The organism is Kitasatospora sp. NPDC030952, from assembly GCF_055571335.1.
On sequence record NZ_JBVIFM010000012.1, the window covers coordinates 1 to 57,671 of the forward strand.

General features: G+C 70.3%; 42 protein-coding genes, 6 pseudogenes and 5 CRISPR repeat arrays (1 of these 53 running past the window's edge). Of the genes and pseudogenes, 27 read left to right on the top strand and 21 right to left on the bottom strand.

The features are described from left to right. The first annotated feature begins 715 nt into the window (after positions 1–715). Positions 716–1,050: a CRISPR direct-repeat array (repeat unit 29 nt). Positions 1,051–1,141: 91 nt separating this feature from the next. The 4 genes from ACZ47G_RS21345 to ACZ47G_RS21360 form a co-directional block, all read right to left on the bottom strand. After that, positions 1,142–1,402, bottom strand: a complete 261-nt coding sequence (locus ACZ47G_RS21345; RefSeq protein WP_465744844.1) for a hypothetical protein — start codon at positions 1,400–1,402, stop codon at positions 1,142–1,144. Continuing rightward, positions 1,399–1,749 carry a hypothetical protein gene (locus ACZ47G_RS21350; RefSeq protein WP_465744846.1) on the bottom strand — a complete coding sequence of 117 codons (351 nt, stop codon included), beginning with the start codon at positions 1,747–1,749 and terminating at the stop codon, positions 1,399–1,401. Before ACZ47G_RS21350 ends, ACZ47G_RS21345 begins: the two co-directional genes overlap by 4 nt. A gap of 3,071 nt (positions 1,750–4,820) precedes the next feature. Further along, entirely contained in the window at positions 4,821–5,072 is a 252-nt protein-coding gene (locus ACZ47G_RS21355) for a type II toxin-antitoxin system RelE family toxin (RefSeq protein ID WP_465744848.1), read from the bottom strand. Beyond that, the gene (locus tag ACZ47G_RS21360) at positions 5,069–5,326 is read right to left on the bottom strand and encodes a type II toxin-antitoxin system Phd/YefM family antitoxin (protein ID WP_380644853.1); all 258 of its coding nucleotides are present in this window, start codon (positions 5,324–5,326) and stop codon (positions 5,069–5,071) included. The genes ACZ47G_RS21355 and ACZ47G_RS21360 overlap by 4 nt, the downstream gene beginning before the upstream one ends. 1,641 nt (positions 5,327–6,967) lie before the next feature. On the opposite strand from ACZ47G_RS21360, the gene ACZ47G_RS21365 reads away from it, so the two are divergent. The 7 genes and pseudogenes from ACZ47G_RS21365 to ACZ47G_RS21395 all read left to right on the top strand — a co-directional run bounded on the left by ACZ47G_RS21365 (position 6,968) and on the right by ACZ47G_RS21395 (position 12,609). Continuing rightward, positions 6,968–7,297: a hypothetical protein gene (locus ACZ47G_RS21365; protein WP_465744850.1), complete on the top strand. Its 330-nt coding sequence runs from the start codon at positions 6,968–6,970 to the stop codon at positions 7,295–7,297. Between the two features lie 398 nt (positions 7,298–7,695). Then, complete coding sequence (locus ACZ47G_RS21370) at positions 7,696–7,962, top strand: hypothetical protein (RefSeq protein WP_465744852.1); 267 nt, start codon at positions 7,696–7,698, stop codon at positions 7,960–7,962. A gap of 94 nt (positions 7,963–8,056) precedes the next feature. Continuing rightward, positions 8,057–8,302, top strand: a complete 246-nt coding sequence (locus ACZ47G_RS21375; protein ID WP_465744854.1) for a hypothetical protein — start codon at positions 8,057–8,059, stop codon at positions 8,300–8,302. A gap of 73 nt (positions 8,303–8,375) precedes the next feature. Then, entirely contained in the window at positions 8,376–8,912 is a 537-nt protein-coding gene (locus ACZ47G_RS21380; protein WP_465744856.1) for a hypothetical protein, read from the top strand. 133 nt (positions 8,913–9,045) lie between these two features. Beyond that, positions 9,046–9,454: pseudogene (locus tag ACZ47G_RS21385) on the top strand (zinc-binding dehydrogenase); the annotation flags it as partial. Positions 9,455–10,810: 1,356 nt separating this feature from the next. Next, positions 10,811–11,449 carry a ParA family protein gene (locus ACZ47G_RS21390; protein WP_465744858.1) on the top strand — a complete coding sequence of 213 codons (639 nt, stop codon included), beginning with the start codon at positions 10,811–10,813 and terminating at the stop codon, positions 11,447–11,449. Then, entirely contained in the window at positions 11,449–12,609 is a 1,161-nt protein-coding gene (locus tag ACZ47G_RS21395) for a ParB/RepB/Spo0J family partition protein (protein WP_465744860.1), read from the top strand. The genes ACZ47G_RS21390 and ACZ47G_RS21395 overlap by 1 nt, the downstream gene beginning before the upstream one ends. 457 nt (positions 12,610–13,066) lie before the next feature. Here the strand turns inward: ACZ47G_RS21395 and ACZ47G_RS21400 are convergent, their stop codons facing one another. Next, positions 13,067–16,975 (bottom strand): AAA domain-containing protein, encoded by a 3,909-nt coding sequence (locus ACZ47G_RS21400; protein ID WP_465744862.1) that lies wholly within the window; start codon positions 16,973–16,975, stop codon positions 13,067–13,069. Between the two features lie 490 nt (positions 16,976–17,465). Beyond that, a CRISPR array of direct repeats spans positions 17,466–17,920; the repeat unit is 29 nt; unit sequence CTCCTCCCCGCACCCGCGGGGGTCAGCCG. 259 nt (positions 17,921–18,179) lie between these two features. Between ACZ47G_RS21400 and ACZ47G_RS21405 the strand changes: the two genes are divergently transcribed. From ACZ47G_RS21405 to ACZ47G_RS21440, 8 genes and pseudogenes are all read left to right on the top strand, one after another. Beyond that, entirely contained in the window at positions 18,180–18,587 is a 408-nt protein-coding gene (locus ACZ47G_RS21405) for a WXG100 family type VII secretion target (protein ID WP_465744864.1), read from the top strand. Between the two features lies 1 nt (position 18,588). After that, entirely contained in the window at positions 18,589–20,322 is a 1,734-nt protein-coding gene (locus ACZ47G_RS21410; protein WP_465744866.1) for an alpha/beta hydrolase, read from the top strand. Further along, complete coding sequence (locus ACZ47G_RS21415) at positions 20,319–20,933, top strand: hypothetical protein (protein WP_465744868.1); 615 nt, start codon at positions 20,319–20,321, stop codon at positions 20,931–20,933. Before ACZ47G_RS21410 ends, ACZ47G_RS21415 begins: the two co-directional genes overlap by 4 nt. 61 nt (positions 20,934–20,994) lie before the next feature. Further along, positions 20,995–21,471 (top strand): hypothetical protein, encoded by a 477-nt coding sequence (locus tag ACZ47G_RS21420; RefSeq protein ID WP_465744870.1) that lies wholly within the window; start codon positions 20,995–20,997, stop codon positions 21,469–21,471. A gap of 178 nt (positions 21,472–21,649) precedes the next feature. Then, a CRISPR array of direct repeats spans positions 21,650–22,595; the repeat unit is 30 nt; unit sequence CTCCTCCCCACGCACGTGGGGGTCAGCCGC. Positions 22,596–22,727: 132 nt separating this feature from the next. Continuing rightward, complete coding sequence (locus tag ACZ47G_RS21425) at positions 22,728–23,513, top strand: nucleoside hydrolase (RefSeq protein WP_465744872.1); 786 nt, start codon at positions 22,728–22,730, stop codon at positions 23,511–23,513. A gap of 179 nt (positions 23,514–23,692) precedes the next feature. After that, positions 23,693–23,782, top strand: a pseudogene (locus tag ACZ47G_RS21430) (transposase); the annotation flags it as partial. A 968-nt stretch (positions 23,783–24,750) separates the two neighbouring features. After that, a complete protein-coding gene (locus tag ACZ47G_RS21435) occupies positions 24,751–25,107 on the top strand; it encodes a nucleotide pyrophosphohydrolase (protein WP_465744874.1) in 357 nt (118 codons plus the stop codon). A gap of 7 nt (positions 25,108–25,114) precedes the next feature. Next, positions 25,115–26,116 carry a hypothetical protein gene (locus ACZ47G_RS21440; RefSeq protein WP_465744876.1) on the top strand — a complete coding sequence of 334 codons (1,002 nt, stop codon included), beginning with the start codon at positions 25,115–25,117 and terminating at the stop codon, positions 26,114–26,116. 184 nt (positions 26,117–26,300) lie between these two features. Next, a CRISPR array of direct repeats spans positions 26,301–27,211; the repeat unit is 29 nt; unit sequence CTCCTCCCCGCACCCGCGGGGGTCAGCCG. Between the two features lie 177 nt (positions 27,212–27,388). Here ACZ47G_RS21440 and ACZ47G_RS21445 read toward each other — a convergent pair. Both ACZ47G_RS21445 and ACZ47G_RS21450 read right to left on the bottom strand, forming a co-directional pair. After that, the gene (locus ACZ47G_RS21445; protein WP_465744878.1) at positions 27,389–27,520 is read right to left on the bottom strand and encodes a hypothetical protein; all 132 of its coding nucleotides are present in this window, start codon (positions 27,518–27,520) and stop codon (positions 27,389–27,391) included. Between the two features lie 291 nt (positions 27,521–27,811). Next, the gene (locus tag ACZ47G_RS21450) at positions 27,812–29,182 is read right to left on the bottom strand and encodes a HEAT repeat domain-containing protein (protein ID WP_465744880.1); all 1,371 of its coding nucleotides are present in this window, start codon (positions 29,180–29,182) and stop codon (positions 27,812–27,814) included. A 980-nt stretch (positions 29,183–30,162) separates the two neighbouring features. Beyond that, positions 30,163–30,679: direct repeats of the CRISPR family, unit length 29 nt; unit sequence GTCCTCCCCGCACCCGCGGGGGTCAGCCG. Between the two features lie 395 nt (positions 30,680–31,074). On the opposite strand from ACZ47G_RS21450, the gene ACZ47G_RS21455 reads away from it, so the two are divergent. Further along, positions 31,075–31,803 carry a hypothetical protein gene (locus tag ACZ47G_RS21455; RefSeq protein ID WP_465744882.1) on the top strand — a complete coding sequence of 243 codons (729 nt, stop codon included), beginning with the start codon at positions 31,075–31,077 and terminating at the stop codon, positions 31,801–31,803. Between the two features lie 424 nt (positions 31,804–32,227). Beyond that, positions 32,228–33,460 (top strand): DNA sulfur modification protein DndB, encoded by a 1,233-nt coding sequence (locus tag ACZ47G_RS21460; protein ID WP_465744884.1) that lies wholly within the window; start codon positions 32,228–32,230, stop codon positions 33,458–33,460. On the opposite strand, the gene ACZ47G_RS21465 is transcribed toward ACZ47G_RS21460, so the two are convergent. Together ACZ47G_RS21465 and ACZ47G_RS21470 are read right to left on the bottom strand one after the other, a co-directional pair. After that, complete coding sequence (locus tag ACZ47G_RS21465; protein WP_465744886.1) at positions 33,457–33,903, bottom strand: helix-turn-helix domain-containing protein; 447 nt, start codon at positions 33,901–33,903, stop codon at positions 33,457–33,459. The genes ACZ47G_RS21460 and ACZ47G_RS21465 overlap by 4 nt on opposite strands. 143 nt (positions 33,904–34,046) lie before the next feature. Further along, positions 34,047–34,301, bottom strand: a complete 255-nt coding sequence (locus ACZ47G_RS21470; protein WP_465744888.1) for a hypothetical protein — start codon at positions 34,299–34,301, stop codon at positions 34,047–34,049. A gap of 190 nt (positions 34,302–34,491) precedes the next feature. Between ACZ47G_RS21470 and argS the strand changes: the two are divergent. The 4 genes and pseudogenes from argS (at position 34,492) to ACZ47G_RS21490 (ending at position 38,584) form a co-directional block, all read left to right on the top strand. Continuing rightward, positions 34,492–36,256: pseudogene (argS, locus tag ACZ47G_RS21475) on the top strand (arginine--tRNA ligase). A 114-nt stretch (positions 36,257–36,370) separates the two neighbouring features. After that, positions 36,371–37,129: a methyltransferase domain-containing protein gene (locus ACZ47G_RS21480; RefSeq protein ID WP_465744890.1), complete on the top strand. Its 759-nt coding sequence runs from the start codon at positions 36,371–36,373 to the stop codon at positions 37,127–37,129. A 452-nt stretch (positions 37,130–37,581) separates the two neighbouring features. Continuing rightward, positions 37,582–38,127 (top strand): XRE family transcriptional regulator, encoded by a 546-nt coding sequence (locus tag ACZ47G_RS21485; protein WP_465744892.1) that lies wholly within the window; start codon positions 37,582–37,584, stop codon positions 38,125–38,127. Further along, the gene (locus ACZ47G_RS21490) at positions 38,111–38,584 is read left to right on the top strand and encodes an NUDIX hydrolase (RefSeq protein ID WP_380334378.1); all 474 of its coding nucleotides are present in this window, start codon (positions 38,111–38,113) and stop codon (positions 38,582–38,584) included. The genes ACZ47G_RS21485 and ACZ47G_RS21490 overlap by 17 nt, the downstream gene beginning before the upstream one ends. Positions 38,585–38,907: 323 nt before the next feature. Here ACZ47G_RS21490 and ACZ47G_RS21495 read toward each other — a convergent pair whose 3' ends face one another. From ACZ47G_RS21495 to ACZ47G_RS21505, 3 genes are read right to left on the bottom strand one after another with little or no spacing between them, the layout of a single operon-like run. After that, positions 38,908–39,528 (bottom strand): C39 family peptidase, encoded by a 621-nt coding sequence (locus ACZ47G_RS21495; RefSeq protein WP_465744895.1) that lies wholly within the window; start codon positions 39,526–39,528, stop codon positions 38,908–38,910. Continuing rightward, complete coding sequence (locus tag ACZ47G_RS21500) at positions 39,521–40,519, bottom strand: threonine ammonia-lyase (protein ID WP_465744897.1); 999 nt, start codon at positions 40,517–40,519, stop codon at positions 39,521–39,523. Before ACZ47G_RS21500 ends, ACZ47G_RS21495 begins: the two co-directional genes overlap by 8 nt. Then, the gene (locus ACZ47G_RS21505) at positions 40,516–41,463 is read right to left on the bottom strand and encodes a D-alanine--D-alanine ligase family protein (protein ID WP_465744899.1); all 948 of its coding nucleotides are present in this window, start codon (positions 41,461–41,463) and stop codon (positions 40,516–40,518) included. Before ACZ47G_RS21505 ends, ACZ47G_RS21500 begins: the two co-directional genes overlap by 4 nt. 128 nt (positions 41,464–41,591) lie before the next feature. On the opposite strand from ACZ47G_RS21505, the gene ACZ47G_RS21510 reads away from it, so the two are divergent. Beyond that, a complete protein-coding gene (locus ACZ47G_RS21510; RefSeq protein WP_465744901.1) occupies positions 41,592–42,989 on the top strand; it encodes a UDP-N-acetylmuramoyl-tripeptide--D-alanyl-D-alanine ligase in 1,398 nt (465 codons plus the stop codon). Here ACZ47G_RS21510 and murC read toward each other — a convergent pair whose 3' ends face one another. Together murC and ACZ47G_RS21520 are read right to left on the bottom strand one after the other, a co-directional pair. Then, on the bottom strand, positions 42,990–44,417 hold the full coding sequence (gene murC, locus ACZ47G_RS21515; RefSeq protein WP_465744903.1) for a UDP-N-acetylmuramate--L-alanine ligase: 1,428 nt from the start codon (positions 44,415–44,417) through the stop codon (positions 42,990–42,992). 54 nt (positions 44,418–44,471) lie between these two features. After that, the gene (locus ACZ47G_RS21520) at positions 44,472–44,666 is read right to left on the bottom strand and encodes a hypothetical protein (RefSeq protein ID WP_465744905.1); all 195 of its coding nucleotides are present in this window, start codon (positions 44,664–44,666) and stop codon (positions 44,472–44,474) included. Between the two features lie 152 nt (positions 44,667–44,818). Here ACZ47G_RS21520 and ACZ47G_RS21525 point away from each other — a divergent pair, with 152 nt between their 5' ends. Then, entirely contained in the window at positions 44,819–45,790 is a 972-nt protein-coding gene (locus tag ACZ47G_RS21525) for a helix-turn-helix domain-containing protein (RefSeq protein ID WP_465744907.1), read from the top strand. Next, positions 45,787–46,350: a peptide deformylase gene (locus ACZ47G_RS21530; RefSeq protein WP_465744909.1), complete on the top strand. Its 564-nt coding sequence runs from the start codon at positions 45,787–45,789 to the stop codon at positions 46,348–46,350. The genes ACZ47G_RS21525 and ACZ47G_RS21530 overlap by 4 nt, the downstream gene beginning before the upstream one ends. Before the next feature lie 339 nt (positions 46,351–46,689). On the opposite strand, the pseudogene ACZ47G_RS21535 reads toward ACZ47G_RS21530, so the two are convergent. From ACZ47G_RS21535 to ACZ47G_RS21545, 3 genes and pseudogenes are all read right to left on the bottom strand, one after another. Further along, positions 46,690–46,836, bottom strand: a pseudogene (locus ACZ47G_RS21535) (helix-turn-helix domain-containing protein); the annotation flags it as partial. Between the two features lie 16 nt (positions 46,837–46,852). Continuing rightward, the gene (locus tag ACZ47G_RS21540) at positions 46,853–47,146 is read right to left on the bottom strand and encodes a hypothetical protein (protein WP_465744911.1); all 294 of its coding nucleotides are present in this window, start codon (positions 47,144–47,146) and stop codon (positions 46,853–46,855) included. A 38-nt stretch (positions 47,147–47,184) separates the two neighbouring features. Further along, positions 47,185–47,781, bottom strand: coding sequence for a DUF6000 family protein (locus ACZ47G_RS21545; protein ID WP_465744913.1), 597 nt, complete (start codon positions 47,779–47,781; stop codon positions 47,185–47,187). A 626-nt stretch (positions 47,782–48,407) separates the two neighbouring features. On the opposite strand from ACZ47G_RS21545, the gene ACZ47G_RS21550 reads away from it, so the two are divergent. Continuing rightward, on the top strand, positions 48,408–49,043 hold the full coding sequence (locus ACZ47G_RS21550; protein WP_465744915.1) for a hypothetical protein: 636 nt from the start codon (positions 48,408–48,410) through the stop codon (positions 49,041–49,043). Positions 49,044–49,204: 161 nt separating this feature from the next. On the opposite strand, the gene ACZ47G_RS21555 is transcribed toward ACZ47G_RS21550, so the two are convergent. Further along, positions 49,205–49,642: a hypothetical protein gene (locus ACZ47G_RS21555; protein WP_465744917.1), complete on the bottom strand. Its 438-nt coding sequence runs from the start codon at positions 49,640–49,642 to the stop codon at positions 49,205–49,207. A 206-nt stretch (positions 49,643–49,848) separates the two neighbouring features. Between ACZ47G_RS21555 and ACZ47G_RS21560 the strand changes: the two genes are divergently transcribed. Continuing rightward, positions 49,849–51,036: a site-specific integrase gene (locus tag ACZ47G_RS21560; RefSeq protein ID WP_465744919.1), complete on the top strand. Its 1,188-nt coding sequence runs from the start codon at positions 49,849–49,851 to the stop codon at positions 51,034–51,036. Between the two features lie 67 nt (positions 51,037–51,103). On the opposite strand, the pseudogene ACZ47G_RS21565 reads toward ACZ47G_RS21560, so the two are convergent. Further along, positions 51,104–51,487, bottom strand: a pseudogene (locus ACZ47G_RS21565) (helix-turn-helix domain-containing protein); the annotation flags it as partial. Positions 51,488–51,760: 273 nt separating this feature from the next. Between ACZ47G_RS21565 and ACZ47G_RS21570 the strand changes: the two are divergent. Further along, positions 51,761–52,053, top strand: a pseudogene (locus tag ACZ47G_RS21570) (leucine zipper domain-containing protein); the annotation flags it as partial. A 178-nt stretch (positions 52,054–52,231) separates the two neighbouring features. Here the strand turns inward: ACZ47G_RS21570 and ACZ47G_RS21575 are convergent. After that, complete coding sequence (locus ACZ47G_RS21575; protein WP_465744921.1) at positions 52,232–52,984, bottom strand: hypothetical protein; 753 nt, start codon at positions 52,982–52,984, stop codon at positions 52,232–52,234. Continuing rightward, positions 52,977–57,671 carry the 3' portion of a ricin-type beta-trefoil lectin domain protein gene (locus tag ACZ47G_RS21580; RefSeq protein ID WP_465745189.1) on the bottom strand. The gene runs 2,919 nt beyond the window's last position, so only the last 4,695 of its 7,614 coding nucleotides appear in the window; its start codon lies beyond the right edge, outside the window — the gene reads right to left on this strand; the stop codon is at positions 52,977–52,979. Before ACZ47G_RS21580 ends, ACZ47G_RS21575 begins: the two co-directional genes overlap by 8 nt.

Here is a 57,671-nt window from a genome sequence, read left to right on the forward strand (position 1 = left end):
TGCGCAAGCGCGTGCTCCTCGCCGCGTGACCGCCACCCTCCGCTGGCACTGTCAGTGATGGTCCGCCAGCTCAGCACGGAAAGTGATCCAGAACCCGATTTCAGCCGTTGCCGACAGCTCCGCCCACGCGGAGGTCACCCGACCGCCCCGTACCTGATCCACGTCGTGCAGCTGTCCGCTCCGCCCACGCAGGGGTGGCCCCGGCGACGGGTTACTCGAGTACACGGTGAAGGCATCGGCCCCGCCTGCGCGAAGGAGAGCAAGGGTCCTGGTGCCGACGTCCGCGGCCTTCGTGACATCAAAGCGCATCATCAGACTGAGAGACAGTCCAGCGCTGAGAGCCGGTCCGTCTGCGCGGAGGTGCCCCACGAGTCAGCTACACCCCCCGAATGTGACCGTGTCCGCTCCGCCCTCGCGGAGGTGACCCGGCGTCCACGCTCTGAGTCGCGTACCACCGCCCGTCCGCTCCGCCCGTACGGAGGTGCCCCGATCGGACCGGGGCGCTCGGCCGGCTACCGGATGTCCGCTCTGCCCGTACGGAGGAGTGCCTCCTGCACGGTGAGAGTTCCTGGGTAGCTCTTCACCGCGGTGCTGTCCGCGAGCCATGGCACCATGGGCAGCGAGTGCTCTTTGACACCACAACAGCACTGCCGACCCGACACTGCGGCACAGTCAAGAAACCGCAAAGGCCGCGCTGCGCCGCAGGTCGCGAAGGGTCCGCTCCGCCCGCGCGGAGGTGACCCGCCCTGCACCGCTACGGCCCGACGCCGACCGGGGTCCGCTCCGCCCGCGCGGAGGTGACCCGGAAGGCCGGGGCGCGAACCGGGCCGACACCTAGTCCGCTCCGCCCGCGCGGAGGTGACCCGGTCCGGGCGCCTAGACAACTCCCGGACCTCGTGTCCGCTCCGCCCGCGCGGAGGTGACCCGTGCCAATCTGGTGCACCCCCTATTTCCGCAGCGTCCGCTCCGCCCGCGCGGAGGTGACCCGTCGGCGTCGAACGCACCCCACGGCAGGAAGGTGTCCGCTCCGCCCGCGCAGAGGTGGACCCGCTCCCTCGTGCGGCGGCACCAGGTCGTCGCCGCGACCTTCGCTCAGGTCACCGGGTTCGGCCAGCCCGGGTGGGGACGGCTGAGGCCGGGGTCAGGGAGTCGGCGGCGGTGTGATTTGGCAGACCACGACGAGTTCCAGGCGCGGAACGACGTAGTCGGTGAGCAGGCCGCCACCGACGTCGAGGTAGCGCATGGGTTCCCCGCTGCCTTGGTAGGAGGTGCCGTCCAGGTAGAGCGCCTCGGCGGCGCGGACGAGTTCGGCGGCCCGTTGTCCGATGGCGGTGAGGAACTCGGCGGGGGCGCCGGCGGTGACGTGCTGCTCGCTGGGGAGGTACTCCCAGCTCCAGGTCACGCGGTCACCGCCGCGTAGGCGGCGCGGTAGATCTCGGCGACGGTGGTGGCGTGCTCTCGGCACTCGTCGACGGTGCCGGCGTGGTTGGCGAGGTAGTTCGCCCGGTGGAAGGCCTGGGCGGTGGCGGGGTGCCGCTCGATCTCCACGGCGGTGGCCCAGTGGGCGACGAACGAGCGGATCGGCTGGATACTCCCGGTCTCGATGGCCTCGGCCATCGCCCTCGTCTGCCCGTCGACCATCTCCGGAAGCCGGTCCGGAGCGACGACAGCCAGCGCGGCCTTGAGCGCGGCCGGGTTCTGCTCCGGCCTCGGAATCAGCTCGACTCCGTCGTGCACTGGCTGACTCATCACGGCACTCCTCCCCTCCGATGCGAGACTACTCGGCAACCACCCCGGAGCGGGTGCCCGCACCGCAAGCAGCCTGCTACCGAGCCCGCCCCGCCCACACGAATGGCGAGCACCAGCACGTCGTCCTCCGCCCGCACGAAGGCGCCCAGGAAGCTCCCGACGACGCCAGCGGTCCGCTGTCCGCAGCGCGTGGCACGACGAACCAGCGCTCCTTGACACCACAACAGCACCATCGACCCGACTCCACACCACGGTCAAAACAGCAAAGACCATACTGCGCCGCAAGTCGCGAAGGGTCCGCTCCGTCCGCGCGGAGGTGCCCCGAACTCAACAGCGGTCTCGGTCACCCGGCCATCGTCCGCTCCGCCCGCGCGGAGGAGTGCCTCCTGCACGGTGAGAGTTCCTGGGTAGATCTTCACAGCGGTGCTGTCCGTGAGCCGTGGCACCATGGGCAGCGAGCGCTCTTTGACACCACAATAGCAATGCCGACCCGACACTGCGGCACGGTCAAGAAACCGCAAAGGCCGCGCTGCGCCGCAGGTCGCGAAGGGTCCGCTCCGCCCGTGCGGAGGTGCCCCTGCCCCAGCAGCCTGACCCCGCCTCCACGCGCGGTCCGCTCCGCCCGTGCGGAGGTGCCCCGTTGTCCGCCGCGATGATGATGTGACCGGTGTTGTCCGCTCCGCCCGTGCGGAGGTGCCCCGACCGCGTTCGACATCCTGTTCGCCACCCCGGAGTCCGCTCCGCCCGTGCGGAGGTGCCCCGTCGGATGACGATGGCGGAGAGCCGGGCGGCGAGTCCGCTCCGCCCGTGCGGAGGTGCCCCGCGACCGATCATTCCGCCTCGCAGCTGCGATGGGTCCGCTCCGCCCGTGCGGAGGTGCCCCGGCCGAGTACAAGGTCGCCGCCGCCCGCCTCGCGTCCGCTCCGCCCGTGCGGAGGTGCCCCGCTCGGGCAGCTCCTGCTCCAGCGCGGCGGTAGGTCCGCTCCGCCTGTGCGGAGGTGACCCGGCGCGTGCCGGCCTCGATGCGGTGATCGGGTTGTCCGCTTCGCCCGCGCGGAGGTGGCCCGGACTGGCGTGCCGTGGTCAACGAGGAAGTGCTGTCCGCTTCGCCCGCGCGGAGGTGACCCGCCGAGGCCGAGTTCTTCCACCAGGTAGTCCTGGTCCGCTCCGCCCACGCGGAGGTGACCCAGGCAAACAAGGTGCCTTGGTCGCTGCGGGTTGTGTCGCTATCGGCTCCGCCAGCGCGGAGGTAACCCGCTCCCCAGCACCAGCCAACTTGCCGCTGAACAGTCCACTCCGCCGGCGCGGAGGTGACCCGTCCAGGAGGCGGCTGGCGGCCTCTGACTGCACGTCCGCTCCGCCTGCGCGGAGGCGTCTCAGTGCCGGCGGTGCCGTCGTCGCCCTGTGTGAGGTGTGCGGAGGCGACCCGCCGAGGGAGTCGCGCAGGCCGGAGAGGACTTCGGCTGTTCCGCCAGAGCGGAGGTGCCCCGTCGGGCGACACCCTGTTCGAGATCGGCCAGCGATCCGCTCCGCCCACGCGGAGGTCACCCGCTCGCCGCCGAGCGCGAGGGAATCGCAGCATGGTCCGCTCTGCCCACGCGGAGGTGGCCCGGTGAGGCCGTTGTGGACGTCGGCGTTCCACAGGTCCGCTCCGCCTGCGCGGAAGTGACCCGGCCGCCGCCCGGGCATGGCTGATCAAGAACCCGTCCGCTCCGTCCGCGCAGAGGTGCCCCGCTCACGGACGGCAGCGAGGAGACCACGTTGACGTCCGTTCCGCCCGTGCGGAGGTCCCCCGCAGCGCCAGGACGCCACGCTGGCCGCCGTCCTGTCCGCTCCGCCTGCGCGGAGGTGACCCGCCGATGATGTCGCCGTTGTCGTCGCGGATCGGGTCTGCTCCGCCCTTGCGGAGGTGCCCCGATCGGACCGGGGCGGTCGACCGGCTACCGGATGTCCGCTCTGCCCGTACGGAGGAGTGCCTCCTGCACGGTGAGAGTTCCTGGGTAGCTCGTTCACCGCGGGGCTGTCCGCGAGCCGTGGCACCATGGGCAGCGAGCGCTCCTTGACACCACAACAGCACAGCCCAGCCTCTCCATCACGGTCAACAAATTGGCAAAGGCCGCACTGCGCCGCAAGTCGCGAAGGGGCCGCTCCGCCCGTGCGGAGGTGCCCCGGGCGGCCGCCCGGCCAACGACGGCATCGTGGCGTCCGCTCCGCCCGCGCGGAGGCACGAGGAGCCTCCCGAGGTCCGCTCCGCCTGCGCGGAGGTGCCCTGCTGCCCTCAACCGCCGGCCTCATCGAGCGCTTGTCCGCTCCGCCCATGCCCCACCACCCCCCGAATGTGACCGTGTCCGCTCCGCCCGCGGAGGTGCCCCGGACATGAAGCCGAAGGACAAGCTGACCCTGCTGTCCGCTCCGCCCGCGCGGAGGTGCCCCGGTCGGATTGGCCTCCAGGTCAGCCTTCGTGGCGTCCGCTCCGCCCACGCGGAGGTGCCCCGGCTCGGGGGGTGCGGCCGTTGAGGACGAGTACGTCCGCTCCGCCCACGCGGAGGTGACCCGAACACCCAGGCGAGCACCTTGGAGTGGGTGAAGTCCGCTCCGCCAGCACGGAAGTGCCCGCCGGTTGAGGTCGATCTGCTCTGCCCGTGCGGAGGTAGCCCGACCTGCGCGGCGTACTCCACCGTGTTCGGCCCGTCCGCTCCGTCCATGCGGAGGCGGCGGTCAAGAAACTGCAAAGGTCACGCTGTGCCACAGGTCACGAAGGGTCTGCTCCGCCCGCGCGGATGGCCGGGCGGATGGCCAGCACCAAGGGGTCGTCCTCCGCCCGTGCGGAGCCGGCCTGACGATGCCGACGACGGCGACCAGGCTCTGGAGGTCCGCTCCGCCCGCGCGGAGGTGCCCCGTCGCGGCGGTTGGTCACGAGGAGCCTCCCGAGGTCCGCTCCACCTGAGTGGAGGCGACCCGCTCGCCGACGCCACCAGCGACGCCCAGGCCGTGTCCGCTCCGCCGGCGCGGAGGTGGTCAGATTCCCTGGGGCATGTTCGGTTCCAGGTCTGGTCCGCTGGTTTGGGTGGTCAGCCTGTTCGGCCGAGGTGGATCACGACGATGGTGACGGTGGCCTCGGTGATTTCGTAGATGACGCGGTAGAGGCCGATGTGCATCCGGCGCAGGTCGGGCGAGCCGTATTCCGCGGTGCCCTGCGGGCGGGGGGTGTCGGCGAGCAGGTCGACGGCGTCCATGACCTGGCGCAGGCCGTCGGGGTCGTCCTTGAGGAAGCGGGCGGCTGCGTTGATGGCCGGCTCGTCCCAGATGATCGTGTGGTTCAAGCGGCGGGTCCCAGGCCGAGCTGGGCGCGGACCTGCTCGTGCGGTACGGCGGTGGTCTCGCCGGCGGCCTGCCGGGCCCGGTACTGGGCCAGGGCGAGGGCGTCCTCGAGGTCGGCCAGTTCCTGGGGGTTGATGAGGACTGCGGCGGGCTGGCCGTGGTCGGTGATGGTGATGCGTTCGCGGGCGTGGGAGGCACGTCGGACCAGCGTCCCGAGGCAGGCCCGAGCCTCCGTGATCGGTAGGGTGTCACTCATGTACTAAACTGTACACTTCATGCAGGTTCCGTACAGGGTGAACCACCCGGCCTTTGTCCCCGCCGACTAGGTTCCCGGTGACCTGTGGGTTCGTTCCGCCCTCGTGGAGGTGACCCGTGGATCGAGGCCACTGCCACCGTCGTCTTCAGGTCCGCTCCGTCGCGCGGGGGTGGCCCCAGCTTGTGCACCCCGGCTCCGGTGGGGTCGGTGATCGGCCCCGCCCGCGCGGAGGTGCCCCGTAGTACATCCCGAACTGGACCAGGGAGAAGACGTCCGCTCCACCCGCGCGGAGGTACCCCGGCGCACTCGACGAAGCGTTGCTGCGACTGGGTGTCCACTCCGCCCGCGCGGAGGTGACCCGCTCCCCAGCACCAGCCCAACTTGCCGCTGAACAGTCCGCTCTGCCTGCGCGGAGGTGGCCCGTGGCCGCACCGCTGGTGGGGCGCCTGCTGGATGTCCGCTCCGCCCGCGCGGAGGTGACCCGGTCCTGCGCAAGGTCCCGACCCCGAAGCCCCGTCCGCTCCGTCCACGGACGTGACCCGCTCGGCGCGGAATCGACCCCCCACTCAAGACGTCCGCTCCGCCCGTGCGGAGGTGGCCCGATCAGCCCCGCGCCCGGGCTCTTCGGAAACCGGTCCGCTTCGCCCGCGCGGAGGTGCCCCGCGGTTCCCAGGCCACATCGCCGCCTGGTGCGAGTCCGCTCCGCCCGCGCGGAGGTGCCCCGCGCTTGAGCCGCTTCGAGAATGTCGTGCGCGCCGGCCGTGCGCCACTGGTCCGCTCCGCTCGCGCGGTGGTCACCCGCTGCCCGTCGGCAGTGCGTCTGGGTCGGTCTGGTTCGCTCTGCCCGCGTGGAGGTGCCCCGAGGTTCGGGTCGGTGGCCTTCTGAACGAGGCGTCCGCTCCGCCCGCGCGGAGGTGCCCCGATCCGTTCCCAGCGCCGGACGGCGAGGAGTTCGTCCGCTCCGCCCGCGCGGAGGGACCTGTCCTTCGAGCGGGAATCGAACTGAATGCGCTGGCACACCCTCGGGTCTATAGCTGCAGGTCAGGATGTATCGGCCCCGCCTGTGCTGAGGTGGCCCGAAGCGGCTTGCCGAACTCCATGGCGGCCAGGCCGTCCGCTCCGCCCGCGCGGAGGTGACCCGGACGGCGACAAGGGCACCGCCGGGTTCAGCCTGCCCGCGCGGAAGTGACCCGTCCTTCGACGCCTGCCCGCGGGACGAGAAGAGGTCCGCTCCGCCTGCGTGGAGGTGACCGGATCGGGCCGATCGTCTGGCCGAGGGTGGTCCCAGCTCGCCTACGTATCGGTCCTGCCTGCGCGGGCGGTGGCCCCGCGAAGACCGCGCCACCGCCCGCGACACGACCATCGGCCCCGCCTGCGCGGAGGTGGCCCGGGCTCCTCAACGACTGATCGGACTCGGGCTCGGTCCACTCTGCCTGTGCAAAGGCGACCCGTAGTACCCGATCTCGGTCACGGAACACCCCTCGGCCCGTTCCGCCGCGCGGAGGTGACCCGATGCCCACCCCGGCAGAGGTCTCCGCACTGCAGTCCGCTCCGCCCACGCGGAGGTGACCCGACATCCTTGCCGATGTCCTGGACATCATTGAGGTCCGCTCCGCCCGTGCGGAGGTGCGGAGGTGCCCCGTGGCGGCCTACCAGAACTGCGGAAGCAGCCTCATCCGCTCCGCCGAACTGCTCTGCCACCCCCACGTCTGGCAGTTCATCGGTTCACGCGCGGCGGCCGCCAGCCCGCACTTCCAGTTCCCCGCCGGCGTCGCCCAGGAGAAGACCGACATGGTCACCGTCCTGCTGCCCGGCCCCAGCCTCATGGCCGTCATCAAGGCCCTCTACAGCGCCTACTGGACCGCCGGGAGCGACCTGACCAGTATCGAGGACCGCGCCCTGGCCCTGCCCTACTACACCGCCATCACCCACGAGGTCCGCAAGACCCAGCCGGTCGCGCCCGCCTGCTGAGCAATGCCCTCGACACTGTTGACAACATCGCCATCGCCACCGCGGCGGCCGCCGCCGGCCTCGCGGCCTGCCTCGCCGACCAGGTCACCACCCAGCTCCGCCGACCGCTGCGCCACCGCCTCGGCGTCCCCGCCTACGGGTACGCTCCCGCCGTTTCGGCGCCTGCGCCGGCGCCGTCGAGGGAGCAGCTCGCCGAGGAGGTCACCGCCGACGCCGCACACCGCGCCGCCACCGGAGCCCACGGCCTCGACCGCAGCGGCGGCAGCCTGACCGAGGCCGCCAACTGGACCGGCGCCCAGGACGGCACCGCGACGTGCGAGCTGCCCAGCGGCGCGCACCTGCTGTGCGTCCCCTCCCCCGCCGACCAGCACGGCTACAGCACCCGCACCTACCTGCTCGTGCGCGACGGTGAGCAGCAGATCCAGGTGAGCAGCATCAGCGAGCTGGTCGCGCTCCTGGACAACACCACGGCCGGCGCGGCACAGCCCGCCGACGACGAGGACCAGGCCGACGACCCGTGGTCCACCCTCGGTGAGGAACTCGCCATCGCCGAGCTCTGCCCCGTCGCGGCCGTCGACGAGGACGACGAGGACCAGGTCGACGAGGACGACGAGGACGACTACCGCGACCAGGAGGCCGAGGCCCACGCGGCCGGCCTCCTGTAGTTCGACAGCACCTCGGCAGCGGGCCGGCCTCCACCGAGGACCGGCCCGCCGCTCCCTCCCCCACCCCGCCGCTCAGATCAGGGAGACCACAGCCATGGCCCGCACCGCCACCTGCCGCACCACCCACAAGCCGGTCCTGATCGCCCTCCCGATCGTCTCCTCGGACCCGTACGCCGGACCCGCCGGCCGCCGCCACTACACCTGCACGCCCTGCGAGACCTCCTGGGCCGGCGGAGAACAGGACTGCTTCAACTGCGGAAGGCCGGCCACCGGCGAACACCCCAACATCACCGCCGCCCTCCAGCTCCTCCTGCACCGCCCCACCGCCAGCCACGCCTGACCACCCGCCAGCACCCCGGCCCGACCCTCGCACCCCAGCGGGCCGGGCCGACCCGTCGAAGGAGACACACACCATGACGATCACGCCGATCCCCCGCCGCGGCCTCTACGCCACCAACCCCGACGAGCGGCTGCGCCCCGGCACCCCGGACCAGCCCTGGGAGCTGTGGCTCACCGGCCCCAACGCCCTCCTGCCCATGCCCGACCTCGCCACCGCCCTGATGGCCGCCGCCGAACACAACGCCCACTCCACCGACCTGGACGACGGCTCCCCGCTCCAGCCCGTCAGCTACGCCATCGTCCTCCAGTACGGCTGGGCCTGGCGGCGCCGGGGTGTTGCCGCGTCGTCCGCCAAGGTGGCGGTCCCGTCGCTGTGCTGGACCGCCAAGTGCTCAGTGTGCGGCGACGTGATGGAGCACGAGTTCATCCCCCACCACGCCAGCCCCGAGGACGCCGCCGACGATGCGGTCGGCAGCCAGGAGTGGAGCCAGCTCCCCGACGGGACGCTGGTCTGCGAGACGCGCGACGAGGCCCACGACGACGCCCGCGCCCAGGCGCTCCCCCAGGACGACACGGCCGAACCGAACGCCAACCAGCTCACCTTCCTGTAGGCCACAACCTGACGGAGGACCATATGCACCGACCCGTCATCGTCCCCAGGCCCGACAGCCCTGCCTCCCAGGCGGTCGGTCTGGACCTGGATGGCACTATCCACATCGACCAGGGGTGGCAGGGCGGCCGCCCGACATCGTGACCGAGCGCGCGAGGAGGGTGTCGAGAGGATCAAGGAGATGACCGGCGGGATCGGCGCGGACAGCGTGCTGGAGTGCGTCGGCACCGCCGAGTCGATGCGGCAGGCCCTCCACAGCGCCCCGCCCCGGCGGCTCCGTCGGCTCCGTCGGCTTCGTCGGCTTCGTCGACGTCCCGCACGAGGTCGCCCTCGACGGCCAGGAGCTGTTCTTCTCCCACGTCGGCCTGCGCGACGGCCCCGCCCCCGTCCGCCGCTACCTTCCCCGACCTCAACGCGCGCGTCCTGTCGGGCCGCATCGACCCCGGCAAGGTCTTCGACCTCACCCTCCCGCTCGCCGAGGTCGCCGAGGGCTACCAGGCGATGGACGAGCGCCGCGCGATCAAGGCCCTCCTCAAGCCCTGAGCGCGACGGCCGCCCGTGACCGCCCCGACCACACGCACCCTGCCGCAGCGCCCACCCGACTTGAGCTTGCTCAGGTGGCAGGCTTCGTCGGCCGGACCAGAGCAGTCCAGGTCCCCGCCGACCGCCTCGACCGACGCCTGGCCGAACAGCTCCGCACCCGGCGGCACCATCCACGACCCGCTGGGCTGGCTGCTCGCCCGGGGGCTTCCCCAGCGGCAGGAGTGCGGCGACGCACGGTGCGACGATCGAACACTTCTCGGCACAGGCCGGAACTGCCCGCGCTGCGAGGAACGGCAGGCCGACCGCCGCGCCCAGCGGCGCGCTGGTGCAGCCGAGATCGACGCGGCAATGCCGCACACCTGCGAGACCGAACGTCGAAAGGAAACCGAACAGCGCCTTCACCGGGATGTCACTGCCAGGGCATGGGCCCGTGAGCGCGAATGGGAAGAGCTTCGTGCTCGTCGGGCCGCTGCGGCCGCCAGCTGTGCGCCGACCGCCTGATCCTGGCCGTCGTAGCCCCGGAACCCCGGATTGGCGCGGTAGCTGACGGTGGCGGCTGCCCCGCAGGTGCGGGGAGGACTCGGCCACGGTGCTCAGCTCGGCCGCGCCGACCGGCTGACCCCCGCAGGTGCGGGGAGGACACTCGGGTGGACAGCCCCAGGGAAGAAGTCGCCGGCTGACCCCCGCAGGTGCGGGGAGGACCCGAGGCCGTCTCCACCGGCGGGTCGCGAGAGCGGCTGACCCCCGCAGGTGCGGGGAGGACAAGAACGGCTTCACCCTCCACCTGTCCGGCACCGGCTGACCCCCGCAGGTGCGGGGAGGACACTTCCTGACGTGCAGCGCTGTAACACCTTTGCAACTTCTTGACCATGCCTGCCGAGCCGAACACGGGCGGCCGACCCCCATCCGCTTGTTGATCCGTCAAGCAATACCGGACATCGTGCCATGGTGCCCCGCCCCAGGGCGCCGAGCACCTCAAGTTCCGAACCCTCACAACTCAGCATCCATTGGGAATCAAGTGACTTCGCGAACGCCAACTCGTCCAATCGCAATCACTAGCCAGCGTTCTCGTGCGCCCATTCCCCCCTCCGCAGCGCGGACATCGCCACACACCGGAAACCGGAACGCAGGAAGGCCGCCGGACGAACAACCGTGTTTCTACGGAAAGCCAGGTCCATGGGTCGCCGCTTGTGCTCCAACACACGCGGGTCGTGTCAGGCTCCGAGTCGATCATCTGGAATGCTGTCCCAGTCCGCCGCCCACGGCTTTGAGCGGCGGGCGTCCGCAGTACCGGGCGAACGCCGTCCGGGAAGCCCACGGAGAGAACGGAACATCATGAAGCCATCTGTGCTTGTCGTGTCCACTGACCCCCAGGGGTCCGCCGTCGTCTGGGCCGAGCGGGTGGGGGACAACCTGCCCTTCGACTTCATGGCGGCGCACGAGCAGGCCGAGCAGCTGGTCCACCTCAAGAAGACCGGCGCGAAGATCCACGTCATCGCCAACCAGAAGGGCGGCGTCGGCAAGACCACCACCACGGTCAACCTCGCCGCCTGCACGTTCGACGTCCTCGGCGCGAAGGACGAGTACGAACACATCTTCATCGACACGCCGGGCACCCTTGCCGACGAGGAGATCCTGCGCCGGGCGCTGGAGATCGCGGACGACGTCCTGGTCCCGATGATCACCGAGCCGCTGTGCTTCGACCCCACCGCGCGGACCATCCAGAAGGTCATCGAGCCGATGGGCATCCCGTACCGGGTCGTCGTCAACAACTGGGACCCCCGCGACGGCCGTGCCGACCTCGAGGACACCGAGGCGTACATCGCGGCGAGGGGCTGGCCCCGCGCCAAGACCGTCCTGCGCCGGTACAAGATCCACTCCCGGGCGGTGGCCGAGGGAACGGTCGTCACCCAGTACAAGGAGAGCGGCACCGCCTTCCGGGCCCGGGAGGACTTCTTCCGCCTGTCCCTCGAGCTCGGTTACGGGGGTCGCTGATGGCAGGCCGTCGCGTCTCCTTCGCGTCGATGGCCGCCGACCCGGTCGTCGCCGCCCCGGGTGTGGACAGCCCCAACGACGCCCCGGCACGGTGGGTCCCCACCGCCAACTGCCTGCCCAACCCGCGCAACCCGCGTGACGAGCTGGGCGACCTCTCCGACCTGGCGAGCATCAAGGACCGCCAGCTCCAGAGCTGCCTCGCCGTCACCCCGGCCGCCTACCTCCGGCTGTGGCCGGAGGACCGACAGGTGCTGGGTGCGGGCCCGGATGACGTGGTCGTCGTCAACGGCAACCGGCGGCGGGCCGCCGCACAGCTGTACGGACGCGAGAAGCTGCTGGTCGTCGTCGACGACGCGGTGGCCGAGTCCAAGGCGACCCTGCTGCGGGCGGCACTCGACGAGAACATGGCGCGCAAGGACTTCGACCCGATCGAGGAGGCCAACGCGGTCCTGCTCATCGTGGCGCAGTACCCGACCGCCAAGGAGGCCGCCGAGGCAGAGGGCTGGTCCCAGAGCTGGATCTCGCACCGCAAGAACCTGCTGAAGCTCCACCCCGAGCTTCAGCGCCAGGTGCGGGCCAAGGCGCGCGGCGAGGAGGGCGTCTCCATCAACGTCGCCCGCCGACTGGGCTCGGTGAAGGGCATCGAGGAGATGTCCCTGGCCGAACAGACGCTGGAGCTGGAGCAGCTTCTCCAAGCGGACGCCGACGCCGTCGCGGCCAGGCGAGCAGCGAAGCAGGAGGCCAAGGCCGCCGCCAAGGCACCCGCTGCCGCGCCGGCTCCGCAGCCAGTGGTCCAGCAGCCCGCAGCCGCTCAGCCCGCTGCGCCCGCCGCTCGACCGACTGCTGAGGTGGTGACGCCCACTCCTGCCGCAGACCGGCCGGAGCCCGCGCCCCGCAGCCCGCTTCCGAGCGCTGAACCGGCTCCGAGTGCTGACCGATTTTCCGCGGAAAATTCCGAGCCCCGCCCGATGCCGGAGCAACGGGCCGTCGCCTCGTCGGACGAGCAGCCGGCGACGGCTGTCCCGGATGCGGATCTCGGCGACGTCGACTGGCACAACGTCGAGGAGCTGGCAGACGCCATCTGCCGGACCCTCTCGGCCGATGAGGCCTACCGCCTCGCTGACGCCCTGGCCAACCGTCTGCTGACGACCAGCAGCTGACACTCCCTGGTGCCCTCCCCCACCATCCGGTGGGGGAGGGCACCAGGCTTCTGCCACAAGCTGGACTCCCGCAGGCTCACCTACACCCGTCAGAGCCCGCCGGGCTGCGGGTACATGGCAGGATGTCCGATGTTCCTTGACCTATCAACAGCTCGGCCGACTTGCACTTCACGCAGTTGGCAACGGGGCCGCGCTCCAGCCCGAGGCCAACAGTCAAAAAATGGCAAAGGCCTCGTTCCATTGCAGGTCAAAAAGGGTCCTCCCCGCACTCGCGGGGGTCAGCCGATGTTCGGCCTGCAGGTGCTCAGGCACCGCAAGTCCTCCCCGCACTCGCGGGGGTCAGCCGTCAGCGTTGAATCGGTGCCGGTTGAGGATTACGCCCCCCGAAGCCTTGAGAACAAGCGACGGCCCGAAAAGTCCTCCCGATCGGCCTGAAAGCTATTAGTGACGCGGCGCGCTACGGGAGCGCTGCCGGTGCGTCGGGGTCTTCGCGGGGCCAGGTGTCGCGGTCCTCGAGGTGGCGGTAGACGGGCAGTTCGGCGGCGAGGACGTCGAAGTGGGGCAGGTCGGCCCACAGGGCGCGGTCGCCGATGACGTAGAGGCGGCGTTTGGCGCGGCTGGCGGCGACGTTGAGGAGGTGGGGGGTGCGGGCGGCCCAGGCGCGGGCGCCGGGGCGGCCGGCGCCGAGCAGGAGGATGACGACGTCGGCTTCCTTGCCCTGGGCCTTGTGGACGGTGGCGCAGCGCTCCTCGAGTACGTCGAACGTCCAGCCGGGGTGGGTGCGGCAGGTTTCGCGGGCTTCGCGGACGAGGGCGCGGAAGGGGGCGATGATGCGCAGGCGTTCGGGGGTGACCCCCTGCCGGTGGAGGCTGCGGAGGACGAAGTCGAGGGCGCGGCGGTCGCGTTCGGCCCAGGGGTCGTCGCCGTTGCGGGTGGGGTCGGGGGTGTCGAGCCAGCGGCTGGGCAGGAGGCCGTCGCGGTCGGCGTCGGGGAAGGGCTGGGGGTGGGTGCCGTAGACCATGAGGCCGTCGTAGGCGACCCGGTTGCTGATGGTGAACATGGGGTCTTCGCAGCGGCGGTGGACGCGCAGGGGTGAGCCGACCCAGACGGTCTCGTCGTCGCTGCCGGTGGGGTCGGGCAGGTAGGTGCCGTAGCGGTTGACGCGGTCGGCGACGGCTTGGGCGGAGGTGGCGGCGGGGAGCCATTCCTCGTCGACGCCGTGGGCGAGCAGGAGGCGGCGCTGGAGCGCGGTGGGCATGGTGACGACGGGTTCGAGCTGGAGGGGGTCGCCGACGAGGACGGCGCGGCGGGCGCGCCAGAGGGCGCCGACGGCGGCCTGTGGGGTGGCCTGGCCGGCTTCGTCGACGAGGATCCAGCCGATGCTGCCCTGGCCGAGGCGGGCGAACATGCTGCCGATGGAGGAGAAGGTGGTGGAGACGACGGGGACGAGGAGGAAGAGGGTCTGCCAGGCCTGGGCGACCTGTTCGTCGGGGACGGGGCCGCTGGTGCCGGCCATGAGGTCCATGAGGACCTGGAGGGTGCCGCGGATGCGCAGGGCGTTGTTGGCGACGAAGGCGCGGTGCAGGTCGAGGGCGCGCATGAACAGGTTGCTGCGGGCGACGCACCAGGCCTCGTCGGACCAGGGGGAGCCGAGTTCCTGTTCGGGGTCGTCGAGGTGGGTCCAGTCGAGGGGCAGGCTGGGGAGGGTGGTGGCGGCCTGGCGGAGGTCTCGGTGGGCGGCGTCGAGGGCGGCGGTGGCGGTGGCCAGGTCGTGTCGGGCGGCGGTGGCCGCGCGCCGGGCCTGCTGGACGGCGTCGTGGGCGGCGGATTCGGCGGTACGGGCGGAGTCCTCGCGGGCGTGGGCGCGGGTCAGGGCGGTGGTGGTCTGGGTGAGCGCGGTGGTGGAGTCGGTGTGCTGGTCGCCGGCGAGTTCTTCGGCGTGCACGCAGCGGGCGATCTGGTCGTAGGCGTCTTCCAGAGCGGTGCGCTGCTGGACGAGCAGGTCGCGGATCTCGGTCTGGGTGCGTTCGTGCTGCTGTTCGGCGGCCTGGCGTTCGGCGGCGCTCTGGAGCAGTCGGCGCAGACCCGCGCGCAGGCCGGGTTCGGCGGTCGGGGGTGCTTCGTGTCGGGCGGTCAGGGCGTCGACGTACTGGCGGTGGTGGTGGGCCCGTTCGCGGGCGGCCGCCAGGTCGGCGCGGACGGCTGCGAGGGCTTCGCGGGCCCGGGGAACGCGTCGGGCGGCGGCCTGGTGAGCCGCTTCGGCGGCCGCGGCGGTGGATCCGGCGGTGACGGCGGCCGTGGCGGCGTCGGTGTGCCGGGCCTCGGCGGCCGCGACGCGCTGGTCGGCGTGGGAGACGGCGGTGTGCAGGACGTCGAGGCCTTGCCGGGCGCGGCCTGACTCGCTGTCGGCCAGGGCGGTGGCGAGGCGGGCGCGTTGGGTGCGCAGGCGTTCGACTTCGGTCTGGGCGGCTTTGAAGGCGTCGACGGCGTCGCGCCAGGAGGGAACGGGCTGGGTGGGGACGGGCTGGGTGGGGCTGGCTGGGGGCGGGGCTCCGTCGCCCGGTGCTGTGCGGGCGGGCCTCGGGGCGTGAGCCGGTTGTGGGGCCCGGGAGGGTCTCGGGGTGCGGGGCGGGACCCAGTCGCTCAGGATCGTGTTCATGCCGCGCAGCGGGGGCAGCCCGGCGGCGGTGCGCGCGTCGGCCTCCTTCTCGGGCAGGCTGCCCCACCAGAAGCGCTGGCCGAATTTCGTCCGGTTGGCCTTGTTGCCGAGAACGGCGGCGACCAGGCCCCAGGCGGGCGCGCTGTCGAGCAGGGCGGAGGCGAGGTCGGAGAAGTGGTCGGGGCCGCCGTGCCAGTGCTCGTCGCGGGCGGAGGCGCCGGGAAGTTCGGCGGTGACGTTCTCCACGGCGCCGTTGTTGGAGGAGGTGACCACGATCTCGTAGCCGGTGAGCTTGGGGTCGAGGGCGGCGACGTAGCGTTTGTGGCGGCCCTGGCGGTCCCTGCCCTGCCAGGCGCGGCCCACGAAGGCGTCCCCGGGCCGCTGGTAGGACGCCATCACCGTGGCCCGTTCGACCACGAGGGCGGCGACCAGGTCGCGCAGCATGGTGGTCTTGCCGGTGCCGGGCGGTCCGTTGACGGAGAACAGGCCGCCGTCGGTGCCCTCGCGGTCGGCGAGCATGCGGTTGACGGCGAACTGCTGGCTGAGCGCCAGCGGGTGGCCTGCCTTGGCGGGCCACCGGCCGGCGGGTACGAGGGCGGGGGCGACGCCGTCGAGGACGGTGCCGCGGTCCTGGCGCAGGTCGGTGCGGGCGTGGACGGCGATGGCGCTACGCGAGGTCAGGTAGGTGTCCAGAGCGGGGCCGAGGCCGGCGCCGTCCGCTGTGAGGGAGTCGCGGACCCGGGCGAGGTCGGGCGGCAGAAGGCTGTTGAGGAACGGCTGGCTGGCGGCGGGCTTGACGGCGGGATCGCGGGGAAGGCGGACGAGGTGGCTGCGGATGCGAATCACGCGCGGGTCGAGGCGGTGCTGGACGCCGCAGAGGTGGGCGATCTGGGCCGTCAGGGCGACGAGGTCGGCGAACGCGACGGGACGGGCGTCGGGGGCTTCCGCGGGCGGTGGTGCGTCGGTTGTGGTGGTGGCGGGATCGGCCGGATCCGCGGCCTCGGTGGGCGCGTGACCCTCGATGGCACCGTCCTGTGCCGGACGGCGGGCCGCCACCCATTCCGCGACCCGCCGCACCAGCGGCTCCGTCGCCCCCTGCACGGCGGCGCCCGCGACCTCGCCGAACAGCGCGCCGACCGCCGCCACCGCGGCGCCGCCCAGGACCTCGGCGAGCACCTGCTGCCAGGAGCGGCCCGCGGGGTCCGCCAGTGTGGGCGCCGGCCCCGTCGACCGGAACACCGACAGGCCGTACGGGCCCGGTGCGGGACGCCTCCCGGCGGTGTACGCGATCGGCGCGGCGGCCAGCTGACCCACCGCCACCTCGAACGCCTCGCCCAGTTCCTCGAAGCCGTCCAGCCAACCCGGCGCCGACGGCCCCGGCTCGAACAGGCGCCCCGTCGCCCAGGCGCACGCCGACACCACCGACGTCCCCTCCACCGGACGCCCGTGCTCGTCCAGGACCAGCGCGAACATCGCGCTCCGCCCCGACAGCTCCAGCTCCTCCTGCGGGACCCCGGGATCCGGCTCGGTGCCCTCGGGCAGCACCGCGATCATCGCCCGGCGCAGCAGCTCCAGGTCGAACACGCCGCCGTACACCTCGTGCCGCCACACCATCCCGTCCGGCGCCCGGTGAGCGGCCGTCTCCGGATGCCCCGCATCCCACGGCAGCACGGGCGCGGCCTGGCCCGCGGTCGGGGTGAGGTCCACGACCAGGGCATCGGATGCGCGCAGCCTGCCCGCACGGCGCTTGCGGGGGATCTCCGAGATCGTCGGCGGACTGAACAACTCGATGGCCCGCCAACACTCCAGCAGGTCCGCTACCCGCCGATCCCGCCCCTGTCCGCCCCGCATGCCACGCCCCCGTGTCGAACCCGCGGCCCATGGCCGCTTCGTGTGCCGATCAGCTGGCCGCAGAATCTACCGGACGGCGGCCGGTGGAGCTGAGACACCCGGGTGGCGGGTACGGGGGGGCGGTCGGTCGCTGGTCACCGCGATCGTCTGCCAACCGCCAGAGCTGCACAGGCCCGCAGGGGCGGACCCCGGGAAGATCGGCCGCATCCCGGTCGGGTGTCACCGGCAGGTGGCACGATGGAGGCAGTTCTTTGACACCTCAACAGGTCACCAGCTTCCGCCGCTCGCCGCCATCCAAACTGGTCAAGAAATGGCAAAGGCCGTGCTGCGCTGCAGGTCAGAAAGCCTCCTCCCCGCACCCGCGGGGGTCAGCCGGGAGTCGGCGGGCCGCTGTTCGGCCCGGATCTCTCCTCCCCGCACCCGCGGGGGTCAGCCGATTGAGCTCCGGCAGCAGGCCGACAAGCTGGGCTCCTCCCCGCACCCGCGGGGGTCAGCCGACCGACCCGATCAACGAGAACCCCGGCCAGGACTCCTCCCCGCACCCGCGGGGGTCAGCCGGAAGTCGAACTCGCCGTCCACGCCGCCGCCGACTCCTCCCCGCACCCGCGGGGGTCAGCCGTCGGAGATGGTGCAGTACCGGTGGCCGGTGCCCTCCTCCCCGCACCCGCGGGGGTCAGCCGGACCAGTTCACGGAACTGTTCGACGAGTTCATCTCCTCCCCGCACCCGCGGGGGTCAGCCCGGGCAGGGTCTGCTCGACGCCGCCCGGGTGTCCTCCTCCCCCACCCGCGGGGGTCAGCCGGTGGGCCACCACGGCCCCGGCCCCGGCCTGCGTCGGTCGTGTGCTTGCCCCGGTCCAGCAGGCAGGCTTCCGTCGCATGCCGCCCATCCAGAGCCACTACCTGGCTTCCGCGGACGGGCCCTCACGGCTGGGCCGGGTCTGCTAGTTTCACCGTGCGCGAAGAACCGGTCACGCATGCGAGTCAGGCCGTCCGCAGCGGGCTCGCCGCCGGCTGCGGCTTCGCGGGGGCGCAGGTCGGGTGACAGGGGGACGGGAATCCATGAACGCGTACGCCGGCTCGGACGGCCCGGGCGGGCCTTACGCCGTTCCGTCGGCCACGTCATCGGGCGTGCCGTCGGTCGGGCAGACCTTCGGGGTCGACCCGGCGGACCTGGACACCGCGGCCAAAGCCGCGAAGGACACCGGCGAGGCGATGCCGAATGAGCTCAAGGCCGTTCACGAGCCCTCGGACACCGTGGTCTCCGCGATGTCGGGCTGGCGGGTCGGGGCGTCGCTGAAGAACTGTACGGCCGCGTGGGAACAGTGCCTGAAGAGCCTGGCCACGGAGGTCGACCAGGTCAGCATCAAGCTGAGCCAGACGGCGACCGACTACCGCAACGCCGACAAGAACAGCGCCGTCAGCCTCGCCCCGTACGGTGCGGGTGCGTCCCCGCAGGCGGGGAGCTGAGATGGTCACCCTCGCCCAGCTGCGCGACACCGACCTGTCCGGCCTGGTACCAGCGGCCACCGCGTACGACACCCTCTCCGGCAACTTCAACAAGCACGTCCAGACGATGCACCACGAGGTCGTCCGGCACCTCTACAGCGCGGGCTGGGTCGGCAACGCCGCCGGTGCCGCCAACGCCTCGCTGCAGCGCACCAGCGGGCGCCTGGACGCGGCGCACACCGAGATGTCGGCGGTCTCCGGGCTGCTGCGCGAGGCCCACGACAGCCTGCTGCTGGCCCAGCTCAAGCTGCAGGAGGCGCTGCAGGAGGCACGGAACCTGGGACTGACCGTCGCCGACGACGGGACGGTGACCTGGCCCGCACCGTCCAAGGCCGAGCAGAACGACCCGGGGTACAACATCCCAGAACAGGCGAAGGCGCTCGCGAACCGGATATCCGGCGCCGTCACGGAGGCCGACAGCGCCGACCAGAAGATCGCCGGGCTCCTGGACGCCCTGACCGAACGCGCCCGGAACGGCACCGGGCTGGAGGCCGACAAGGCCGCCGCCGACCTGAAGGCCGTCACCCAGCAGGGCGTCGACCTGATGTCGGCCGGGTTCCCGCCCGCCGGCGCCCCGGCCACGGAGGTCAACGCCTGGTGGAAGCGGCTCCCCCCGGACGAGCAGCAGCACCTCATCCAGACCTACCCGGACCTGCTGGGCATGCGCAACGGCATCCCGGCGGCGGCCCGCAACCAGGCCAACCGCCTCCAACTGGACCACCTGATCGACGTCTACTCGCACAAGCCCCACCTGACGGACGACGAGCAGCAGAAGCTCGACGGGTTCCGCGCGATCGACACCAAGCTGAAGACGTACGGGAGCCAGACGCCGCCGCTCTTCCTGCTCGGCGTCAGCGACGAGGGCCAGGGCCGCGGCATCCTGTCGTACGGCAACCCGGACACCGCGAAGAACGTCAGCGCGTACGTGCCCGGGCTGAGCACCACGCTCTCCGACGTCGCCAACATCGACGGCGACCGCGCCCGGAACGTGTGGCAGGCGACGGTGAACGCCGACGCCACCGCCTCGGCCGCCTCCATGGTCTGGCTCGGCTACGACGCCCCACCGGGTCTGGACAAGCTCGTCGGCGGTGACACCCGGCCGCTGGAGGTGATGAGCACCGACCGCGCCGTCAAGGGCGGCGCCGCGTACGACAAGTTCCTGGAGGGACTGCGCGCCACCCACGACGGTCCGCGCGCGCACCTGGTCGCCGTGGCCCACAGCTACGGCTCCACCACGGTGGGCATGGGCGCGCAGATGGCCGGCGGCACCGGCGCCGACGACATCGTCCTGATCGGCTCGCCCGGCACCGGCGCGCAGCGGGCCTCGCAGCTGAACGTCGACCCCGGCCACGTGTGGGTCGGCGACGCGGAGAGCGACCCCGTCAGCCACCTTCCGGCCGCGCCCCGCGCCGCCATGGGCGCCTTGTACCCCGTCATGGGGCCCCTCTCCAGCGACCTGTACGCGGCGGCCGGCGGCCAGCCCAACGAGCTGTGGTTCGGCCAGGACCCGGCCAGCAAGGAGTTCGGCGCCAACCGCTTCGCCGTCCCGGTCGGACTGCCCCAGGCCTCCCACTCCCAATACATGGTGAACCCGGACCCGAACGCCGGCCCGTACGACAGCGCGGTCTCGACTAACAACATCGGCCAGATCGTGGCCGGCAGGTACAACAACGTCACCAGGCAGGAACAGCGATGACCTCGACCCCGGGCAGCCCGCTGCCAAGGCGCCTGGCCGCGGCCACCGCACCCGTGGCGCTCGCGCTCGCCCTGACGGCGTGCGGCGTCGGCAGCGGCGCCGCAGGCCCCTCGCCGTCCGCCTCGCTGGTACCGCCCGAACAGGCCCTGCAACGCCTCGACGCCCTCCTCGACGACTCGCTCGCCCAGGTCCAGCCCCGCCCGCAGTACTGGGACGCCTGGCCCCACTCGACGGAGCAGGCCGGTGGGATCTCCGACCGCTCCCTGGGCTACGCCACCGCCACCCGCGACCGCTACATCATGACCAAGATCGCCCCGGCGAAGTACCCCACCCTGCTCGGGATGGTCGAGCAGGGCTGGAAGGCCAAGGGCTACACGGTCGCCACCCCGGCCGGCTCCGCCCTGCCCTCCCTGACCGCCCGGACCCCGGACGGCAGCAGCGTCACCATCACCATCCACGAGTTCGGCAACATCGACATCGGCGCGGCCGTGCCCCGCATCCCCGTCATCCGCGACCACGACCCCTTCGGCACCCCCACCCCCGACCCCGTCATGCCCAACGGGAACCTCGACATCCTCCCCAAGTACGACGACCCGTTCTGGTCGCACTGAACGTCGCCGATCAGCGGCGCCGGGCCTCGTCCCACCCCCTCATCCACCGAAAGCTCCGCTCATGACCCCCGACCAGGCCGTCCGAGCACTCGACGCGCTCCTCGACGAGGCGACGTCCACGATCCGCCCCCGCCTACGCCACCGGGACGGCAGGCCCCGCTCCACGGAACAGAGCGGCCCGGACGGCCGCTCCCTCGGCTACGCCGTGGCCACCCGCGACCGCCACATCATGACCAGGGTCTCGGCGGCCAAGTACGGCGCACTGCTGGGCGTCACCGAACGCGGCTGGCAGGCCAGGGGCTACCGGATCACCTCCGTCGACCCCGGCCAGCCCGCCATGTTCGCCACCACCGACGCCGGGTACGGCGTCTGCGCGCTCTTCGGCGCCGCCGGCAACATCACCTTCCAGGCCACCGTCGGCCCCATCCCGGTCATCCGCGACCGCGACCCCTTCGGCAGCTACGTCCCCGAGCCCACCCTGCCCAACGGCAACCCGGACATCCTTCCGCGGTACGACGACCCGTTCTGGTCCTACTGAACACCCGCCGCGTGCCCAACCACCTCCTGCCGTACCGTCACCGGCGTCGACCGATGGCATGGCACGATGGACGCGTTCTTTGACACCACAACAGCCCGCCGCCATGCTCGCCGTCTGACGGACCATCCCAAGTGGTCAAGAAATCGCAAAGGCGGTGCTGCGTCGCAGGTCAGAAAGCCTCCTCCCCACGCACGTGGGGGTCAGCCGCTGCGCCTGGCCGCGAGCAGCACCGCGTACTCCTCCTCCCCACGCACGTGGGGGTCAGCCGAGCCTGATTGCCGGCACCCAGCGGATGGACACCTCCTCCCCACGCACGTGGGGGTCAGCCGGTGAAGACCAGACCCGGGGGTCTGCGCGGGGGACTCCTCCCCACGCACGTGGGGGTCAGCCGGTGGTCCAGGCCGCCATCGCGGTGGCCGGCTACTCCTCCCCACGCACGTGGGGGTCAGCCGTCGCCGGGGCGCTTCCACGCCCACGCGGGGATCTCCTCCCCACGCACGTGGGGGTCAGCCGCGAGCAGGTGATCGTGTGCTGCCATCAGCAGGCTCCTCCCCACGCACGTGGGGGTCAGCCGCCGAAGCGTCCACCGGGCTGGATCCTCTGGCCCTCCTCCCCACGCACGTGGGGGTCAGCCGCCGTGGGCGGCGTACACCAACAAGAGCTACCTCTCCTCCCCACGCACGTGGGGGTCAGCCGAACGCGAACACCACCGTCACCGCTGACTCCCTCTCCTCCCCACGCACGTGGGGGTCAGCCGCGGGCGCGGGTCGTCTGCTCGGTCATCAGGTGCTCCTCCCCACGCACGTAGGGGTCAGCCGCCTCTTGTGGCCGTTACGCGGGCTGGCCCGGTCTCCTCCCCACGCACGTGGGGGTCAGCCGAGCCGACGGCCATTGGCGCGGGCCTCGTCGTACTCCTCCCCACGGATGCGGGGGTCAGCCGGCCTGGCCATCCTCGGTGTTGGACAGCCAGTCCTCCTCCCCACGCACGTGGGGGTCAGCCGCAGCGGGGTTGGGCGTATGGGCGGGCGCTGGACTCCTCCCCACGCACGTGGGGGTCAGCCGCGTTCCGCCTCGGCACGCGCCCATGACCCGTCCTCCTCCCCACGCACGTGGGGGTCAGCCGCCCGTCGATCAGGGCTTCAAGGTCGGACTGGGCTCCTCCCTACGCGCGTGGGGGGGGCAGCCGTTCTGGACGGCTCCGGCGAGCATGACGTTGTTCTCCTCCCCACGCACCTGGGGGCCACAGGGCACGCCTGGTGGCCGTGACGGTCATGCCCGGATCGGATGAGCAGGTCGGCATCGTCAAGCACCTCTTCGGGCGGCTCGGGGTGAGCGCGCCGGCCGGCGCCTACCGGGCCGGCGCCGACGTGAAGCCGGTGTCGGGCTTCCACCGCCGATGGCTTGGGAAGGTTCCGGCTCGCGAAGCCGACGCCGAGGCCTGGCAGTTGCTGCGGGACGCCTTCGCCGGCGGGGACGCGACGCTGCTCACGGGGGCACCGTTGAAGAATCCCGGCGTGCTCCTGGAGCGGGAACCGGACGTACGCATCGCCCGCTGGGTCGCGCAGGGCGGCTTCGCCAGCGACTGCGTCGTCCCGCCTGAACACCGTCTCCCCAAGTTCGAGGGACGCGATACCTGCCCGACGTTCAACTTCAACGGCGCTCCGGACGCCGCGTTGAAGCTGCTGGAATCGCCCCACGTCGGCGAGCGGGTGCTCGTCTCGAAGAACGTCTGCCACGGCGTCGTCCACGACGGCGCGATGCACGCCGCCCTGTCGGCGCGACGCCTCACACCGGGGATGGCGCTCGTGCGGGAAGGCATGGGGGGCTACCTGGCCAAACGCCGAGCCGGCAAGGCCTTCCACGACCCGCTCGCGGCGGCCGTGGCGCTCGACGAATCCGTCTGCGCGTTCCGCGAGGTCGAGGTGTACCGCGAACGCGGTGCCTGGGGTGCGCGTCCGGAGGCTGGCACCCGGACGCGGATCTCGGTCTCGGTCTCGGTCGACCACGCGCGATTTCTGGACGTCCTCACGGCTACCGGGTGACGGCACTCGCTCCGAGCGCGCTTGAAGGAGCCCGCTCCAGTACGCGCGCCCGGGTGAACGGCTCGGTGGAGGGCCCGGAAGCGGTGCTCGGCCAGGGCTGGGGGCCGATCGCCCGGTTTCGACAAGGACCGCTGCAAGAAGCGCAACATCGTCGAACGAGGGCCCACAACGGCAAGACGATCCTCCGCTGGGCGGAGAACAACAACGTCCACCTGTGCTTCACCCCGACCAACGCCTCCTGGGCGAATCCGATCGAGGCGCACCTCGGAGGAAGGCCGGTGGCGGATCTTCCGTAAGGCCGCCCTCGCCGGACAGTCCTTCGCCGGCCCCGACGAGATCACCCAGGCCACCCGCCTGGCCACCACACCGCTCAACACCCGTGCCAGAGGCTGGATCTGGGGCCGACCCGCCCCGCCCACCCGGATCCTGCGACGCCGCTACGTATACCGGCTTTACGGAACGCAGCACTGGCAACAGTGGTCCGACGAACTGGCGTCGCCACGTACACATACAACAGCTGCGGCCAACTCCCCGGTCATTGGCTGACGACCGTCGAACCGGGCCTCTCCAACCTGAGCACCATCTGCCCACCGCCCTACGAAGGTGCCTTGGAGGTCCGCCCGATCGTCAACGGGCCGGGATCTCCTGGCTAACGTATTCCCGCGGCGTGGAAGAACGCCCCTCGGCGGCTGTTGGGGCCAGCGCCAGGCCATTGCCTTGCCACCGCGACACCCCACGAGGTTCGCCTCGTTCGCACCGGGTGCAGCGAGGATCTGAAGTGGTAGCTGCGCAGCCTGCGGGCGAGCGTTGACGCTGTCCTGGAGAGACGTCGCATCCTCCGGGGCAGGCCCGAACGACAGCCAGTCCTCGATGGACGCCTCGACGGTGACACGGTAGGCGGGACGCTCGATCTCCCGCAGGCAGTCCCGGCTCGTTCGCTGAGCTTATGTGTGGTCATGACGCGCAGTCTCGAACCGAGCCGCTCTCCTCTGACACGCGTCCCCTATCTCTGGGCGCCGACGGCCGCCCGGGCTTCCTGGGCCGGTGCCGCCATGCCGTCGGAGAGGTGGCCCGGGCTTCGGTGGGGGTGTCCCTAGACCCTCGCTCTTGAACGGCGGCTGATCGCAGGTCCGGAGCAGTTGCCCGCCTTGCGCGAGCGGCGCTTCGCAGGAAAGCCTTGAGTCGATAAGTAAACGTACTAGCATCTCATCGCACCACAATGCTATAGATCGTCCCCATGACGATCAGGTCGATGCAGCAGGAACTGGCCGAGTTCGCGGCCGAACGGGACTGGGAGCAGTTCCATACACCCAAGAACCTCGCCATGGCCCTCAGCGGCGAGGCTGGCGAACTCCTCGAGTTGTTCCAGTGGCTGACGCCCGAGCAGTCGTCCGCAGTCATGGCGGACCCCGGGCGCGCGCAGCGGATCCGGGAAGAGGCGGCGGACGTCCTCGCCTACCTGCTGCGGTTCGCGGACGTCCTCGGCATCGACCTCGAGCAGGCCCTCACCGACAAGATCGCGGTCAACCGCGCCAAGTACCCGGTGCACCTCGCGCGCGGCCGGGCCGACAAGTACACCGAGCTGGGGGACTGACCGCCACATGCTCATCGTGCTGCAGCCGGCCGCGAGGTCGGACAAGAACGTCAACACGCACTACCTGGACACCATCGCCTCCCCGGTCGTCCTCGACGACCACGCAGACCTGCTCGCACCCGACGTCCGCGCACGCCTGCACCAGCTGTTCCCCGACGGCTCGGTCCAGATGTGGGGCGTCGTACCGGGCAAGAAGGAGGTCAACGTCTCCAGGGTCAAGAAGATGAACCCGGGGGACTTCGCGCTCTTCAGCGGCGACAAGAAGATCTACTTCGGCGGGACCATCGCCCTGATGTGGCGCAACGAGGCGTTGGCCGAACGCCTCTGGGGGCGGAACCACAACGGCCAGACCTGGGAGTACATGTACGCCCTCTCCGGTACCCAGGGCTTCGACATAGCCGTCGACGAGATACGCCGGCTCCTCGACTGGAACGCCAAGCGGAACATCATGGGCATCTCCGTCCTCGACCAGGACGAGAGCGATACCCTCCAGGCCTACCTCACCCTCGAGGCCTCCACCGCAGACACCGCCGACATCCCGGCCCCGGACCCGCAGACCGACGCCGAGGCCGCCACCGCCTTCGACGGTGAGCTCGAGCGCACGGCGACGCGCGCCTACCGGGGAGAGCAGGCCGCCCTCAAGCGTCACCTCCTGCCCGGCCCCACCGGGGAGTGCGCCCTGTGCGGCCGCACCCTGCCGGCGACCTTCCTGATAGCCGCCCACATCAAGAAGCGCGCCGTTTGCACCGACGACGAGAAGCGCGACTTCACGAACATCGCCATGCTCGCCTGCAGCCTCGGCTGCGACAGCCTCTACGAACGCGGCTACATCACCGTCAGCGACACCGGCCACATCCAGGTCAGCCCCCTCGCCCACACCATGCCCGGCGTCCACGACCACATCCAGCAGCACCTCACCGACCGTGCCGTGCCCTGGTGGACCCAGCAGCGCGAGCCCCACTTCCACTGGCACCGCACCCACACCTTCAAGCCCGACCCGCCGGCGTAGCAGCCCACCGAGCCTTGCCAGCCTCGGACGGCGGGGTTGATCCACGGCCTCGCGTCGGGTGTCCACGTGGCACGATGAGACGCGTTCCTTGACACCAGAACAGCTCGCCCAATCCGCTGTCTCGTCAGCCATCCAAGGTGGTCAAGAAATTGCAAAGGCCGCGCTACGCCGCAGGTCGGAAAGCCTCCTCCCCGCACCTGCGGGGGTCAGCCGACTCCCGCACCCAGCAGAGCGCCTACCAGGGCCTCCTCCCCGCACCCGCGGGGGTCAGCCGGACATCCAGGCCCGGTACGGACGCTTCGACTCCTCCTCCCCGCACCCGCGGGGGTCAGCCGCATCCCAGAGAGCGAAGGAGCGTCCCATGTCACTCCTCCCCGCACCCGCGGGGGTCAGCCGTGCTGCACTCCCGCTGCCCGCTGCCCGCTGCCCGCTGCTCTCCTCCCCGCACCCGCGGGGCTCCTCCCCGCACCCGCGGGGGTCAGCCGCCCTGACCAGACGGATCGTCGATGTCGACGGGCTCCTCCCCGCACCCGCGGGGGTCAGCCGATGGCGTGGACCGATGGAGACTGGAAGCTCACCTCCTCCCCGCACCCGCGGGGGTCGGCCAGACGACCGCCATGGAGGTGGCCGCCGACGCCGCTCCTCCCCGCACCCGCGGGGGTCAGCCGCGCCTGGACTGACAGGCAGTCCGGCTTGCCTTCTCCTCCCCGCACCTGCGGGGGTCAGCCGAGCGACGCCACGATCGCCTCGCTGACGCTGGCCTCCTCCCCGCACCTGCGGGGGTCAGCCGACGGGCGCTCTTGCCCGCCTCGACCGCAGCGGCTCCTCCCCGCACCTGCGGGGGTCAGCCGGCCTTCCGCGCCTTCCTGGAGTTCCGGGAGAGCTCCTCCCCGCACCTGCGGGGGTCAGCCGGCGTACATCCGGTATGCCTGTGCGCTGCACCCCTCCTCCCCGCACCTGCAGGGGTCAGCCGCCAGCGGCGACGGCCTCGGCCCACAGGTCGCACTCCTCCCCGCACCTGCGGGGGTCAGCCGGCTCCTGTGCCCGCGTGCTGGCAGGCCGTGGGCTCCTCCCCGCACCTGCGGGGGTCAGCCGCTGCCGCTGGAGCACGTCCAGCGCGCTCCCGGGCCTTGACGGCCCTTTCCGCGCTCATCCATCCCTATGGCCGGTCGCCGATCGGCACCAGGCTGCGGCGGTCGGGCCAGTCGGTCCCGCCTTCGATCCGGTGGGCAGGACCGGCCGCACCGCCGTACGACCGGCCCGGGGGGGTCGCTACTCGGTCGGAGGCGACACGGTGTTCGGTCCGGACGGCAGGTTGGACGGAGCGTCGATGATGCCACCGGAGTTCTCCTGATCGTTCTCCCCCGTCTCCTCCACCACCGGGATCCGGTCCAGCGGTGGCATCGGCGGATGGGACTTCTGCCGAGTCGGAGCCGCCGCTCCGCGGCGGCGGCCGGGCCAGCGGCCCTGACGTTCGGGTGGGACGACGGCGCTCATCGGGTGCCCTCTCGTGGTTCTGCGGGGCTCACCATCCTCGCGTGGGAGGCACTACTACCGCGGCGACCCCGCGTGCCAACGCGCCGCCGACAGGAGCGCGGCCACGGCCGCGAGCCCCGAGCGGGCTGTTCACGAGCGGAGCCGGCCAGGAAGGATCGCTTTCAGTACCTGGTCGGCCCTCTGCGCCCGTCCGAAACATCATGCCGTCAGCGCTCCGGCGGGGTGACCGTGTTCTCGGCCGCACGCTGTGAGGGCGAGGACTCCGCAGCCCGCTGTCGTGGTGTGCGCCCCCAGCGCTGCGGGATCGACGGAGAGCCGGGCGGCGATGTCGGTGGCGTAGCAGGTGTCGGGGATCCGAAGCTCCTCCTTCACCTGAAGATACCGGGCATGGAAAGCGTCGGAGTCGGAGGGGCTGACGCCCTCGAAGGCGTCGTCGGGGAAGCCGTCCTGGTGCGGCAGAAGGTAGCCGGATTCGGCCGGGTGCCCGGGGCCCTCGTCGCCGTCCTGCTCGGCGTTGTCGGCGTCGTAGTGACGAACGACCTCGCCATCCTCGGCGATGCACCAGGCGGTCCAGCCGTCCCCACAGCTCATCCCGTACCACTGGGCCGAGCCGAACCGTCGGCTGAGGGCGGCGCACCGCTCCCGCACCGTCTGGTCGAGGGCCTGATCCCGGTCGTCCGCGTCGTCGATGCGGTGGGTGCCCTGGGAGGAGTCGCCGAAGACCAGGGTCCAGCCGTCCAGGGCGGGGCTGACGAAGACGCGTGCGCAGGATTCGTGGGGCCGGGTCCGGCTCCAGTTGTGGTGGTCGTGGTTCCAGGCCGCAGCGCCGGTCCGGAGCGTGACCGGCCGGGGGTCGCCGAGGTCGAAGGCCTCCAGCACCGCGTTCTGGTCGGTGGTCGGCACCGCGTACCAGGACCCGCACAGGTGCATGCCCTCCGGCACCTCGGACAGCAGCTTGATCCTCGTCAGCCGCTCCCAAGCCGCCCGGTCCCAGGGGTCGAGGACCGCGGGACCGCCGATGGTCGCGATGGCCTCCAGCGCTCCGGCCCGCACCCTGGGCCCGGGCGCGGGCCGACGGCGCACCCGCTGCAGAGCTGGAAGGGCCTCGGGGCCGATCGCTTGAAAGGTCCAGACCGCTCGCTGTCGAACCTCCCGCTCCGGGTCTCCCAGCCGTGGGATCAGCCTGTCGACGAACCTCCCCGCCGCCTCGCCCTGGGTCCGGAAGGCGAAGAGCGCGTCGCCTCGGACGTCGGGATGTGAGTGCTCCAGCAGCGGCAGGTAGACCGCGTGGTCGTCCACTTCCAGCCGCCCCAGCGTCCATCCGACCCTCCTGGCGACCTCGGGCGTACCCGCCGCTACAGCCGCCCGTACAACCGGCAGGAGTGCGGGCTCGCCGATCCGGCACAGGACGTCCGCTGCGACGGCCCAGTCGACCGGTGACCGTTCGTCGCAGAGCAGCTCCAGCACGGCCGCCACCGCCCCTGCCCCCTGTTCCACGAGCGCGTCGCGAGACGCACGGGTGTCGTTCCAAGCGCCGGTGAGTTCCTCGGCCAGCGGGTTCTTGTCCATGGCGGGCACCGTAGCCGGGGGCAGTGACAACCGTCCCGGAGGGGACGGGGGCCGGTCCGTCCGAGGCCTGTGCGGAACGAGCCGTACGGCGGCACGGGTGTTCCGCCGCTCCGGAAAAAGCCGGATGACGCCCCGGTGTTGCCGCTCGGCTCGTTCCGCCCCGATATCAGGGGCGCGTGATGGAGCGCGCGTTCCCCCATGTCATGACACAACGCCAGGGTGGCCCGGTTGGCGGGCAGCGTCGTGTCGGCGACTGTGGGCGGCGAGATCGGCGAACCTCGTTCGGCACGTGCTCAGGTGAGAGATCTGTCATCACTCCGGACCTGAGCTTCAAAATCACACCGACTGGCCGAATCGCCAGTGCCCACCGACATCGTGAGCTACATGCCGGTGAATGGCTTCGTCATCCTCGGCACCGGCCGCCACACCGGCGATAGGTCCGGGCGTGAGGCGTAGCGGGCGCAGCGGCTCGCCCTCCCCCTGCGCCGCCTCGCGCTGCTCACCGGGTTCCTCACCGCCTTGCGAGGAGTCCGCGGACGGAACCGAAGCCGGATGTTCGACGCCTTCGCCCGCTGCCTCACGGCACGCCCGAAGTGGCTGCGCCGATGACGGCCTTCTCTCAGGGGGGCGGTCGGGACGCCCTGGGACCAACGCGCCAAACGCCATGTGCGGACCACAGCCCGATTCGACCTCGGCGACCGACACACCGCCGGCGCGCGCGGGCGTCCCGCACTGAAGGCTTCCCCGGAGGGGCGGGGCACAGCAACGGCGTAAGTCGAATCTGACGTGGCGTCATCTTCATGGCCGCCGGCGCTTCACGCACTCGAACTCCGGACGGCTGCGCGGTACCAGCACGTGCGATGATTCGCGAGCCCTTTGATACCTCAACAGCTCACACTCGATGCCGAGTTACTGGACGATAGCAAGCCAGTTCATGCAAAGAAATGGCAAAGCCGCCCCATCGTCCCAGGTCGCGAAGGGTCCTCCCCGCACCCGCGGGGGTCAGCCGTCGACCGAGACCTTCGAGGGCGCCCCGGTGTAGTCCTCCCCGCACCCGCGGGGGTCAGCCGGGCACCGTCCACGTCCAGATGGAAGCCAAGGAGTCCTCCCCGCACCCGCGGGGGTCAGCCGGACATCGCAGGTGCTCAAGTCCCTCGGCCTGCGTCCTCCCCGCACCCGCGGGGGTCAGCCGTCCCCCATCTCCCCCTGCTTCTCGGCCAGCTTGTCCTCCCCGCACCCGCGGGGGTCAGCCGATCTGGTTGTGGAGCGGGGCGCAGCCGGACGGGTCCTCCCCGCACCCGCGGGGGTCAGCCGTCGATCTCGTCATCGGTCTCCGGCGGCGTCCAGTCCTCCCCGCACCCGCGGGGGTCAGCCGCGGAAGCACGTCCTCACCCCCCGGTCGTACGCGTCCTCCCCGCACCCGCGGGGGTCAGCCGAAGCGGGACAAGTCCGCGACGTTCCCGCGCTGGTCCTCCCCGCACCCGCGGGGGCCAGCCGCGGTCGGCGGCGGCGGTGCGCTGCTGCTGTTCGTCCTCCCAGCAGCTCCGTCAGCGCTGTCTGCTCGATCCCAGGCACCTGCAGCACACGTCCCCTCACCTTGCCGGCGACCGGCGACCGGCGACCGGCGACCGGCGACCGGCGACCGGCGACCGGCGACCGGCGACCATGATGGCCGATGCATCGCCAGCCAAGGGAACCGACGCCTAAGGGAGGACCGAGCCAATTGCGACGTGTTGTACCGGGCTACCAAGCGCCTCGGATAAATCCGTTGGCACCGAGAGCCTCCAGATGACAAGACTGCACCGGTGAACACGCCGCCGCCGTTGCCCGGCTCGCTCCCTCTGCCAGTACCGGACCCACGCGCCCGCGATGTCGTTCTCGACTATGCGGGCATGGACGCCTTGGTGGCCGACCTGGTTCTGCCTGGCGACGCGTCGATGTACGTCATGAGCGCGATGGAGACGTCCCGTGAGCTCATCCGGCACTCCTACTACCGGTACGAGTTCGCCACCGTCGCCGTCACGCATTCCCTGTTCGCCCTGGAGCACGTCCTTGCCGGGCGTCTGGCCGTCAACGGACCGCTCCAGGACCTCATCGAGCGGGCCGGCGACGCGGGGCTCATCCCTGCCGAACTCGCTGCCGAGCTCGACCGCAGCCGAGTACTGCGCGACAGACTCACGCAGGGCGCCGTGACAAGTGCCGCTCTCGGCCCGGCCAGGGCCATCGCCCTGGTGCGTGCCGTCTTCGATACCGTCTCCCTGCTCCTTCGCCCACCAGCCACGGCAGAAGCGGCAGCCGTCGACATGAGCCGGGCACAGCCTGAGGACCGGCTCGCCCGGCTGTGGGAGGAACACCGGCGCGCCCTGTACCCCGACAGCTTCCGCGGTGTGGACATCGAGGGCGTGGAGCTGATCGTCCTGGACGCCGACGTCGCCGGCCTCGTCCAACGAGAGTTGAGCTGTGGGCTCGACGACCGTGGCATTGCCATGCTCTGGGCGTGCATCGCCGACCTCGACAAGGTCGTGCCCCTGATCAACTCGGAGTACTGCGTCTCCTACTTCGCGAGGCTTCGGACGATGGCCAAGCTCGCAGCAGCACGCTACATCCCCGCCGCGACCTGACCGGTGGAGTCGAAATCGGAGTCTCCCACGACCCCCGTCAGGGTGGGGCCTGGTCGCGTTCGATGATGCTCCCGGGGCGTCTGACGGTCGTGCCCGCGTCGTAGCGGGTGGCGGACCACTTGCTGTCCCTGTGTCCTCGCCGCACCCGCGGGGGTCAACCAGGAAGTACTCCGTCCACCCACGGTCAGAGGGGGTCCTCCCTGCGCCCGCAGGGGCGGTGCGTTCCGCGGACGCCGACCTGGCATGAAACTGCGGCCCGAAGCTGCCTCACTGAGGGGATCCTTCCCACCGCAGCAGCTCATCCCTGATCTGTGTACTGCGGCATCCAGCAGATCCTCCACCTCAGTTGACCGTTGGTATGCCATTGGATACGTTCCCTTGACGTGACGCAGCGTCAAAGCAGCGCGCTGCAGAGGGAGAGAGAGTGTCCATAGCCACGTTCACGAAGCCGATCACCACCGGCTTCCCGATCAAGCTCCTGGTCGTCCGCGAAGGGGTCATGGCCAACGCTGTCATCGACGGGGAGAACCTGCTCCACCTGGTCAACGACCCGGCGAAGGTCGAGGAGGACGCCAAGCGCGCCGCGAAGGCCGGCTACGAGGTCGACCCCTACGCCCGCATGCGCGCCGAGGTGCAGCGACCCATCGGCACTGCGGCCAGCAAGAAGGCGAAGAACGTCGGCGAGTACGCGGACTACATCGCAGCCGGCTTGCGGGGGGACTTCGACAGCGCTTGGTCGGTTCCGCAGATCACTCTCTGGTCCCCGCGTCCTCTGGCGCCGGACGAGAACGGCATCTGGCACCTGCCGATCCGGGACGGCCTGATCGCCCTCGACGCCGAAACTCAGGTCACGGCGCTGCACCGGATCAGGAAGAACCAGGCGGCGTACGGCTTGGAGGACTTCGACTTCGGCGACATGAAGCTCTCCGTCGAGATCTTCCACGGGATCAGTGTCATGGCCGCCCGGCAGATCTTCCACGACCGCAACCTCAAGGGCGTTCCGGTCGACAAGTCCCTGGCCATGTCGATGGACGGCCGCGACTTCGGCACCACGGTGACGCGCAAGCTGATGGAGTCGCTGAAGGTGCCGGCCGGCGAGACCACGGTTCCGCTGTCCGGCCTGATCCTCACCGGCAAGCGCCAGGTATCGGACAAGGCTCCCGAGTGGATGACGATGTCCGTCCTGCGGACTCTCATCTCCACGACCATGCTCGGCAAGGCCGGCATCCATGCCGCCTCGACGGGCATCGAGTACGAGGACATTCCTGCCGGCAGGAACAACGACCGCCCTGACCAGGCCGTTGTCCAGCGCGAGATCATGGAGACAGTCGGTACCTTCCTCGTGGAGAACGCCGAGTTCTTCCACGCCAAGACCGCCATCACCGCGCCCGCAGTCGTGGCAGGACTCGGCGCGACCATGAACCGCACCATGTCCTGGTCCACTGACCCGATGCCCGAGGGCATCACGCTCGACACCCTCCTGGCGAGCGTCCAGTGGGATCGTGAGGCGAAGTACTGGGGCGGTGTCGCGGCCAAGGTCACCGACAAGGGCGCGGTCAGCTGGGCCGGTGGGGCCCGCGACTCCGGCCACAAGGTCTACGACGCGCTGAACAACCCGGAGACCGAGACCGGCATGCAGATCCGCGGCCGCTTCTAGCCCACGGGCAACGGCGGCTCCTCCCCGATAGCAGTGGGGAGGACCCGCTCGGCGTCCTCGCACGCAGGCGGGTTCCCGACGGGCGTGGCTTTGCGCGGATCCAGACGGGGCTGCAGACGACAACCCCGTCCCACCGCGTCTGGGCGGTGGTGCGGTGCCTGCGCAGGGTGCGCTGCCACCTGCTCGGCGCCGAGAGATGCGACCCGCCGTAGGTCGCGCAAAGTCTCCTCGCCACACCTTCCCACCCCGATGGCCTGGGCGTCACAGCGCAGTGCAGCAAGCACACGTCCGAAGTAGCGGTCTCCGATGTCCCTCACCCCGGCTTCCCAGTACCGAACGGCTCGGGTGGTGACACCAACCCTCTCGGCGAACTCCTCGATGCTGAGTCCCGCAAGCTCGCGCCGGTGCCTCAGCCTGCTGGGCATGTCGATATCGGATGCCATGAGGTATAGAGGTATAGGAGAACGGGGGGAACTGTTCACTGCACCCGACGCAGCAGAAGGGTAATGAGACGAGTTGCCTCACAGCCCAAGGGCACCCACTGTCCCCACACAGGAAGCCCATCGGAGTGGGCCCACGCGCTCCGTCATCCCATCTGGCGCCCGAGCACGCCGAGATCGCTCGCTCGTGGACGAGGCCAGCACAGACGAGTCGGGCCGACAGGTGTCGAGCAGTCGACGATAGTGAGATGGTTTGCGGCCCGCGAGGCTTCCCCATCGAGGATGATGCTCGCCTTGACGCCAGTGGAGTTCAGGCAGTTCTCGACCTCCCCGAAGGTGATCGTCGGCCCGGATGCCTCGACTGCCTCGTCGCCCGAGACGTTGACGGTCGTCGCGTCCACGGGCGTACCAGCCGCGGCCGCGAGGGCTCCGAGCGGGCCCGACGAGTCGGCGGTAAGTGCCGACACCGGGAGTCGCGGCCGGCTTGTGATGATCCATGCGCGAAAAAGCTGTGGACCGGATCACGGTCGGCGCCTCTACGATTCCGGAAAGTTGACGACGGACTGCCCGTGCGCACCGGAGAGGGAAACCGTGACCGAGGTACTCGCAGCGTTGAGCCTTGTCGAGCGTGCCGTCTCGGCCGCCACGGCCCGGGCTCTGCCGCGTGAGCAGTCGAAGCGAGACCCTCTCGTCCGCCCCTCCGAGCACGCGGACTTCCAGTCGAACGTCGCCCTGTCGCTGGCCAAGGACGCCGGGATGCAGCCCCGGGAGCTGGCGCATGCGCTCCAGCGGGAACTGGGCGACGGTGCGGTGTCGTCGACCGTGTCCGGGCCGGGGTTCCTGAACCTGACGGTGGCCGACGCGCAGCTCTGGGGTCAGGTCGAGGCCCGACTCGCGGACCACCGGCTCGGCCTCGGCCTGCCGCTGGCCGGTACGCGGACCGTCGTCGACTACTCGGCGCCGAACATCGCCGAGGAGATGCACGTCGGTCACCTGCGCACGACCGTGATCGGCGACTCGCTGGTCCGGGTACTGACGTTCCTGGGCGGCGATGTCGTCCGGCAGAACCACCTGGGTGACTGGGGCACGCAGTTCGGCATGCTGATCCAGTACATCGACGAGCATCCCGAGGTGCAGTGGCGAGGCTGCGGGACAGGCTCCGGCGCGGGCGAGCAGGTCTCGGTTCTCGACGGCCTCTACCGGGCGGCACGGCAGACGTTCGACGCCGACCCCGCGTTCGTCGAGCGGGCGCGGCAGCGGGTGGTGGCGCTCCAGTCCGGCGACGAGGCGACTCTGACCATGTGGCGCGAGCTGGTCGAGGTGTCCACGAAAGCCTTCCAGCAACTCTACGACCGGCTCGGGGTCCTGCTCACCGAGCAGGACCCCGCCGGAGAGTCGACGTACAACCCCTTCCTCGACGAGGTCGTCGCGGAACTGGTCGAGGCCGGCATCGCGGTGGCCAGCGAAAGCGCGCTGTGCGTGTTCTTCGACGACCTCATCGGTCCGGAGGACGAGCCGGTGCCGCTGATCATCCGTAAGAAGGACGGCGGCTACGGGTACGCCGCCACCGACCTGGCCACCATCCGGTACCGCGTCCAGAAACTAGAAGCCCACCGGATCCTGTACGTCGTCGACGCTCGGCAGGCGCTGCACTTCCAGATGGTCTTCGCCACCGCTCGGCGGGCCGGGTGCCTCACCGACGACGTCGAGGCCATCCACGTGCCGTTCGGGACCGTGATGGGCCCCGGCGGCACGCCGTTCAAGACCCGCTCCGGCGGCACCGTGCGGCTCTCCGAACTGCTGGACGCCGCCCTCGAGGGCGTCCGCGAGGCGATGGCCGACAAGCCGCACGACCTGACGGGCGACGCATTGGAGCAAGTGATCCAGGCGGCCGGGATCGGCGCGGTCAAGTACGCCGACCTGTCCACCTCCCGGGCGAAGAACTACGTCTTCGATACCGCCCAGATGGTCTCACTTCAGGGCAACACCGGCGTCTACATGCAGTACGCCCACGCCCGGGTCCGCACCATCCTCAGCAAGGCCCCCAAGGAAGCCCTGGAACATCCGATCGACACCACGCTGCCGCCGCACCCGGCGGAGCGAGCGCTGATCCTGCTGCTGGACGGATTCGACGCCACCATCCGCGAGGTCGCCCAGGAGCTAGAGCCGCACCGGCTGTGCGGTTACCTGTTCATGCTGGCGAAGTCCCTCACCGACTTCTACGGAGCCTGCCCTGGTCCTCAAGGCGGAGACACCGGCCCGCCGGGCAAACCGGTTGGCACTGTGCCGACTGACCGCGGAGACGCTGGCCCGGGGCCTCGACCTGCTCGGCGTCCAGGCGCCAAACCGGATGTAGTGACAACCACCGCCGCGCCAGCACAATGCCACCCGGGTCCGCTTCCGCCGACGGCCTCTGACCAACTGCACGCCCGCGTCCGCGCATTGCGGCGGCCCGGGTTGGAGGTGTCCGATGTCCGAGGTTGATGAGCCGATTCACGCTCTCCTCGCAGACCTGTCGCAGCTGCCCGCAGAAGGGACACTGGTCGATCTCGGCTGCGGCGCCGGACCGACGCTCACCGCGCTGTCGCGCCGCCACCCGCGGGCACGACTCGTCGGTCTGGACCGCTCAGCGGCGGCACTCTCGACCGCCCGGACCCGCCTGACCGAACATGGTCGAGGCGTACAGCTCGTCCAGGCAGACCTGCGGCGACCCCTTCCCCTAGCCGGTGGTTGCGCCGACACGGTCGTGTCCTACAACGTACTCGAGTGCCTCACCGACCCTGCGGAGCTCGTTCGCAAGGCCGTTCGACTCCTCAAGGTCGAAGGCACCCTGGTGCTCGCGCACGTCGACTTCGACTCGATCATGGTGGCCGGTCCGCCGGCTGACCTGGACCGGCGGGTGTGCCACGCCTTCACCGACGATCGCCAACCGTGGATGGACCACGCGAACGGCCGCATCGGTCGCGCACTGCCCGGCCTGGTCGCCGCCGCCGGGCTGACCCTGCAGCGCACCGAGACACTCACGACCGCCTCGACGGTACTCACCGGCCACGCCGAACGTCGACTGGACGACATGCGCAGAGCACTGCTGGGCTCAGCTGCACGCGGCACGATGACGGTCACCGCAGCCGAGGTGACGGACTGGCACACGGCCGTGCAAGCCGCGGCCCGCGATGGGCGCTTCTTCTTCTCCGAGACGGTAGTGGTGACCGTGGGCCGGTTGACCTGAACTCTTCCGGCCCACCGGACAGCGCTGCCTGTTCCCGACGGTCAGGCGCTCGCCGAGCACCGGGGCCGCGCGCGTCGGTGCCGGCTGCGCTCGACATCCACCTGCGATGTGACAACTCACTTGGGACGTAGGTCGAGTGTGTACCGCAGCGCGGGAATGGTGAAGCCCGTGATGGGTCCCAAGACGTCCTTGTGAGTCCCGGCGCAGTCCGGTTGGATATCCGCTGTGAACGAGCGATTGCGCTCCGCAATCGCCCAGCGCGGTGTGCCACCTGCGGCACTCGCAACGGTCTGCGAGGTGGACCCCAAGACCGTGACCCGTTGGTTAGGCGGTCGCGTACCCCATGCCCGTCACCGGTGGACTGTTGCACGCCACCTCCAGGTGGATGAAACCTTCCTCTGGCGGAGCCCCGCCCCCGGGCCGCACAGGTCACCGGTCCCGATGCCGGCCTCGTGGCCATCAAGCCCGATCGTGCCAGCGTCCCGCGGGAGATGTGGCTCTCCCTGCTGCTCGAGGCAGAGCAGGGCATCGACGTGCTGGTGTTCTCGGGGACGTTCTTCGCCCAGTCGAACCCGCGCATCGCCACGATGCTGGCGCAGTGCGCGGTGGCCGGGGTGAAGGTCCGGCTGTGCTCCGGTGACCCGCACGGCCGCGCGGTGGCGATCCGCGGACGTGAGGAGGGCATCGGCGACGCCCTCGCAGCGAAGATCGGTGCCTCGCTGACCTACTACCGGCCGCTGCTGGGCACGCCCGGCTGCGAGATCCGCCTGCACGACACCACGTTGTACAACTCACTGTTCCGCTATGACGACGACCTGTTGGTCAACCCGCACGTTTGGGGTCAGCCGGCGTCCGCGAACCCGCTGCTGCACCTTCAGAAGGACGGCGGGCTGGGCTGGTTCGACCGCTACGCTTCGAGCTTCGACGCGGTCTGGGACTCCGCCCGGCCGTGGACCAACGACGCACAGGGGAGCCAGTCTCATGGCCGGCAGGACTGAGTACTACGGCGATCCGGACGCACCGGCCGCGAACTCGCTGGTCCCTGCGAGCAACCTGCTCGTGCAGAACGAGGCCGGCGAGATCCTGCTGCAGCGCCGACGCGACACTGGGCAGTGGGCGCTGCCCGGCGGTAAGCAGGACATCGGCGAGTCCGCCGCCGACTGCGCGGTGCGCGAGTGCGAGGAGGAGACCGGGATCAAGGCGGAGATCACCGGTCTCCTCGGGGTCTACTCCAATCCGGAGCACATCGTCGTCTACAGCAGCAACGGTGAGGCGCGCCAGCAGTTCGAGGTGGCGTACATCGGCCGCCCGGTCGGTGGTACCCCGACGATCAACGATGAGGCCGACGGTGTGCGCTGGGTGCGGCCGGGCGACCTGGACGAGTACGACATCCACCCGAGCATGCGCCAGCAGATCGGCCACTACCTCAGCGGTCGCTACCCCTACCTCGGCTGACTCGCGGCGGGCCGGTCGAATTCGACCGCGCCCGTCGAAGAACAATACGCCGCTGGCGGTACGCGGCTGGGCTACGACCTCAGGGGGCGGGGAGTCGCTCATAGTGCCGACGGTAGCCAGGGGAGCAGAGCGGTGGCCGAGGCCGAGGGACGAAGTGGCGCTGACCTGGCGGGAAGTCAGTTCCTGGACGAACAGGGCTGGGTGGGTTCTTCGAGGAAGCCGACCCAGCCGCGTCGTCATCCCGCTGCCGGCTCCCAGCCGTAGCGGCACCGCTGGTCGTGGCCCCTCGATGATGTCAACCTCGCCCTGGACAGGCACCGAGTTCAGAGGGTGAGCGAGATCCCTCGTCGAGCAGCGAACGCATCGAAGTGGTCGAGTGGCAGGACCGCGTTCCGGGATTCAGCGGTGTGGCCCGACGGGTTGCGGAAGGCAACCACCCCGGCGTGGTGGCCCGTGACGAGCACCAGGTGTCCGCCGCGTGCAGGTGCTGGGCGGTCGGGGCGACGGATCTCCTTGTGGACGGAGGCCATCACGAGGTGGCCGCGGTCGAGTTCAGCGAGGAGTCGGTCCGGGGTGAGGTCGGTGATGATCTCCGATTTGAGGCCGTGGTTGGCGAGGGCGTACTCGGTGAACGGCTGGTAGTAGAGCCCACCGACGCTGCCGTCGTCCTGCTGGACGTAGCCGCCGTAGGCGAGGCAGCCGTCCAGGAGGTCGAACAGGGTGGGCGCGTGTCCGTCGCGGGCGAAGAGGGCCATCTGGAGACAGGCCATGCCGCAGACGCGGGTGGACCAGTAGGCGTAGGCGTCCCTGTCGGGGGCTCCCGTGGTGGCCCAGTTGTCGTCGTCGCCGGGCGGGTGGCCCTCGTAAGCGATGGCGTTGATCAGGGCCGGGGTGGCGTACTGGGTGATCAGCGGGATCGGGTGGCGCTTGGGGTGGTCAGGCAAGGGCCGGTTCCTTCCGGGGTGGCGGGGTGGCCACGAGTCGGTGGAAGGCATCCAGGTCGACCGAGCCACCGGAGAGGATCACGCCCACGGGGCCGGGCCGCAGGTCGAGGCCGGCCAGGGCCGCGAGTGCAACGGCTCCGGAGGGTTCGGTCACCACCTTGAGGTACTTGAACGCCCAGCCCATAGCCTGCACGATCTGGGCGTCCGTCACGGTGATGACGCCGTCGAGCAGGGTCTTGTTGATCTCCCAGGGCAGGGCGGCCGGGGTGGTGTGGCGGAGGCCGTCCGCGATGGTGTCGGGTACGGCGGGCAGCTCCGCGATCCGCTCGGCGCGGAGGGAGGCCGCGGTGTCGGCCGCGGTCTCGGGCTCGACGCCGATCACCTTGATGCGCGGGTTGATGTGCTTGGCTGCGACGGCGGTGCCGGCGGCGAGGCCGCCACCGCCCACGGGGACCAGGATCGTGGTCAACACGGGGGCCTGCCAGAGCAGCTCCAGTGCGGCGGTGCCCGCTCCGGCCATCACTGCCAGGGCGTCGGCGGACGGCACGACAGCGAGGCCTTGGTCCAGGGCCAGCCAGGAGACGATGGCATCGCGGTCGTCGCGCTGCCGGTGGTAGGCGACGACCTCGGCGCCGAGAGAACGGGCACCGTCCACCTTGCCCTGGGGCGCGTCGTGCGGGACGACGACGGTGACCGGGACGGACAGCAGCTGGCCCGCGAGGGCGAGCGCCTGGGCGTGGTTGCCGGACGAGGCGCCGATCACCCCGTGGCGGCGCTCGCGCGGGCTCAGGGCCGCCAGGGCGTTGTAGGCGCCGCGGAACTTGAACGAGCCGGTGCGCTGGAGGGCTTCGGCCTTGCAGACCACGCTCCGCCCGGCGATCTCGTCCAGCGTCGGGTGGGAGAGCACCGGGGTGGAGGTGGCGACACCGCGCAGACGGCGCTGGGCGTCGTAGATGTCGTCCGCCGACAGCGGCAGTTCGGCGACGTTCACGGGCGGTACCCGTCGGTGTGGACGGTGGCGAGGATGGTCGCGATGAGGCGGTCGTAGCTGATTCCGGCAGCGGCGGCCATGGTGGCGAGGTTGCCGTGCGTGGAGAGGCCGGGCAGCGTGTTGATCTCCAGCCAGTGGACCTCGCCGGTCGGGGTGACGAGGAAGTCCGATCGCGAGTAGCCCGAGCAGTTCAGCAGCTGGTGGGCGCGGATGGCCGCGCGGGAGATGGTGGCGAGGGCGGCGCCCGGGAGTTGGGCGGGGCAGCGGTAGCGGTGGCCGGCCGGGTTGCGCTTGGCCTTGTAGTCGTAGAACTCGGCGGTGGTCGGGAGGGTCTCCAGCGGCGGGAGCGTGACCAGAGCGCCGTCCTGCTCCAGCACGCCGCAGGTGACGGCGGTGCCCTCCTTGAACGGTTCGATGAACCACTCGCCGCCCCGGGTGTCGTGGGTGAGCGTGGTGGTGAGCGAGTTCAGATCGCGGAAGACGCGCATGCCGATGGAGCCGCCTTCGGAGGTCGGCTTGAGGATGACGGGCAGGCCGAACTCGTCGGCGCAGGTCCGAGCGACCTCCTGGGCGTCCTCCGTGCCGCGCAGGGGGAGATGCGGGAGAACGGTGACGCCGCCGGCGAGGACGAGGATCTTGGCCGTGGGCTTGTGCATCGCGACGGCGCTGGCCAGGACCCCGGAGCCGGTGTACGGGACGCCGAGGCTGTCGAGGAGGCCCTGCAGTTTGCCGTCCTCGGCCCACTGGCCGGCGATGGCGAGGAAGGCGACGTCGGCCTCGCGGACGCGGTCGGCGAAGTCCTTGTCGGTGGGGTCGAGGACGAAGTGCGGCAGGCCCTGGCGGACCAGCGACTCGCGAACGGCCTCGCCGGAGATCAGCGAGCGGTCGCGTTCGCCGGAGCGGCCACCGGTGACGAGGGCGATACGACGTTCAGCTGGAGACATGCTCATCTTCCTTTTGTCACAGTCTAGTTCGGAATGCGCGGGATGGCGGGCGCGATGTTGGGGAGCCGCTAGCGTCGAGGGCAGGCCGCCCCGAGGACGGGCGGGTGCGTCGATGGATCGGAGCCACCGTGGTCCCCATGACCCTGCAAGAGATCGCCGAGGCTGTCGGGGGCGCTCTGCACGACGTCTCCGATCCGGGCGCCGTGGTCGACCGGCCGGGGGTCATCGACTCGCGCCTGGTAGAGCCCGGGGCGCTGTTCATCGCGCTGCCGGGCGAGCACACCGATGGGCACCGGTTCGCTGAAGCCGCCGTCCGCGCCGGGGCTACGGGCGTGCTCGCGGCTCGGCCGGTCGGGATGCCGGCGGTCGTGGTGCCGGACGTCCAGGACGCGATGGGCGCCCTGGCCCGCGCGGTGCTCGACCGCCTGAAGGCGCCGACCGTGATCGGGCTGACCGGCTCGGCCGGGAAGACCAGCACCAAGGACCTGCTGGCCCAGGTGCTGGAGACCATGGACACCACGGTGGCCACGCCGCTGTCGTACAACGGCGAGATCGGCCTGCCGCTGACCGTCTTCCGGGCGGATGAGAACACCCGCCTGCTGGTGCTGGAGATGGGCTCGCGCGGCGCCGGGCACATCAAGTACCTGACGGGGATCGTCCCGCCGAAGGTCGGCCTGGTCCTGAACGTCGGCACCGCGCACGTGGGCGAGTTCGGCGGCGGGAAGGAGTCGATCGCGGTCGCGAAGGGCGAACTCGTCGAGGCCCTGCCCGTCGACGGCCTGGCGGTGCTCAACGCCGACGACCCGTACGTCATGTCGATGGCGCCGCGCACGGTCGCGCAGGTCCTGACGTTCGGGGTGCAGGCCGGGGACGTGCGGGCCGTCGACGTCGAGCTGGACGCCGCCGGGCGGCCGTCGTTCACTCTCACGTACCGGGGTGACAGCGCCCCGGTGAAGCTGGGGCTGCACGGCGCCCACCACGTGTCCAACGCGACGGCCGCCGCCGCTGTAGCGATCGGCCTGGGCGCGAGCGTCGGGCAGGCGGCGGATGCGCTGACCAGTGCCAGGCAGCTGACGCCGGGCCGGATGGACGTCACCGAGCGGCCGGACGGCGTGACGGTGATCAACGACGCGTTCAACGCGAACCCCGATTCGATGGCCGTCGCCCTGTCCGCGCTCACCGCCATGGCCGGCAGCGGGCGGAGAACGGTGGCGGTGCTGGGCGAGATGCGGGAGCTGGGCGAGGAATCCGAGGCCCACCATGCGGAGCTGGGTCGGCTCGTCGCCTGGACCGGGGTCACCGACCTGATCGCGGTCGGCGACTGGGAGGCCCGGTTGGTGCACGCCGAGGCGGTGGAGGGAGGCGTCAACGGCACGCTGGTGCCGGACCGCGACGCCGCCCTCGAGTTGCTGCTGACCTACCTCAGGCCCGGGGACGTGGTGCTCGTGAAGGGCTCCCACAGCGTCGGGCTGGAGGACACGGCGATGCGTCTCACCAAGCCCGACGCTGCCGACGCCGCGCGCTGACTACGCGGCCGAGACCGCGACCGGGGTCTTGGCCAGCCGCAGCAAAACCGCTCGTCCGACGCGGCCGGCGGTCCCGGTGCCCATCGTCACCACCAGGTCGCCGGGCTCGACCAGCTCGGCGACCACGTCCGCCGCGCCGCGCCCGTCGCCCGCGGTGTGGGCCCGGCCGCCGCAGGCGGCGACCTGCGCGGCCATCGGCGCGATGCCGATCCCGGTGAGCGGGGACTCGACCGAGGCGTGCACGTCCAGGAGGACGACCTCGTCGGCCGCCGCGAGCCGACGCCCCATCTCCTCGCCGAGGGCGGCGGTGCGGGTCCAGCCAGTGGGCTCGAACACCGCGATCACCCGGCCCTCGGTAAGCATTCGGGCGGTGGCCAGGTCGGCGGTGATCTCGCTCGGGTGGTGGGCGTAGGAGTCCAGCACCGTCACCCCGGAGTGGCTGCCGGTGGTGGTGAGCCTGCGCTTGATGCCCTGGAAGGCGTTGATGCCGGCGACCAGGTCGGCGGGCTCGGCCCCGAGCACCCGGCCGGCGGCGAACGCGGCGGCGGCGTTCAGCGCGTTGTGCCGCCCAGGGACGGCCAGGGTGAACTCGTGCCACGATCCGTCTGTGTCCTGGACGGTGACGTGGCTGGCTGCCCCGTCCCACAGCACGCGCAGCACCCGCACGTCGGCGTCCTTGGCCTCGCCGACCGTGACGACCCGCGGGCCGGGCGCCGCCTGAAGGCGCTCGGTCAGCAGCCGGGCTCCGGGGTCGTCGGAGGAGACGACCAACACGGAGCTGTTGCGGGCCAGGCGCTCGAAGACGTCCAGGACGTCGTTCAGGTCGACGTACTGCTCGGGGTGGTCGTCATCCACGTTCAGGACGACGGCGACCTGCGGGTGGTAGCGGCCGGCGGTGCGGTCGCTTTCGTCGGTCTCGGCGACCAGGAGGCCGTCGAGGCCCTGGTGGGCGTTGGGGCGGCCGACGGGGGTGGCGCCGATGGCGTACGAGGGGTCGAGGTGGGCCAGAGCGGCACTGAGGACGCCGGTGGTCATGGTCTTGCCGTGGGTGCCCGCCACGGCGACCGACTGCTCGGCGGTGGCGATCAAGTGCGCGAGCACGTCCGAGCGGTGCACGACCGGGATGCCGGCCCGGCGGGCGGCGGCGACCTCGGGGTTGTTCGGGGTCACCGCGCTGGACCACACAAGGACGGTGGCGTTGGCGGGCAGGTTGCTGGCGGTGTGGCCGATGGCGACCGAGGCACCGGCGTCCTCCAACTCACGCAGGGCGGCGGTATCGCTGGTGTCGGAGCCGGAGACCCGGCTGCCGCTCTCCAGCAGGAGGCGGGCGGCGGCCGACATGCCGGCGCCGCCGATGCCCACGAAGTGCGGGCGGGTGAGGTCGATGGGGCCGTCGTGGACGGGGACGATCACGTTCCTGGTTTCCATGCTGTGCGCTCCAGTTCGGAGTCCAGCCCGTGATGGGCGATGGGTGGAAGGGCGCTACGCGGAGGTGCCGCCGTCCGGCGCCGAGTTGACCGCTGGGTGAGCGCCGAATCGGGCCGTGTCGAAGTGGTCGTACACGATGACGCCGAGCAGGGCGATCAACACAGCGTTGCCGACCGCCCACAGGGAACCGAGGAACGCGCCGACCGGATCGCGGTGCTGACCTCGACGGCGGGACGGGGACTGGTGCACGGCTAACTCCTCGCGGCAGAAGGGAAGCTGGTGCTGGCCGGGCGCTTGAAGTGCGTGCCCGATGGGGTAATGACAGCCGGAGACAGGGCCGTGACGGGATGGTGAGCTAAGGTCACTCACGGTTCATTCATCACTCACTGGGGGCGGAGCGGATGGAGACGAGGACCGACCACGACGCGGTCGACCAGGCCTCGGAGGCGTTCGCCGCCGAGGTCGCCCACTGGCGGGAGGTACGAGGCCTCTCCAAGCGCGCGCTGGCCGGGAAGATGGGCTTCGACCCGTCGTACGTCAGCCACATGGAGTCCGGCCGCCACAAGCCGACCGAGGAGTTCGCCCGCCTCGCCGACGAGACCCTCAACGCCGGGAAAGCCATCTGGCGGCGCTGGCTCGACTACGACTCAGTCCGTTCCCGAAGCCGCCCCCAGACCTCCGCGCCGGCGCCTCGCCGCCCCGAGCAGCCGTACGCCTCAGGGGCCGCGATTATGGTCGAACACGACGAAGCCGTGCTCCAATTCGACGGCTCCACCTACCGGTTGACCATGCGCCGCCGCCTACGGAACACCGGCACCGAGCCCATCACCCGCTACCTCATCCGCATCGCCGTCGACCGCTACCCCGGCGAACCCGAGCGCTCCAACGCCCACTACCGTAAGCGCCCACTGACCTGGGACGAACTCGCGCTCACCGCCACGTGCCAGGGCGAGGACATGCGCTGGCAGGCCAAGCACGACCGCGACGCCTTCAAGGAGGTCTGGCTCCTGTTCGACAACGAGCAGGGCCGCTTCCCGCTCTACCCGGGCGACGCCACCTGGATCGAGTACGCCTACAGCGTCGGCGCCGACAAGTGGGGCCACTGGTTCCAGCGCGCCGTCCGCCTGCCCACCGAACACCTCGCCGTCCGGCTCGACTTCCCCGCCGCCCTCGACCCGGTCGTGTGGGGCACCGAGACCTCCATGACCGCCGAAGCCGTGCCCCTCCGCACCGCCGTCAGCCGCCGCGACGAGGGCGAGCGGCGGCACTTCGCCTGGGCGACCGACGACCCGCCGCTGCACGCCCGCTTCCGCCTCGAATGGCGCTTCCGCGCCACCACCAACAACCAACACCAGACCAAGGAGACAAGGTGATCGAGGTGCGGCCCAGCCAGCAGATGCAGTCCCTCGGCGTCGTCCAACAGGGCACCCCCATCCTCAACCGCCCCGCCGAGCCCTTTGACCTCCCGGCCGAACGCTCCGCGGCCCAGGCCGTCATCGACGAGCTGTTCAACGCCGTCGACCGGATCGGCCGCGTGCACTCCTTCGCCAAAGGCATGGGCCTCGCCGCCCCACAGATCGGCATCCCCCGAGCCGCCGCCGTCGTCCTCCCCCCGGCCGCCGGCGCCGAGCCGATTATCTTGCTCAACCCCAAGGTCACCGCCGTCTCCGACGAGACCGACGAACAGTACGAGGGCTGCCTCAGCTTCTTCGACGTCCGCGGCATGGTCCCCCGCCCCCTCCGCATGGACGTCACCTCCACCACCCTCGACGGCACCATCACCACCGCCACCTACGAGTTCGGCCTCGCCCGCCTCATCGCCCACGAGATCGACCACCTCGACGGCCTGCTCTACACCAACCGCATGCGCCCCGAGGTCCACCCGATCCCCGTCGAGGAGTACCGGGGCACTGGGTCCTCCTGGACGTACTGAGGCGCGACGAAGCGGTGGCGCAGGCCCAGCTGGTGGCCGACACGCGGGCACGGGTCCTCGGCCGCGACCACCCGTGGATGGCGTGGTCACTGGAGCGCCTCGAGGGACGGCTCCGGGCGAGTCGGCAGGACGTCGACCGCAGGCTTGGGCCCGATCCCTGACGCCACGCTCGAGGCGGACAATACGTCAGGCCCGGAGCCGCTTTCGCGGTGGCGCGACGACGGCCCTGGCCAGCCCGACCGGCGACGGCTACCACCTGCTCGTCGACCACGACGAGGGCCAGACCACCCTCCAGAAGGCAGCACAAACCCTTCTGGAAGGTGACATACTGTACGCCGCTTGTTGCCCGTAAGCCCTGGCCGCGTCAATCCACAAGGCCGCCTGCCGCTCGGGAGCTGGAATGCGACGACGCATCAGGGGACGAGCGGTTTCGAGGGCCGCACCGGCGTCGCCCGGCTTCACCTCGACGCTGACCGCGTGCAGCGCCGGGCGAAGACCAAGATCAGAATGGAACCGCCAGCCCGGCCGCGCGCAACTGCGACAGGGCGGCGGACATGCACTGCTGCACGGTCCTGCCGTCGGCACGCATGCCGTGCTCCAGGGGACCACCGCTGGCGGCGAACGTCCACGCCGGCGCATTGTCGGCCACCCGCTCGGCGTCCATCCTGATCATCGCGTTCACACCTTGCTCGCCGAGCCACTCCAGGATGAGGAGCGTCACGTCCTCGACGCCGCGATCCTGGTCAGTCTTCGGCCAGCGGTCCGTGTTTCCCGTGTTTCCCGTGTTTCCCGTCATCGCCCAGACTCTATCGAGGGCGCTGAGCGGCCAGAGGATCAGTGCCCGGCTTCCAGTGCGGCGAAGCGTTCGGCGCACTCGCTGGCGAAGGAGCTGAGCCGGTCCACGGATTTCCGAAAGCCCTGCGGATCCCACTCCCTGCGGGCCGGAACGTCCGTCCACTGCTGCCACAGGCTACCTTCGGCAAGGTACTGAGACGCGTTCTCGGTACCGAGTGCGGTGTCGAGGTGCAGCAGCGCGCCGAGCGCGAAGCCCTGGTCGTAGTGGAGGTCAAGCCGAGGCAAATAGTGATCAAGGTACCTGCAGAGCAACTCCGCATCCGCGCCCTCGCCGAACGTAGCAAGAGTGACGCAGTAGGCCGCGCCGGCGTAGGGCCCTTCACTGGCCAACAGGAGTTCGCCGATCCGGCTGCGGAACTCGGTCCTGCCAGCGATGACGACCAGCCAGGAGGCTGTCCTACGCTCCCGCCACCCACCCTCGAACAGGATGGCGAGTTCAGCGGGAGTGATCTCCGCGGCAGCCTGGACCAACTCGGTCACGAACACCTCGCGCTCAGGCCCGCTCAACCACAGCATGCCTCCGCCCACCCGGAGATACCGGCGTCCGGGCGTGACGAATCGACGGATCAGGCTCATCAGCTCAGGGTCGGTGTAGTCTCGTCGCACACCTGCATCCTCGCCCGGACAACGCCCGACTGCCAGGGGTTTTCTACGCCCGGGGCCGCCGGGTGACGACCGCTGGATGAGGGGCGCGAGGGCCGTTCATAGGCGCGCGCGGAGGCGATCCAGAGACCGGGCCCGGGAGCCCGACGACGGCCCGCACGAGCCCGTCGTCGTCTGGGGCGACCCGACGCCTACCCGTGGGAGGGCCGCACTCGGAGCTGCTGAAGAGTTTGTCCGGCAGTGACTCACAGAATCCGGAACCTGGAGTGGTCATCGGCCCGGTCACTGGTTCCCCATGCCTTCGAGCGGGATATTCGAGACGGACGGTGGCCGGCCGCTCGAATGGATGAGCGCGGAAAGGGCCGTCAAGGCCCGGGTCCGGCGGCAGCCGGACTTTCGTGATCGGCGCAGTGACGCCCACTCGGTCGGGTGTGCAGCCGACGACGGCGACCGGACCGGGCGGCGGAAGCGGCACGGACCGTCAGGCTGCCGGGGCAACGGCAGCTGGGGTGCGGAAGGGTAACGGTTGAACCGTGTCCACCGGAACCGGAATCGGGCTACTGCTGTCGATGTCAGCGGCGGGTATTAGCGTCCAGGGTATGGGCTTCACCAGCGTTTGGGCGATCACCAGCCACCCGGATTCCTTTATCTCCGACCTGTCTCCCCGGTTACTGCCCGCTATGGAGACGGACTGGTCCCAGCCCTGCGCTCAAGCGCGATGGGAACGTTGGCTGCAGGAACCCCTGCCCGACTACCGTACGTGGTACGAGAGTTCAGGGCCAGCCTCGGCTGACGTTGCCGCGATGGAGTCGTTCCGGGAGCTCACCGCCCCAGGGCTCAACGTTGACGCTATGTGCTGCGGAGAAGCCGATCCGGACTTCTGTGCCATCGACGATGTGTGGACGGATCATCCGGGTGACGGCCCTTTCGTCTCGGTAAATTCCACGGAGTACACGGTCGCATCGCTCTTCCATGCCATCGGCCCAGCCCGCGCCTCCCTCCTTCCGGGCTGGTGCGGCAACTTCCTGCTCACCTCCGCCCAGGTCCGCCAGACCTTGCCGTGCGTGGAGCGAGCCTCCACTTTCACCGAGGCCGAACGTTCCGCAGCGGATGCTCAGGATTGGCTGCATTACTCGCCCCGGGAGGAGTCCGTCCTTGACGGGCCGCTGCGACTGTGGCGCGCAGCGGCCGGGAACGGGCTCGGCTTGTGCGGCGTCGCGGTACACGTCTCCTGACTCTCGCCCCAACTCGGCTTCCTGGAAGGGTTCTTACGCTCACGTCCTTGGCAGCCCGCCGGTCGGGCCAGCGGGCAGTTGTCTTGCTGGCCGAGCTTTCGGATCTGGGTTGGCGGCCCGGTTCGTCGCACCCGGCCCCAGGGCTCGAACAAATTGTCCTGTCAGTCGCCAGTCCGCAGATCACGCAGGCCGTCCTCGAAGGCTGTGAGTGCGTACTGCCCTGTGCCGCGGCCGGGCATCTCGAGCTTCTTGAGCTGCCCTCCGACGGTGTGGGACACCAGCGGTACTGGCAGCGCGTCAGGCCAGAGACCGGTCCGCTTACCCTCAGAGAGCACTCGGCGGAACGCGCCGGTGGATCCCCGCAGGCTCCGGCCGTTCGCCTTCAACTCCTCTGCGGCGCACTCGCCTTCGCCGTGGACGACCTGGAGCAGGATCTGTTGCGCGCGGGGCGGAAGACGGTCGTAGTACGAGCGGGCCCGCTTCGGCGTCCAGCGGTCGTCGGGTTCCGTGGTCACGACAGCGGCCGGCATGGCGGCGAGCGCGAGCAGCTTCTCGAGTGCCTCGGGGGTTGGATTCTCCACGGTGATCGTGATCTTCATGGCGGACACCCTTGCACCCCAGAGGGCTGAACACAAATAACCACGGCAGACATTCTAGAAACAGAGGGCGCACACCGGGCGCCTCCTTATGTATCAGACCCTGTGTTGCATCCTCTAACTGGATTTAGAGGATGCAACACAGGGCCTGGTACAGATACGCTGTCCCGGACGGATCATCAGCCCGCCGTGCCGGAAGGAGAGCACCTGTGGACACGGACGCGAACAACCTGCCCGCTCTGGCGGAGGCCCCCATCGAGGTGGTGGTCGGCGAGCTGGTGGATGACAGTCAGGCTCTCACGCGGTTCGCGCTCGACGGTGCCGACCCGAACGAGATGCTGACCGAGGACGCGGCCGACGATCTCGCCTCCGCCCGGCCGGCGCGCACCAGCCAGACCTACGCAGAACAGTGGCGCTACTTCGCCCGCTGGTGCGCCGACAACGGCCGGCACCCGGGGCCGCGTACCAGCGAGGCGAACATGGTCTCCTACATCTCCCACCTGCGCCGCCGCGGCGGACGCGACGGCACGGGCGCGCCGGTGAGCTCGCTACGCCTGGCGATGGCGGCGATCCGCGACGCCAACGCCCGTGCGGGGTACGAGAATTGGCCCCCGAAGAAGGCCACCGCCGAGCTGATCCGCAAGCAGGCCGCCGACCACGCCCGCTCCCGCCGCACCCCCAAGTCCAGCCCGCCCGTCGACGCCGCCCGCATCGCCCACCTCCAGGAAGGCACGACCACCGACATCCCCCTCGCCCGCTGGCGCGACCTGACGATCCTGCACCTCGGCTACCGCACCCGAGCCCGCCGCTCCGAGCAGTCCGCCTACCGCATTGACTCCATCGTCTTCGAGCAGCTAGAGGACGGCACCGAACAGATGGTGGTCGGCAAGCGCACCAGCAAGAACGACCACTGGTCCACCGGTCGCGAGTACCTCGTCCGCGACCCGGTCGCCATCTCCGTGGTCCGCACCTACATCGCACTGCTCGCCGAACTCGGCCAAGCAGAGCCACAGTTGCCGCTGCTCCGCGGCATCACCCGCTGGGGCCGACTCATGCCCGTCCCCGCCTCCGGCACCGGCACCGGCATGACCGGCCACGCGGTCAACCGCGCCTTCAAACGCATGATCACCCGCACCCCAGGCTTCGATGCCAAAAACGCCACCAGCCATGGCCTCCGCGCCGGCGTCCCCGCCGACCTCGCGGCCCAGGGCTACAGCCCGGCCGAGATCATGGTCATCACCGAGGACTGGAAGTCCACCACCATGGTCGAGAAGTACGCCAAGGCCGGCCTCCGCCGCGCCGGCAAGGACAGCCTCGGCCGAGCCCAAGAGGCTCTCGACGCCCTGACCGTCCCACCGCCAGACCGCCCCACTGCGCAGAAGGACATCGCTGACTGAAGCGACGCTGCCGAGGCGAACCCTCGATCAAGAGCGCTACTGAACTTGAATTCGTGATGTTGGTCGGCCGCTTCAACAGCCACCAGGTGCCCTCGACCGTATACGAGACATGGAACAGCCCTCCGATCAGCGTCTTGATCCACGCCAGCGTCCACCGCTGGTCCGCCCACCCGTGAGCCAACGGGCCACGCTCCAACGCCCGCTCCGGCCTGACGATCTGGTCTTCGCTGAGTCGAGGTCGTCCCGGCGACTCCTTCGACAGGACTCCAGCTTCTCCGCTCACGCGCCAGGCCCGGCGCCACCGCTCGACCGACTGCACGCTGATCCGCAGGGCAGCGGCAATCTCCGCGTTCCTCTGCCCGCCCTCGAAACGCTCCACGACCTGGCGCCGTAACCGCTCCCGCGTGGATCTCTCGGCGTCGGTCAGCCCGCCGCCCTGCGCGTACCTCACACCCCAGGGCTACTGGCGCCCACACCCAACTGTCAGGCGAACGGCACCGACATCACCCAATCAAGTTCAGTAGTGGCCCGAGCAACTGAACAGCATAGGGAATCACGGGCAGTACGGTTCGCCGACTGCAGTTGGGAGCTCAAGGAATACCTCCTTAGGTGTATTGACCACGGAGGTTGATAACGGGTTCACGACGTGATGATCTTGAGATGAGTGAAGGCCTTCTGGCTCGGTGTGGATGCAACATCTACCCAGCTCCCCGAATTGGCCCTCATGCCACACCGTCACGTACCGCTGACCGAGACCGGACGTTTGCGTCTCGCCCGCTTCGAGGTCGAGGACGACTGGCCGCTGCGGCGGGCCGCTGAACGCTTCCAGGTCTCACCGACCACGGCCAAACGCTGGGCGGACCGCTACCGCACGCTCGGTGAGGCCGGTACAAGCGACCTATCCAGCCGCCTACACCATAGTCCGCGTCGGCTGCCTCCCGCACCGAGCGGCGGATCGTCAAGTCCGCCTCACCGCCTGGGGACCGGCCCGCATCGCCCACCTGCTGCGACCCATCCCCGCCACCGCCGATAGGACACGCCCGTACCGTGGGCTTCACACGGCAAAATCGCCGCCTGCTGGAAACCCGACCGCATTGCGCCGCCACCACCAAGCTGGCGCGGATGTGAATCCGGCCGAAATCGATGTGTGGGCCGTCTGCCTGCTATTGGCGGACGGCCCACACAAGTGTTGATCTCAGTGCTGCGTGGCGTGGAGCGCCTGGATGAACACCGTACCCAAGGCTACGAGAAGAACCACGCTTATGACAGTCGATCCGATTATTCGGGGAATACCTGGCGAATTACTCCGGCCGCCTTCCCGCCGCCTTACCTGGAAGGTCAGGAGCGGACTTGGCTCGGACCAAAGATAGGCAAAGAACCCGAACCCGGTTAGCAGGCCAATCCAGAGCCATGCCCAGCTTCTCTGGACCCCGTCCTTGATTCCAAGCAGGATGTGTCCGATGGTCAACAGTCCGGCAAGGTAGGTAGCTACGCCGAGGAGTGACCATCCAAGCAAGCTCGGATACGCAACAGAGATCAGCAATTTCAGGCCACCAAAGCCGTGGCTCGCTTCGAACATCTGGTACTGGACGGTGGCACCGCTACCGACGATCTCCCGCCCGATGGCCTGCTCGAACGCATCGATGGCACCGGCGGACCCAGGATTCCCATAGGGGAACTGATAGATCTCCTTCTTGTGTGACAGAAATCCCGTCGACCACTCGACGAACACCTCAGAACCGTCAGTGTCCAACTGGACGACAGAGGTCCGCCCCGACCGCAGGTCGTCAACAAGCTCCGCATTGTCCGAACGAGCCGGAAACAGGACGACCAGTACAGCCAGGTAGCTGGCCGTCAGGATAATCAGCGCGGCCCACCTGGCCGTCCTTCCTGATATCAAGGCCGACATTCGGCCGGTGAAGCCGCCGCTGAGCTGGGCGCTACGCATGAAAGGTTCCAAACCAGTAGAATTCCTGCCTGACGCTGGCGCCGGGTCCCGTCCCGGTGTTCCCCGTGAGGTGGGTCAGGGAGGCAAACCCGGTGTCGTTGTAGGCGGCGAAAGCCACGGTGAAGGAGTGCGTCTTCGGCGATACGTTGATCACCTGATACACCACGTCATATCCTCCCAGAAAGGCTTCCGGTGTGGGATTGCCATGCTTCCCATCCGTCGCCATACCCAACAGATCCTTCGGAAGGTTCTTGCCCTTCTCGCCCAAGTCCTTCCCGTCAACGAAGTCATTCTGCCCACCGAGCTCGGATAGCGGGACCTGGTAGCTGCCGTCCCGGATCTGGCCGGCCAGACCCTTGAGGATCTCCTGGCTGTGCTGATCTGCGGCGATCTGTTGAGTCAGTTGACTTCCCCCATCGAAGGAAATGTTAGCGCCGTCTTTCCCCTGCGCCCAGAGCTGGAGGAGGTCTTGCCAGGTCAGCTGTGGCGAGGTGCCGGATAGCTGATTGCATGCCGCAATCGTCCCGGACGTCACCATGGCGCCCTCCGCGCAGGGCCGAGTGTTCCCGCCCATAGCCAGGATGTACTTCTGCAGTTCCACGGCGAGCGCCTGGTGGGCCCCCTTCTCCAGGTCGTCGTCCTTCCAGTGGCCGCGACGGACGAGCGAGTCCAGCGCACTTTGGCAGGCGCTGTCGCAACCACCGGTCGACGAACCTGGCGTGCTGGAAGGCCGCGGCGTTCCGCAGTCGCCAGGCTTACATCCACCGCCGTTGTTGGGAGTCAGCCCGTGCTCGGCGCCCCACACGGCGTTCTCGGAGCTTCCGCAAGGACCTCCCTTGCAGCCGTTGTCGGGCGAGTAGCCATAGCAGGCCCCTTCGGTCCCGCATCCCAGCGGGATCAGGCCGGATGGGTCGGACTTGGCCAGCGGGTTGTCGGAGGCGTAGGTGTAGCCGCCCATCTGATTGGAGTCCCCGGATTCGAAGACCGGGTCGACGGTGAGGAAACGGCCCAGGACCGGGTCGTAGTTGCGGGCTCCCAGCAAGTCGAGCCCGCTGCCGGTGTCGGTGGGTTTGCCTAGGTAGCCCAGGTTGTCGGCCCAAGCGAGCGGGCCGCCGCCGCGGGGGCTGCCGTATGGGTCGAATGCGCGCCTGGTCACAGCCTTGGTGCCGGCGTCGATTTGGAGCGTGGAGCTGTGCTGGGGGTTGGTCAGTTCATAGGTGACGGCTCCGCTGCTGGTCCGGATGACTGTGGTGCCGTCGGGATGCTCGTAGTAGCGCTTGCCGACGACGGTGGTGCCGTCTGTGGAAAGGGTGAGCTGTTCGGCTCCGCCGAACAGGTAGAGGACGGTGCCGTCGGGGCCGCGCTGGATGAGCAGGCTGCCATTGGCGTCATAGAGATATTGGGACGTACTGGCACCTGTCCCGTTAGGGGTGTTGACGGTTTCGGTGCGGCCCTCGGCGTTGTAGGTGAAGGCCTGGGTTCCGCCCGCGGTGGGCTGAGTGCCGCCCGGGCCCCACTTCTGGTTGGGGCCCTGATTGCAGGTCCACAGTGCGACGCGGGTACCCCGGTTGGTGTTGCCCCCGGGCAGGTCCAGGCACAGGCCGGAGGTCTTGTGGACGAGGGACCCGTCAGAGCCGGTGCGCCACTGCTGGCTGCTGTCGTTCGGATCGCAGGCCCACAGTTCGATCTGTGCGCTAGCGCCGGAGGTGCCGCCGACGGGGCGGGCGCAGGCGCCCAGGACGCGCAGGGTGCCGTCGGTACCGATGGTCCAGTCCTGGGCCGCGTTGCGGTTGCAGGTCCAGGTCTGAACGGCGGTGCCGTTAGCGTTCTGGGCACCGGAGGCGTCCAGGCACAGCGCAGTGGTGCCGGTCTGGACTGCGGACGGCAGGGTGGTGGTACCGGTACTCGCTCGGGCAGTGGTGCTGCCGATCGCGTCGTACTGCGGGGTCAGCGTCGCTGTGGAGGCCGGACCGCTCGGTGCGTTGACCGTGGCCGGCCAGTTCTGGTTGGGATTGCCGGTGCAGTACCAGAGGCCGATAGGGGTACCGGGGTTCTGGTTCCATCCAGGGATGTCCAGGCACAGCGTGGAGGCGGCGTGGACGAGGGCGCCGTTGGCCCCGTCCTGCCACTTCTGGTTGTCGCTACCGTCGCAGGTGGCCAGCACGATGCCAACGCCGGCGCCGCCGCTGCCGTTGCTCGGGACGGCGCACTTGCTGAGCGCCCGGAGGGTCCCGTCACCTGGGCGGGTCCACTTCTGGGCGCCGCTGCCGTTGCAGGTCCAGGTTTCGACTGCGGTACCGTCGGCCGTCCGTGCGCTGGTGACGTCGAGGCAGAGCTGGGTGTTGCCGGTGCCCGGCATGGCCGATGGCATGGTGCTGGTCGGGGTGCCGGTGCGGGAGGTGACGCTGGTGAGTGTGTTGGGCTTGGCGGCCGGGGTCCGGTCGTTACCGGGGTAGGTGCTGGTCTGGGTGATGTCGCGGGAGGTGTCTCCCGCGAGGTCGTGCCGGACCTGCTGGGTGCGATCGCCGAGTAGGTTGTACTGGAAGCTCTGCCAGTACGGAGCCGGTCCGCCCAGCGAGTTGAGCCCGACACTGCTGTTGTTGCACTGGGACGTCTGGCCTGCGCCCGGTGCGCTCACACCCCAGGTGTCGGTCCAGGCCTCTGCCAACCGGTTCAGACCGTCGTAGCGGAAGCACTGGGTGTCGGTCACCTGGTCCGTGCTCCCCGAGGACTGAAGCTCGGAGGTACTAGTGGGGTTTCCGGCCTGGTCGTAGCCGTAGCTGGTGTAGGAGATCGGGCTGGCGTCGGACTGCTGGAGCTTGACGCTGCTGGTGGTCAGGCGGCCGGTGGTGTCGTCGTACGTACGCGCCGTGCGGAGCAGTTCGCCCCGTGTTCCGTATTGGCTCAGCAGGAGCTGGCCAAGCGGATTGTAGTTGGCCAGGTCGAGCAGCTTGGTGCTGTCGGTGCCCGTGTTGACGATCTCGCCCATCAGATCGCGGCCGAAACCGAGCTTCTCGGCGGGGAGACCGCCGTCGGCGCTGTAGCCGTAGCCGGCGAGCAGGCCGAGGTTGTCGGCATAGAAGGCGGTTTGGGTGTAGTCGCCGGCGAGCTTGCCTTCGACGGCGGGGATGGTGCTGGTCGTGGAGGTCGGCTGGTACCTGGTGTTGTAGCCGTTGATCTTCTGCACGTACGCGCTGCCGGTGGCGCCGCCGGCGAAACGAGTGGTCGAGGTCGGGTAGCCCTTCGCGAGGGTGTCGTAGGTGAAGGACGCGAGCAGTTTCGACTGATCGCTGGTGTCGGTGCCTTCGTAGCGACCGGTGCTGCGGCCGAGTAGGTCGTAGGTGTACGACAGGCTCTTGCCTCGGCCATCGGTGACGCTCGACACCCGCCCGAGGTCGTCGTACGCCGTGGTGCTGGTGCCGGCGTCCGGGTCGTTCTGCGAGATTCGGTTGCCGCGGACGTCGTAGCGGTAGGTCCAGGCGTTGCCTGCGTTGTCCGCCGTGCTGATGAGCTTGCCACGGGCGTCATAGTTGTAGCGGGTGGTCACGTCTCCGATGCCCGAACCGCCGTGCTGTACCGAGGCTGTGGTCCGGTTGAGGGCGTCGGTGTACACGGTTGTCGGGACGCCGCCGGCAGGCGGAGTGGTGTCGGTCCGCTCTGCGCCGGGGTAGGCGATGGCGGTCTGCCACAGCTCAGTGGCCTTGGCGAAGAGCTTGCTGGCGACTACCCGGCCGGTCCCGTCGTAGACGGTCCGGGTCTGGGAGGGAACGGTGTTGTCGTCCTCCTCGAACAGGGTGGTGCCGGGGCTGGTGGTCGGATCGGACCAGGCGGCGGTGCTCTTGGTGACCTTGCCGTTGCTGTCGTACCTCGTGGAGGCCACGACTCGGCCCGAAGCGCTGTTGGCGGGAGTGGACTGGGTTTGGCGGGACTGGAGGAAGCCGTCGTAGATCGTGCTGTCGGTCCGGTAGGTGCCGTTCTCCAGCTGTGTGCGCGTCGTGACGCTCGGCGGGTTCGCGCGGCTTGACGGGGTTGGGTCGACGCCGTGGAGTTCGTAGCTGAACGTCCGGTCCGCTGCCTTGCTCGCGTCCTTGCTGTTGCCGGGCAGCCAGACGGAGGTCCGACGGCCGAGCGCGTCGTAGGTCGCGTCGGTGACGCGACCGTTCGGGTCGATCGCCCGGGTGACCAGGCCGCGTGCCGGCGAGAGGATGGTCTTAGCGTTCCAACCGAGTGGGTTGGTGGTGGAGATCTCGATCGGCAGGGTTCCCGTGGCCGGCGTGTAGGCCGTCAGGCTGACCGCGCCTGCGCCGTCGGTGCTGCGCACCACGCGTCCGTAGGCGTCGAAGGCCTGGGCGGTGAGGGTCTGGTAGGTGGCCTGGCCCTGGGCGTCGTACGACTTCAGCGACTGGGTCGCCGTGGCGTAGCCGAGGGTGGCGCCGTTCTGTCCGAGCACGTTCACCGGGCCGGGGCTGGCGGGATCGGCGCTGCCGTCGTAGATCAGGCGGCGGTCGCTGATGGTGGTGGTGGTGGATGGTGCGGTGTTGCAGTCCCCGCCGACGGTGAGGGTGTCGCTCGGGTAGGTGAGCATCATGGGATTGCCGGACGGTGCGGCCGCGTAGGTCGTAGTAGCGCAGGTCCGGCCGTCACCGGTGGTGAGGTCGGGCTGGTTGTCGACCGTGGAGGGCCGTCC

Bases quoted from the DNA above. Each gene is read 5' to 3' on its own strand.
- ACZ47G_RS21450 (WP_465744880.1), bottom strand. From the start codon at position 29,182: ATGGACAAGAACCCGCTGGCCGAGGAACTCACCGGCGCTTGGAACGAC.
- ACZ47G_RS21375 (WP_465744854.1), top strand. From the start codon at position 8,057: ATGGCCCGCACCGCCACCTGCCGCACCACCCACAAGCCGGTCCTGATC.
- ACZ47G_RS21545 (WP_465744913.1), bottom strand. From the start codon at position 47,781: ATGAGCCTGATCCGTCGATTCGTCACGCCCGGACGCCGGTATCTCCGG.
- ACZ47G_RS21360 (WP_380644853.1), bottom strand. From the start codon at position 5,326: ATGAGTGACACCCTACCGATCACGGAGGCTCGGGCCTGCCTCGGGACG.
- ACZ47G_RS21575 (WP_465744921.1), bottom strand. From the start codon at position 52,984: ATGCGTAGCGCCCAGCTCAGCGGCGGCTTCACCGGCCGAATGTCGGCC.
- ACZ47G_RS21505 (WP_465744899.1), bottom strand. From the start codon at position 41,463: ATGTCTCCAGCTGAACGTCGTATCGCCCTCGTCACCGGTGGCCGCTCC.
- ACZ47G_RS21540 (WP_465744911.1), bottom strand. From the start codon at position 47,146: ATGACGGGAAACACGGGAAACACGGGAAACACGGACCGCTGGCCGAAG.
- ACZ47G_RS21405 (WP_465744864.1), top strand. From the start codon at position 18,180: ATGAACGCGTACGCCGGCTCGGACGGCCCGGGCGGGCCTTACGCCGTT.
- ACZ47G_RS21525 (WP_465744907.1), top strand. From the start codon at position 44,819: ATGGAGACGAGGACCGACCACGACGCGGTCGACCAGGCCTCGGAGGCG.
- ACZ47G_RS21490 (WP_380334378.1), top strand. From the start codon at position 38,111: ATGGCCGGCAGGACTGAGTACTACGGCGATCCGGACGCACCGGCCGCG.
- ACZ47G_RS21350 (WP_465744846.1), bottom strand. From the start codon at position 1,749: ATGAGTCAGCCAGTGCACGACGGAGTCGAGCTGATTCCGAGGCCGGAG.
- ACZ47G_RS21395 (WP_465744860.1), top strand. From the start codon at position 11,449: ATGGCAGGCCGTCGCGTCTCCTTCGCGTCGATGGCCGCCGACCCGGTC.
- ACZ47G_RS21440 (WP_465744876.1), top strand. From the start codon at position 25,115: ATGCTCATCGTGCTGCAGCCGGCCGCGAGGTCGGACAAGAACGTCAAC.
- ACZ47G_RS21380 (WP_465744856.1), top strand. From the start codon at position 8,376: ATGACGATCACGCCGATCCCCCGCCGCGGCCTCTACGCCACCAACCCC.
- ACZ47G_RS21465 (WP_465744886.1), bottom strand. From the start codon at position 33,903: ATGGCATCCGATATCGACATGCCCAGCAGGCTGAGGCACCGGCGCGAG.
- ACZ47G_RS21555 (WP_465744917.1), bottom strand. From the start codon at position 49,642: ATGAAGATCACGATCACCGTGGAGAATCCAACCCCCGAGGCACTCGAG.
- ACZ47G_RS21420 (WP_465744870.1), top strand. From the start codon at position 20,995: ATGACCCCCGACCAGGCCGTCCGAGCACTCGACGCGCTCCTCGACGAG.
- ACZ47G_RS21445 (WP_465744878.1), bottom strand. From the start codon at position 27,520: ATGCCACCGCTGGACCGGATCCCGGTGGTGGAGGAGACGGGGGAGAAC.
- ACZ47G_RS21550 (WP_465744915.1), top strand. From the start codon at position 48,408: ATGGGCTTCACCAGCGTTTGGGCGATCACCAGCCACCCGGATTCCTTT.
- ACZ47G_RS21480 (WP_465744890.1), top strand. From the start codon at position 36,371: ATGTCCGAGGTTGATGAGCCGATTCACGCTCTCCTCGCAGACCTGTCG.
- ACZ47G_RS21455 (WP_465744882.1), top strand. From the start codon at position 31,075: ATGGACGCCTTGGTGGCCGACCTGGTTCTGCCTGGCGACGCGTCGATG.
- ACZ47G_RS21415 (WP_465744868.1), top strand. From the start codon at position 20,319: ATGACCTCGACCCCGGGCAGCCCGCTGCCAAGGCGCCTGGCCGCGGCC.
- ACZ47G_RS21435 (WP_465744874.1), top strand. From the start codon at position 24,751: ATGACGATCAGGTCGATGCAGCAGGAACTGGCCGAGTTCGCGGCCGAA.
- ACZ47G_RS21410 (WP_465744866.1), top strand. From the start codon at position 18,589: ATGGTCACCCTCGCCCAGCTGCGCGACACCGACCTGTCCGGCCTGGTA.
- murC (WP_465744903.1), bottom strand. From the start codon at position 44,417: ATGGAAACCAGGAACGTGATCGTCCCCGTCCACGACGGCCCCATCGAC.